This window comes from Ignavibacteriales bacterium (assembly GCA_026390575.1).
Classification (GTDB): domain Bacteria; phylum Bacteroidota; class Ignavibacteria; order UBA10030; family UBA10030; genus Fen-1298.
In genome coordinates this window covers 57,672-98,736 of sequence record JAPLFR010000013.1, presented here as the reverse complement: position 1 = coordinate 98,736, position 41,065 = coordinate 57,672, and the positions used below count along the sequence as shown (strand labels likewise).

Genomic DNA, 41,065 nt, shown 5'->3' with positions numbered 1-41,065 from the left:
TAAGGAACTCAGTGGAGCGCAAAGCGATTTGCGCTCCACAATTCTAAAAAGTAATTCTAATTATATTATAGACAGAATAGCAAGAAGTGAAGATCCTTAAAATAAATGAAAACATTCTATTTCATCATCAAATAATTTGAGACTTACATCAGAAGTCAGAGACAACGGCTTTGAGGTCGAGTGCCTTATTGTTGCAAGTTAACGCTTGCTTCATTCTCAGGCCTCCGACTGTCATTTCCAGATGTTGTTGTCAGAAATCCTATTTTTCTTGTCATTCCCGAATGTTTCTATCGGGAATCTTATGTGAGCAAGGGTAAGACGACCACTTATAAAAAGGAACACGTTTACGCGTGTTATATTTTTAGGCCTCCGGCTGTGGGAATGACAGTACTAAATCATTGAAGCTCGTCTCGGTTATCGGACCGAGCTTTTTTTCCGTGACCGTCACTTAGCTCTGCGATATCCACGAGGAGTGACGGTCACGTTTAACGTAACCTTCCGAAAGTTTAAAATGGTAACGTGCTTTGCACGTTACATTATCAGACTTCCAGCCTTTCGGAAGGTTGCGGGGAAGGTTACTAAATTATTCATTATATTTACGATAGAAAGAACCGCTGTTCTGGTGATGACTACAAATAAAGAACTGCGATCCTTCAATAATATTGAATTGCGTGACAACAAGTATGAGTATTCTATCCACAACAAATAAAACAGTATTGGGTATCCTCTGTGTAATCATTTTTACAGCGGGTTATGCCCAGGGTGTAACCGTACGAGTGGTGCCGCCGGATGGTATGAAAAGAGGAAACTCATACACTGTTCCCATACAAGTAAGTAATTTTAACAATGTAAATGCATTTCAATTTGAATTTCAGTTTAACAAAAATAATTTACAATTATCTACCACTCCAAGTGTCTCCTATTTGGGCATATCGATTGCATCCACGAACTTAGAGGTAGCCAATGCAAATGGCAAACTCATAGTACTATGGGTTTCAGCGGTGAGCATTTTGAACTTTGGTAACGGAGAATTGCTGGATTTAAACATTACCGTTCTTTCTAATGCAAATGTTGGCGTTGATACTATTAAATTTACAGAATGTATTGTAGCCGATATTAATGGCACTTCCTTAAATCCGCAATATTATGATTCAACTATTAATATTCTGACAGGTGTAAAAGAAAATTCATCTCCAAATGCTTTCTCTTTGTACCAAAATTATCCCAATCCTTTTAATCCGAGCACAATTATTCGTTACCGGTTACAAATGGAAAGTTTTGTAAAATTAAATATATTTGACATGTTAGGCAATGAAGTAGCGATGCTTGTAAACGAAAAACAACAAGCAGGCGATTATACTGTGCCATTTAGTACTCTCAATGGTTCATTATCCTCTGGAGTATATTTCTATAAAATTGATGCGGGAATATTTCACCAAATTCGTAAAATGATTTTACTGAAATAATTATTTTCACTCAATTGTCATACCCGAGAAAACGAGTAACCAGCATAAGTTTGATAGCAGAGTTCCTGTTTTTAAAGTACTATTAGTGGATTTTCGCTAAAACTCATGGAAATGACCGCACTAAACTAAGTCACTAATGGTGGAACTCCTATGGAGTTCTAAGCTTTATTGTTTAACTCAATTACAAACGTATAATCCCTGCCTGCGGCAGGCTCGCCTAAGCACGAAGTGCGACCGCTTGCCAGCGAACTTGTTCGGCGAGCAGGCAGGCCTACGGGATTAATAAAGAATAACAGGTTTTTAGGATGACTCCGTAGGAGTCAAATGTTTGTAACAAAAGCCAAAAAAGGGAAAGGGAACTCCGTATGGAGTTCAACTTGAAATGCGAATATGATTTTAATCACTTAGGGTAAATTCCCCGACGCTTGCGGCGGGGAGATTCATTACTAAACAAACATAATCGGTAGATACAATAGGTATAGAATAACGTGCAGATTGCTGTTGTTAAGGTTTTTACAAAAACAGGTTTTATGAATAGTGCAAAATATAATTGCACGAAATAATTTGAGAAAAGAATATTTGTTTTCCTAACACCCAATATTTATGGAAAATATATTAGCAATAGTGCCAGCGTACAACGAAGAAAAGAGTATTGCTGGGGTAATAGATGAACTAAGCAATATTGATGTTAAATTGGACGTATTGGTAGTGAACGATGGCTCTACGGATAAAACTTCTCTTGTCGCACGTCAAACAAAAAAAGCTAAGGTATTAGATCTTCCCATAAATTTAGGCATTGGCGGCGCGGTGCAAACCGGTTTCATATATGCTTTAAGAAATAATTATGATATAGCAATCCAATTCGATGGAGATGCACAACACATTGCGAGTGAAATAAAAAATATTATCGCACCTATCCTGCAAAAGGAAGCTGATGTCGTTATTGGAAGCAGATTCTTAGATGGCTATAAAAAATTTAAAACAGATAAAAGCAGAAAATTAGGGATTGTCATATTTCAGTTTGTCAATTCTATTATGAATAGACAGCGTATTACAGATAGCACATCAGGTTTTCGTGCTTATAATAGAAAAGCTATTCAGTTTTTTTCGGAATATTATCCTACCGATTATCCTGAACCTGAAGCTGTAATATTATTGATAAGAAAAGGTTTTGCTTTAAAGGAAGTGGCAGTGGAAATGAGACAACGATGGCAGGGAATATCTTCTATCTCAATGTTTGATGGGATATATTATATGATTAAAGTCTTGTTATCCATCTTTATGACGTATTTAAGAACTTTTGGAAGAAAATAGTATTTTGGCAAAATAATTTCTAAATACAGGAATAATTTCCATGGAAATTCATAGAGTACAATTTTTTGCAATTATTGGCAGCATATCTATTTTTTTGTTCGTAATTGAACTCATAAGAAAGAAACGGATAAGAGAGCAATATTCTCTTCTATGGTTCTTCTTCGGCATCGTATTTATCGTATTGTCCATTTGGGAAGAGGGATTAGCACGAATTGCTCACTTTATAGGTATTGCTTATCCGCCTGCCGCTCTCCTTCTAATTTTAGTTATAGCTATTTTTCTAATTTTAATACAATTTTCTGTTATTATTTCAAGGCTGTCTGATAAAAATGATAAACTTGTTCAGGAAGTCGCTCTTCTCAAGGGTGAAATTGAGAAAATAGATAAAAAGTCTTAGTTAATACGAGTGATATCCTTCCGTTGTATTCAAAATCTCCGTAAAAATCGCTAAATTTTTCACTTGACAAATGTTCTATAATTGAGTAATTTAACTACTCAGAAAGCAGAACATCTTTCTTCATAATAATTGAGTAAATCTTGCTTGATTCCATAATTACATCAAAAACTAGAGTAAAGCTTCTGTTGAAGTTTTTTCTAAATCCGGAAACAAAAGCATATCTACGGGGATTGTCAGATGAATTTGGCGAATCATCCAATGGAGTAAGATTAGAACTTAATCGGCTTACAAAAGCAGGCTTACTTACATCTGAAAGTGATGGTAATAAGAAGGTGTATCGGGCAAATGTTAAAAATGCATTATTCCCGGAAATTAACAAAATAATTAAAAAGGACTTTGGCATAGATATCATTGAAAATGTTTTACACAATTTGGGTAATGTTGAATTAGCTTTTGTGACAGGCGATTATGCAAAAGGGATTGATGGAGGTGTCATCGATCTCGTAATTGTTGGTGAAGTAAATAAAGTATACATGAATGAGCTCATAGAAGTAACCGAAAAAACTATTAAAAGAAAAATCAGAGCGCTTGTACTAAATAAAGTTGAGTATAAAAAATTGAAAGATGGACTCAAAATAGATAAGGCTTTGGTTGTTTGGAATAATGAACCTAAGAAGGATGATTGATTATTGCTCTTGTGTATAATACCAAATGGATGACAATATAGTAGTTCAAAAATTGGATTGGCTAGTGATTTACACGAAATCACGTCAGGAAAAAAAAGTTTACGCATTATTGCAGAAGCAATCGGTTGAATCATTTCTTCCACTCCGTCGCCAACGTAAAAAGTGGAGTGATCGCTGGAAGTGGATTGAAATACCATTGTTTTCTTCATACATTTTCGTCAAACCGGATAAGCAACAAAAAGATCGCATCCTTCAGATCGACGGTATTGTTCGGTATCTTGCATTTAATGGTAAACTGGGATTGGTCCGTCAGAATGAGATAGATTTTCTCAGGCGCGTAGTCGATTCTGACGAAAAGGTTGAAGTTGTCCCCGATTTGTTTGATAAGGAATCGGAAGTAGTGATAAGCAAAGGTTACTTTAAAGGTTTTAAGGGAAGATTTATCCACCCCGATCGAGCCGGAAAGGTTGCGATACGGATCGAAGGGATTGGTTATTCTGTTTTGATAAGTGTTTCGCGGGATGAGGTAGAACCAGTTCGACAAGTTCTTCTATCGGATCGTGAACATACAAGAGATTTACGCTTAAGTATATAGTAGATTTATTTTCAAATGTTCCGGAATAATTGCTTTTTCATTCCAATGGGAGTGAAGAAGCGGAGCTGTATCAACGACTCTACAATATTATTAATCCATAAAATTAGAAGTGTAAACCGAGTAATATTTTAGAAGCAATTCCTTCATTGCGGTTTAGGATAAATAATCCGTCATCGGAAATCATAAGTATAAAAAGGTTATTTGTCTCTTGACGAACACATTTTGATAAGCGCGTTGTTTATCTAACGTTAAGGCGGGAGCGGGTAAGAAAATCAAAGCAACAAAATTATTAAACCCCTTCTTTGAAAACTAGTGGGGGAAAGTACTCCAAACCAGTATTAACATTATAAGAATTCAATGAAAACATCAACCGACCACGTTATCCAATATTTCGAACAAGTTAAAATAATTGCAGATTTAATTATCAAACAGCAGATTGAATCTTTGGCAGATGCCCTTATCAGGTTGAGGAAAAGGAGGGGGAGGTTATTTTTCTTAGGAATCGGAGGCAGTGCAGCTAATTGTTCTCATGCGGTGAATGATTTTCGTAAACTTTGTGGGATCGAGGCTTACACTCCGACTGATAATGTCGCCGAGTTGACAGCCAGGATCAACGATGAAGGGTGGGATGGCGCACTCGCTGGTTGGCTTCAAGGCAGTAGACTTGAAGAAAAAGATGCTCTTTTCATCCTCTCCGTTGGAGGCGGAAATCTGGAAAAACAAGTGAGCGTGAATTTGATCAAAGCAATTGAACTTGCGAAGGAACGAAAGGCTAAAGTATTCGGCATCGTGGGCCGCGATGACGGTTATACAAAAAAAGCTGGGGATATCGTTGTGCTTATTCCTCAGGTTGATGATAAACTGGTAACGCCACACACTGAAGCCTTTCAGGCCGTAGTTTGGCACTGTCTTGTCTCTCATCCTGTTCTTCAAATCCAAGCAACGAAGTGGTGATTAGAGAAAAATATCCGGCTGTTTTCTTAGATCGGGATGGTGTGTTATGCCGATCTTTTGTTCGTAATGGTAAACCTTACGCACCGCGACTATTAAAAGATTTTCGACTTTTGCCAAATTCAATAAATTCTATCTTGCTTTTAAAGCAAGCGGGATTTAAAGTTATTGTGGTTACAAACCAACCAGATATCGGGAATGGCTTGCTTCGTTTGGAAATAGTCGAAACCATGCATCAAAAACTTTATGCAAAAACAATGGTTGATGAAATTATGTTATGTCCCCATTGTCAGGATGATGGCTGCGAATGCCGTAAGCCGAATCCAGGTATGTTGCTTTTTGCTTCAGAAAAACACAAAATAGATATCAGTAAAAGTTTCATGGTCGGCGATCGTGCCAGCGATATTGAAGCAGGTAAAAGGGCAGGATGTCTAACGATTTTTATTGATCGACACTACGCTGAGACTCGTCCGACGAATCCTGATGTCACAGTAAACTCTTTACTAAAAGCTGTTAGCTATATTCTTGCAAATCATAAATAAATTCTGAGTAGAAGAAATATTCTTTAATTGTTCAACTTCTTAATACTATGACAAATATCAGTGATCTCGATGTGAAAATCTTTGCCGATGGTGCAGATTTGCAAAATATTCGTATGCTGTATGCGCAGCCCTTCGTCAAGGGTTTTACAACCAATCCCACACTTATGCGTCAGGCAGGAGTGAATAATTACAAGTCTTTTGCTTTGGAAGTTCTTAAGGTCGTCTCTGATCGACCGGTTTCATTTGAAGTGTTTGCCGACGATATAGCAGGTATGGAAGCTCAGGCTTTAGAGATTGCTTCTTGGGGAAAAAATGTCAATGTAAAAATTCCAATTACGAATACGAAAGGAGAGAGCACGGCTGCTCTTGTTGAACGTCTCTCAGCAAAGGGCGTAGTCTGCAATATCACTGCCATTTTTACGCTGGCTCAAGTACAGGGTATCGTTGAAATCCTAAATCCTGGGACACCGGCGATTCTCTCTCTCTTCGCGGGTCGTATTGCAGACACTGGCGTTGATCCTGTTCCGCTTTTGCGCGAAGCAGTAAGGATTGCATCTGTAAAACCCAAAGCTGAGATATTGTGGGCAAGTCCACGGGAGTTACTGAATATCTTTCAGGCAAACGAAGTGGGCTGCCATATCATCACTGTCACTAATGATGTGTTGAAGAAACTCTCATGCGTGGGGAAGGATTTGACTACTTTCTCACGCGAGACTGTATCTATGTTTTATAATGATGCCAAGTCTGCTGGTTACACGATAGATCTGAAATAGTTAACAAGTTAAAAATCAAATAAATATCTTGGATAATTCCTATGCTTTTTAACTCTGTTTTTATTACCGGAGGTGCCGGTTACTGTGGTAGTCTATTGGTTCCTCAATTACTTTCACGTGGCTACAAGGTCACTGTCTATGACATCATGTATTTTGGGAATGATTTTCTACCAAATGAAAATTCAAATCTCAACATTATCCAGGGTGATATCCGTGATACAGCTAGAATTTTAGCTACTTGCAAAGGCCATGATGCTTTTGTAAGCTTAGCCTGTATTTCCAATGATGCCAGCTTCGAGTTGGATGAACGCTTATCTACTAGCGTCAATCTTGATGCTTTTGAACCCATGGTTCTGGCAGCTAAGCAAGCAGGTATTAAACGATTTGTTTATGCATCCTCTAGTTCGGTGTATGGGGTCTCCGACAAACCAAATGTAACCGAAGAACATCCTTTGGTACCACTTACTCTCTATAACAAATACAAAGGGATGTGTGAACCGTTACTTCAGAAACATACTGATGACAATTTTGTTGGAGTCATTTTTCGACCGGCTACCGTTTGCGGCTATGCGCCACGTCAAAGACTGGATTTATCGGTGAACATTCTTACCAACCTTGCGGTTAACAAAAATAAAATCACTGTTTTTGGGGGTAATCAATTGCGTCCCAACCTTCATGTACAGGATTATTGTGACACCGTTGAGCTATTACTTAAGGTTCCATCTGAAAAGATTCAAAACGAGATCTTTAATGTTGGGTATCAAAACATGACCATTATGGAAATTGCACATTTAGTAAAGAAGGTTGTGCAAGAGGAGTTTCCTGATAAGAAAGAAATTGGAATTACAACCACTCCTAGCGATGATAATCGGTCATACCATATCAATTCTGATAAAATTAAACGTGTTCTTGGCTTCCAACCCACACACTCAACAGAGGATGCGATTCGCGGACTTTGCCATGCATTTCGGGATGGAAAACTACCTGATAGTTTTGATAACGATTTTTATTTCAATGTTAGACGTTTAAAACGACTTCAGGCCGTATGACTCCGAAACCTATCGCAATAGTCACGGGCGGTGCCGGTTTTATTGGCAGCCATATGGTTGATGTTTTACTCGATAACGACTTTGAAGTTCGTGTTATTGATAATCTTTCAGGCGGTCATGAGCGGAATCTCTCACATCGGGCTTCGGATCCATGGTTACATTTCGAGAAGAAAGATATTTGTTACTTAGAATCCGACAATAGTCTTTTTCATGGTGCAAAATATGTATTTCATTTTGCAGGCATCGGTGACATCGTGCCATCGATTGAACACCCGATTGCCTACATGCAAACCAACGTGCAAGGGACTGTGCGGGTGTTGGAAGCGGCACGGTCGGCGGGGGTTGACAAATTAATATATGCGGCCTCTTCCTCTTGTTATGGTCTTGCGACCACTCCAACCCGGGAAGACCACCCTATTGCACCACAATATCCTTACGCACTAAGTAAATATCAAGGCGAGCAGGCAGCCTTCCATTGGCATCAGGTTTATGGTTTGCCAGTAAATTCAATACGTATTTTCAATGCCTATGGAACTCGTGTGCGTACTACAGGAGTTTATGGTGCTGTGTTCGGAGTATTTTTAAAACAGAAACTATCAGGCAAACCTTATACAGTTGTAGGTGATGGTAATCAATCGCGCGATTTTCTCTATGTGACTGATGTTGCTCGGGCCTTTCTTGCTGCAGCACAAACGAAAAGAAGCGGTCAAGTTTATAATGTTGGCGCCGGTGCACCAAAGCGGATTAACCATCTCGTTGAATTACTCAGCGGTGAAGTGGTATATGTTCCTAAGCGACCAGGTGAACCGGATTGTACATGGGCCGATATTGGAAAAATTACCACTGAGTTGGCATGGCAGCCGAATGTAAACTTTGAAGAGGGTGTGTCAATGATGTTAGCGGAGATTGAAAACTGGAAAGATGCTCCGCTTTGGGATCCTAATTCTATTGAGAAAGCAACGCAAACCTGGTTTAAATATATGGGAAATAAAGATACAAAATGACGGCAGAATATTTCGAAAAATATCGCTATAAGTTGAAAACATTTTCTGAGCTAATTGATTTGATTGGTACATTTCCACGACAGAAAAAAGTTATTTTGTGTCATGGTGTTTTTGATGTTGTCCATCCAGGGCATGTCCGTCATTTAGCCTATGCAAAAACAAAAGCTGATATTTTAATAGCATCTATCACATCCGATCGTTATATCAAAAAAGGTATTTATCGCCCCCATATTCCGGAAGGACTTCGTGCATTAAATCTTGCTGCCTTCGAGATGGTTGATTATGTCATGATTGACGACCAGGAAACGCCACTGAGAACGCTTGTGGAACTCAAACCAGACTTTTTTGCCAAGGGATTTGAATATACATCAACGGGTTTGCCACCAGCAACACAGGAAGAAGCGGATATTGTTGAAAGTTACGGCGGGCAAATGATCTTTACACCTGGTGATGTGGTTTATTCATCATCTAAGTTTTTGAATCTCTCGCTTCCGCAAGTGCAATTAGAGAAACTATTGATCTTGATGCACGCGAACGAGATTACCTTTGAGGATTTACGCCAAACAATTCAAAAATTATCAAATTACCATGTACATGTAGTTGGAGATACAATCGTTGATTCCTATACGCGTACTACTTTTATTGGAGGGCAAACAAAGACCCCCACTTTTAGTGTGCTTTACCAAGGACGGGATGACTATATCGGTGGTGCAGGCATCGTTGCGCAACATCTTCGTGCGGCAGGAGCAAAGGTAACATTCTCCACTGTTCTTGGAAATGACCACATTAAGGATTTTGTTATTGAAGGATTGCAAGAGTCTGGTGTCCAGATTATCCCGATTATTGATTCGACCCGACCTACTATTCAAAAAAATGCTATCATTTCTGGTGGATATAGGCTCCTGAAAATCGACACTCTTGACAACCGACCGATTTCGGAAGATATCCTTCAGAAACTTACAGAATCGATTCAGCATTCATCTGCAAATGCGATGGTTTTCAGTGATTTTCGCCACGGAATTTTTAACCGTATGAGCGTGCAAGCTCTGACTCAAGCAATTCCAGATAGAGTTTTTCGGGTTGCCGATAGTCAAGTTGCAAGTCGTTGGGGAAATATTACTGAGTTTAAAGAATTTGATTTAATCACTCCTAATGAACGCGAAGCTCGTTTTGCATTAGGCGATCAAGATTCAACAGTGGGACGGCTTGCCAGTTTGTTACAGGAATCTTCCGGCTACAAGAACTTAATTCTTAAATTGGGCGATCGAGGTATTTTCTGTGTCAACCAAAATTCGGAAATAAAAAATTCTTATTTTTCAATTGATTCTTTCGCCGGTAATGTTGTGGATGCTGTTGGTGCAGGTGACGCGTTGCTTGCATATGCTACACTGACCATGTTGGCTACGGGTTCCTTAGTTATGGCAGGTATCATCGGGTCAATGGCCGCTGCCTATGAATGCGAGTACGACGGAAATATTCCAATCCGACCAGAGAATTTGCTTTCAAAAATTGATGCAGTTGAAAAAAAGATCAATTACAACACAAGCACTATCATATGAGAGTAATAGTTGCAGGTCTCGGTGTACAAGGCTACAAACGTCGCAAACATGCTGGCAATGATTTTATTGCCAGCGTTGATCCCGTTAATAAAGAAGCAGAGTATCGGAATATAGAAGATGTACCTTTGGGTAATTACGATGCTGTCCTCGCTTGTATCCCTGATGAGCCGAAAGTTGAGATTTTGCGTTATGCACTAGCCAATGGCAAGCATGTACTTGTGGAAAAACCACTTTGGGCTGCCCATGATGAGGAAATAATTGAGTTGGAACAACTTGCACGGACAAAAAAAGTTGTCTGCTATACTGCTTATAACCACCGTTTTGAACCACACTATATTGCAATGCGTGATCTTATTGCTTCCGGTAAATTAGGAAAAATCTATTCTTGCCGTATGTTTTACGGAAATGGTACAGCAAGGTTGGTGCGTGATAGTATTTGGCGTGATCAAGGTGACGGTGTGTTACCCGATCTTGGATCACATTTACTCGATACGTGCCGTTTTTGGTTTGGTTATGAATTGGGAGAATTTAAGTTGACTGCTGCCCATAATTTTGAAAATATTGCTCCTGATCATGTCATCATTAGTTCGGAAGAAAATCAACCGCGGATCGAACTGGAAATGACTCTATGTATGTGGCGCAATCACTTTACATGTGATATTCTGGCTGAGAAAGGAACAGCCCATATTGAGTCACTATGTAAGTGGGGACCAACTACCTTTTCACATCGTGTGAGAGTACTCCCATCAGGTAGGCCGCCAGAAACGAAAGTGACTCTTATCCAAGAGGATTCTACTTGGGCAGGTGAATATGATCACTTCAAGCAACTTGTAAAATCAAATACAATTACTGATCTCTCTAATGACCTTTGGATTCAAGCCACTATTCGCAAACTTGGTTCATCAATAAAAACTAACAAAAAAAAATAGATGGCTAAAAAAGCAAATAGTAATCCAAGTCCGATACATTCTGAAAATCAAAAACCGTTGATCGGTTTCGCCGGGCTCACCCATCTAGGACTTAACTCAGCAGTTGCCAGTGCTGCCCGAGGTTTTCAGGTAGTTGCCTATCACAATGATTTTACATTAGTAAAGCAGCTTAGCAACGGAATCCCCCATGTGGTTGAGCCTGGTCTGCCAGAACTTTTAACAGAACATCATGAACGATTGATTTTTAGCAACGATTCAAAAAGTCTCTCAAATTGCGATATCGTCTACATCGCTATAGATGTACCGACAGATGATCAAGGCACAAGCGATTTGACTCCAATATATGGCATGGTGAAGACAGTTACTGCTGTTATGCGCACTGATTCTCTTTTGGTGATTCTTTGTCAAGTTCCGCCCGGATTTACGAGGCAAATAGAATGGCCGGCAAAACAATTGTTTTATCAAGTTGAGACATTGGTCTTTGGTCGAGCTGTTGAACGCGCTGTATATCCAGAACGTTTCATTTTAGGCTGCGCCAACCCAGGGCAACCGCAAGATGAAAGACTTCTCATTTACCTGAAAGCCTTCGAATGCCCGATTCTTCCTATGCGCTATGAGAGCGCCGAATTAGCAAAGATTTCTATTAACATGTGTCTCGTAGCTTCAATAAGTACTGCAAACACGCTCGCGGAAATATGTGAACACATTGGTGCCGATTGGTCTGAGATTGTGCCGGCGCTTCGCCTTGATAAACGCATTGGTCAATTTGCCTATCTAAGTCCCGGGCTGGGAATTTCCGGTGGCAATTTGGAAAGAGATCTCGCGACGATATTGCGCTATGCAGAGAAACACAACACGGATGGCGGTGTTGTAGCGTCATGGGTAAAAAATTCTGATCACCGGAAAGATTGGGCATGGGATATGTTCAAGAGCCTTGGACTTGACAAGAAGATGACTATTCGGATAGCCATATTGGGCCTTACTTACAAGGAAAATACTCATTCCCTCAAAAACTCTCCCTCACTTATTTTTTTGGCACATTTATCTAATTATAAAGTAGTGGTATTTGATCCGGCAGCATCGCTAGAAGCCACAAGTTCAAAAGTTCTTCGTACAAATACTGCGCTTGAGGCTATAAAAGGAACCGATGTTTTGGCGATCATGACGCCCTGGGCTGAGTTTCGCCAGATTTCACCTGATACTCTTATGCAGAACATGAATAGTCGAATTGTCTTAGATCCATACAGAATGTTGGATGGAATAGCCTTGAGGGCAAATGGATTTGTGTACGCAACACTGGGAACATCTTTTAAAGGTTAAATTATGTTGACACATCTTAACACTGAGCCAGTCTTGCCTTCCCGTGTTGTCATATTGGGTGCAGGTGGTTTTATTTCCTCAGCTGCACAACGTAAAATTGAGGAGAATAATATTCCGGTTTTAGCGTTAACTCAGGCAATGCTAGATTTAACGCATAAGAATGCCAGTGATCGATTAGCAAGCTTATTGCTTGCTAACGATGTTCTCCTATTTGTTGCTGCTATAGCGCCGGTTAAGTCCGAGGCAATGCTAATAGAGAATCTACGGATTGGCGAAACAGTCTGTAATGCATTGAGAAAGATTGCTGTAGGTCATGTAATTTATATTAGTTCCGATGCGGTATATGCTGATAGTAATACACCTCTGACGGAGCGTTCCTGCGCACAACCCGGATCTCTTCATGGAATAATGCATTTGGCGCGAGAGGTTATGCTTGCAAACGCATGGCATGGTCCGCTTTGCTTTTTGCGTCCAACTTTAATTTATGGCAAGGATGATCCGCACAATGGTTATGGCCCAAATCGTTTTCTAAGGCTCGCTGTTAATGGAGAAGAAATTGTGCTTTTTGGTGAGGGAGAGGAGCGACGAGATCATGTGTGGGTGGAAGATGTTGCCGAGCTATTAATTCGTGTATTGATACATCGAAGTACAGGTATTCTCAATATCGCGACTGGAAACGTAATGTCTTTCCGTGAGATCGCTGAACTGGTTGCACGATTGACAGGTCATTCACCAAACATCAAAAGCACGCCAAGGATTGGACCAATGCCTCATAATGGATACCGACCGTTTAATATCGAATCTACGTATTTAGCATTTCCGGATTTTCGCTATACATTCCTGTCCGAAGGACTTCGATCTATTGCTGATTCAGATTCTATTTTAGAGAAATTAAATTGAAGGAAAATTCATCAATCCTTTTTTCCCAAAACACAGTTGAAACAATTTGTGCAGTGGTTCTTCTAAACTCAGTTGGCGATGCCCTCCTTCAGTTGCGTGATGAAAAACCTGATTTATCAGCGTCTGGTCTATGGGTTTTTCCAGGTGGGCATAAGGAACCTGAAGAAGATATTCAAACTTGTGCTGAACGAGAATTTTTCGAAGAAACCAATTACCATTGTGGGAATTTACGTTGGCTTATGCAGATTGTAGATTCTTTCTTATGTCAGAATCAAATGATCCTTCATATTTTTTGGGATCATTACGACGGTCAAAGTGCTATTATTTGTCAGGAAGGACAAGCTTTGGAGTTTATTTCGCGCGAACGAGCATTGGATATTGCTATGCCAGCCTATCTTGTTGCGATTTGGGATCTTGTCAGACTGACATCAAAAAATTCTAAGTAATAATTCTTTTTAGTGGAAAATTTTATTTTAAGAATCGAATAAATGAAAGTTCCTTATACCGCATTTGACATAATGAATGCACCTATTCGACAGCAATTGATAGCGGCTTTTGAAAACGTCATTGATAGCGGACGTTATATTCAAGGTCCAGAGTGCGCTGCGTTCGAACAAGAGTTTGCTTTATTTTGTGACACTCCTTTTGCATCAGGAACCTCTAACGGTACAGACTCATTATATTTAATTCTTCGTGCCATAGGTGTCGGTCCAGGTGATGAAGTAATAACCGCTCCTAATTCCTTTATCGCATCTGCTTCGACAATTGCTCTAGTTGGAGCAAAGCCGGTTTTCGTTGACGTAACTGAGGATTTGAATATCGATCCTGACAAAATTGAAGAGGCGATTACGCAACGAACAAAGGCCATTGTCCCAGTCCATCTCACTGGACGTCCGGCTAAATTGGTTAAAATAAATCAAATAGCTAAAAAGCATAATCTTTTTGTTCTTGAAGACGCCGCTCAATCAGTTGGCGCAAAGCTCAAAGATAAACGGGTTGGGAGCTGGGGAGATGCAGCAAGTTTCAGTTTGCATCCTTTGAAAAATCTCCATGCTTTTGGAGATGCAGGTATCATCACAACAAAAGATACCGGACTAATTGAACGATTCAACATAAGTAAAAACCATGGACTACGAAATCGTGATCAATGTGATTTCTGGAGTTTCAACTGTCGGCTTGACGAGTTGCAGGCAGCATTGCTGCGTATTCAATTGCGGGAATTGGAGCGTTGGACTAAAGAGCGCCGTGAACTGGCTTTTCGTTATAATCGACTATTGGGAACCTTCGTCAAAGTGCCGTTAGAAGCACCAAATGAATTTCATGTTTATCAAACCTATGTGGTTTTAGCAGAGCATCGGAATGAGTTACAAAAATTCCTACGTGAAAATGGCGTGGAGGCGTTAGTGCACTATCCAACCCCAATCCATATGCAACCTGCAGCAGCTGGTTTGAACTATAGGCCAGAGGATTTCCCCGTAACTCTCCAACTAAGCAAACGAATTATAAGTTTACCACTCTATCCGGGACTCACACATGAGCAGCAGGATTTTGTTGTTGATCTTATCGGTACCTTTTACAAAAAGTAAATAATATAATATGAAAGTACCATACAATTATCTCCCGATGCAATTCTTAAACCATGATGCTATAATTGCTGAGTGGGAAAAACTAATCCTTTCAACAGAATTTACATTGGGCTCATATGTTGAAAATTTTGAAAAGGAATTTGCTAAATTTATAGGATGTAAGCACGTAATCGGAACAAACACAGGGACAGATGCGCTTATTCTCGCATTAAAAGCATTAGGGATCGGACCTGGAGACGAAGTAATTTCTGTACCGACAACTTTTTTTGCAACGATCGGAGCAATTATCGCTGTTGGTGCCCGACCTGTTTTTGTGGATATCGATGATCGCTATCAAATAAATGCACACCTAATTCCAGCAGCAATATCTTCAAAAACAAAAGCAATCCTACCTGTTCACTGGGGAGGTGCAGCGCCTGATATGAAAGCTATCATGAATCTGGCAAACAGTCATGGGCTCAAGGTAATTGAAGACGCTTGTATGGCGCCTGGGGGAAGGATCAATAATCAGCGTTCAGGAACTTTTGGTCATGTCAACGCCTGGAGTATGCACCCTTTAAAACCACTTAATGTAATGGGAGATGGCGGGATGGTAAGCACTGACAACGATGACCTTGCAGAATGGATGCGAATGTATAGAAATCATGGCATGATTAACCGTGATCACAATAGTATTTGGGGAGTAAATATGAGATTACAACCTCTGCAGGCTATAGTGGCCAGCTACATCCTCAAGACAGTGGATGAAACTGTTAAGGCACGAAATAAAAACGCACAAATGCTAGATGACGGACTCAAAACTTTAGCTCCTTTTGTCAAGATACCTCCCAGACCGAAGTGTTACAGGGATACTTTCAGCCTCTATATGGTAAGATTTGAAAAGCGTGACGAATTAGTTAAATATTTAAATGAACTAGGAATTGAAGTAAAAATACATTACCCAATTCCTTTGCATTTGCAAAAAGCTGCAAAACCACTTGGTTATAAAGAAGGGGACTTTCCTGTTTCCGAAGCATATGCGAAGGAAGTTCTTACGATTCCGGCGCATCAATTCATTACACCTGAGCAAATAGAATATATTCTTGAACACATACGGGATTTTTACATCAAAAATCCTAGTTTTTACATAGAAAAAATAAGACAATAAAAATATTATTATCATTGGAAGATAGTATGGCAAATAAATTACAACAACCACCAGATTTTAAAATAGCTGATTCAAAGAAGCGTTGCCGGAAGATAAGGCGGCGCATTTTAGAAATTTCTCAGCTTCATGGTGCTATTCATATCGGCGGGTCATTTTCCTGTTTGGAAATGGTAGACGTAATTTATTATGGACTCATGAGACGGACTAACGATGGTGATTTTCACGACAGTTTTATCTTGTCTAAGGGACATGGTTGCATGGTTCTCTATGTGGTCCTTGAGCAATTAGGTATCCTGCCTACTGAAGATATTGAAAAATACTGCACTGCAGATGGTCGACTGGGAATGCATCCTGACCGAGGTACTCCCGGAATTATTACTTCTACAGGTTCCTTGGGGCACGGGCTTGGAATGGGGGCAGGACTGGCTCTATATGAAAAAGTTACTCATGGTGATCGTGATATATTTGTTGTGATGTCTGATGGGGAATTGCAGGAAGGATCTGTCTGGGAGATTTTCTTGCAAGCGCCAGCCTTGAGACTCAATCATCTAATAGGAATCGTGGACTACAATAACCTGCAATCGATGGACTTCACGACGAACACACACCCAAATTTTTATCCCATCGTTGAAAAAGTGAATGCTTTTGGCTGGGAAGCTGTTGAGGTAGATGCTCATAATCAGGAGGCAATTTACCATGCAATTTCTACGCGTTCTCGTAAAAAACCTTTCTTGCTAGTTGGAAAATCTGTTAAGGGTAAAGGGGTAAGTTACATGGAAAACAAACCGATATGGCACTACCGATCACCGAATAAAGATGAGTTTAAACAGGCCATGCAAGAACTTTCAGATTAGTCCAATACAATAGATTAGCATTAACTCATAATAATTTTATTAAAAGAAACCTTTCAAATGAGAGACACTTTTTCTTACACACTGCACGAAGTCGCAAAAAGGGTTCCGAATATTTTTATCATCGTAGCCGATATTTCGCCTGCAGCAAGCATGGAACCTTTTAGGAAGGAATTTCCCGACCGATTCTATAATGTCGGAGTTTCCGAACAGTCGATGATATCTTTATGCACTGGTTTGGCTTTGCGAGGATGCCATCCTTTTGCATACACAATTGCCCCATTTGCAATCTACCGTCCATTCGAACACATAAGGGTAGAACTTTGCTACCAGAACCTGCCGGTAACCATTGTCGGAATAGGGGCAGGAGTAGCGTATTCAGTAAGTGGAGCTACACACAATGCAATTGAAGATATAGGTGTAATGAGCGCTTTACCCAATATGTCCATCATAGCACCTTGCGACCCGGAAGAATTGAAACCTGCTATTTGGGCATGTACAAATCAAAAAGGACCTGTATATCTTCGATTAGGAAAGTCCGGGGAACCAGTCCTGACTAGAAATGCCCCTGAACCATTTGAGTTTGGAAAAATTCGAAAAATCAAAGCTGGTTCTGGAGTGGCTGTCGTGGGATATGGACCAATTCTCTCGATGGCATTTGAAGCTGCTGAGCAGCATCAAATGAAAACTGGTGTAGAAGCAGCTATTTTCTCAGCGCATACTCTCAAGCCCCTAGACACCGAATGCATAAAATCTATTCTGAGTGAATATGAAAGGGTCATCATTTTAGAAGAGACTACTCCTTCAGGAAATCTTGCAGGGCAAATAAAGCAGATTGCTTGGGATTTACATGCAAATTGTAGAATACGGTCTCTCGGCTTGATAGATCAGTTCATAAAATGCTATGGCACCAAAACAGAAGTACTGGCAGCGCATGGTGTAACAATGAACGCCCTTCTCGATCAATTTATTAATTAATAAAAAATTTTAAGGAGTTAAGGAATGAAAGAAATTAATTTCATGGAGAAACTCCATAAAAGTACAAAGCGAGATTACACTGAGAGAATTGTCAAATATGACAAGGCTCAATGTGCTGAAGTTTCTTGTAAATTCGGAAAGGATTATTGGGACGGAGACCGACGATACGGTTATGGTGGTTATAAATATATGGATGGATATTGGAGGCCAGTTGCTGAGGCAATGGTGAACCATTACAAATTACAAGAAAATGCTAGGATTCTCGATATAGGGTGTGGAAAGGGATTTTTACTTTATGAAATTACTAAAATACTACCCAAAGCGGAAGTGTACGGTATTGACATTTCCAATTACGCAGTTGAAAACGCCAAGGAAGAAGTAAAACCAAGAATTAAAGTCGGGAATGCAATTTCGCTACCATTCGAAAACAACTCGTTCGATTATGTATATGCCTTAGGGTGCATGCATAATCTATATAATTTCGAGTTGTTTAAAGCTCTCAAGGAAATGGAACGGGTTGGCAAACAGAATAAATACACGATGCAGGAATCGTATCGCAATGAAACAGAGAAAATAAATATGTGCAATTGGCAATTAACTCAACACTCATTCTATAGCATCCAAGAGTGGATTTGGTTTTTTGAACTGGCAGACTACACAGGTGATTATGGATTTATTTTCTTTGAATAATGAAGAAAATCTATCAAGATAATATTATTTTAATTTTAATTTATTTCTTTTCGTGTCTAATATACAAAAGCTTGTTTCAGTTTTTAAGATGTGATTTGAGCTGTCACTGCCTCGGAGCTTGCTCCGAAACAGTATAATAAGGACGACTAATCTAATAGTATGCGAAATCCCTAAAACATATTTACATACAAAGGAATACTCCCAATTTTGAATAAAAATGTCTACTTGAGTATTTTGTCTCCAGATGATCTGAATTTCATTAGGCAAAAAATGTCATGCCCGTGGATACAACTGACGTAAAAACAGGAAATATATTTTTACACCTAATGTTATTTAAAAACCAGTTGTGTATTATCAAATTAAATCTGAGCAAGTTTGTATAACACAACAACCTTGTGAAACCTGACTTCAAGCTAATTAAGCTTCATACAAGAAAAAAAATAATCAATGGTGGACAATGTATACTGAAAAGCATGCTTTACATAAACGTCAAGAATCTTATCGTCCTGGACAGTTACGGACCGTGTCTGTGGATGTGACACCGAAGTGCAATATGAATTGTCCTCATTGTTATGCTGAAACATTTCGGAAAGCCACCACTGTAGATATTGATGTGCTCGTTGCTGCCCTCAAGGAATTTCATGATCTTGGCGTTTTCCATTGGGTCCTTCAAGGTGGCGAACCGATTGTTGATATTAAGAGATTGGAAGCCGTGTTGCGCGGTTGTAATCCCGATGAGAGCTACATAACTGTAGTAAGTAACGGTTGGCAGATGACAAACGATTGTATTCATTGGTTGAAACAACTTAAAGTTGACAAAATCGCGTTTAGTTTGGACTCTGGAATTTCCAATGAGCATGATGCCATTCGTCTCCCCGGATCATTCATTAAGGTATGTAATGCGGTTGACAATGTATTGGCGGAGGGACTGCATACTTCAGTTTCGATTACCGTAACACGCAATAGTCTTTATTCAGAGGGCTTTAATGCTGCTCTTGCGTTTGCCCAGAACCGTAAGATACGTGTTGATATTCAGATCGCGGAACCGGTTGGTAAATGGGATGGTAAGAAGGATTTTCTTGTTCGTCCTCAAGATGCCGCATATCTGAAGAAACTGCAGCAGGAGTTACCTCCTAGTACGAATGGCCAACGGGCAATTCATCGAGATATTTACACTGGGAATCGAGACCATTGTCCTGCAGGCACCGAATTCATGGCGATCTCATCCGACGGACATGTGTTACCTTGTAATTTCCTGCAATATTATTTGGGAAGGATTGGAGAGTTCTCCATCAGAGAAATGCGTGATGCGATTATCTCAAGTCCGTGGTTTGATGGTACTCAACCGCGTTGCATTTTAGGAGAGGATGGCAATTTTATTGATTCATTTATAATGCCATATAAGGATATACCTAAGCCACTTGATGCATATGCTATATTTAGTATCAAACAACCAGGAGGTCATAGTAGATGACTGAAAGTTTTGACGGATTTAAAAAGACAGGACTTGATTCCGAGATTGAGCAACGAATTGCGGACCATATGGCGAAATACAACATTTCAAGTTCTGATGCTGTAAAGCACTTTCCGGTTTTAGCTCGTCGTCAACTGCTTAAGCGTTTCTTGTCTCATGTAGAGCTCTTCAAAATGACGCTTAGCATTCCTGGCGATATTGTCGAACTGGGAGTTTTCCGCGGACTTGGTTTGATGACGTGGGCCAATTTATTGGAATCCTATTGTATAGGTGACCGCACTAAAACCGTTTATGGTTTCGATAACTGGGAGGGATTCACGGAGTTGTCACCTGAAGACGGAAAAGACGAAGCACAAGGTCAAAAGATTGTGGGAGGTTTTTCTCCCCATCAATATTACAGGGAACTAATTGATGCCATCGCGATATTTGATAAAGATCGTTTTATCCCTTGGAAGCCGAGAATTAAGCTGGTGGTTGGGAACATTGAGCAGGTTGTGCCAAAATTTTGTGAGGATAACCCTGGGATACGCTTTTCATTAGTACACTTCGACTGCGATTTATATAAACCTACAAAAGTTGCATTAGAGGTGTTGTGGCCGCGTATTCAACGTGGTGGTGTGATAATTTTTGATGAATATGGTATTCCCGAATGGCCTGGAGAAACTAAGGCCGTTGATGAGTTACTCGAAAAACATCCGGAATTGCACTTACAGACCTTTGATTGGACCAATGTTCCTGCCGCGTATCTAATAAAACCATGAGTAATTCAGCAAGCTGTCACTATTGTGGATCAAGTCGGATTGTTGAGATTGTAGATTTTTCTGGACTGCACCGGGTAACATCCGATTGTAAGCCATGGCGGTCAGGTGGCCGACTTGGATGGTGCCAGGACTGTGGGTTTCCTCAGACAATCATTGATGATGCATGGCGAGCTGAAGTTAGTCTTATCTACAATAATTTCACGGTGTATCACCAATCTAACGGTCTAGAGCAAAGTGTCTTTGACCTCGTAACCGGGAAGCCGAATCTGCGATCGGACTACTTACTACAAAAACTGTCATCGGAACTTGACTTAGATTCGGTTGGACATCTACTCGATGTTGGCGCTGGGAATGGTAATTTTCTTAAAGCGTTTCACCGTATCCGGCCTAATTGGAATCTGTCTGCCTCTGAATGGGACGACAAAGGCCTTCCCGATTTGAAACAAATTCCAAGATTTATTCAACTGTATACAGGGGAATTTAAGCATATTGGTGACACTTTTGATTTACTGTCTCTTATTCATACCCTGGAACACCTTCCTCAACCACTTGCAACCTTATGTACTTTACGCGGTCTTATTAAGCCAGATGGATTTATTTTTATTCAGGTTCCTGACTGTTCGATTAACCCATTTGCTCTGTTAGTCGCTGACCATTGTTCCCATTTTAATTTATCTAGTTTACGTATTCTAATTGAGGCAGCGGGCTTTGAGGTGATAACAGCAAACAATCAATGGATTCCAAAAGAAATTTCTCTATTGGCTAGACCTAAGACACATCAGACGAGATTGCACTTACCACAAGAGCAGAGTCAATACTTGATCCATCATGTAAACTGGATTAAACTTATCGTTCACCAAGCCAAACAGGTAGCAGCTTCTCGGTCACTCGGAATATTTGGTACTTCGGTTGCTGCTACTTGGCTGTGGAGTGAACTCATATCCCAAGTTAAGTTTTTTGTCGATGAAGACCCTTCTCGTTTGGGGCGAACTCACTGTGGGCTGCCAATCCTTACGCCCGCTCAAGTTGATCAGGACGCTGCTGTTTATCTATGTCTTGCGCCCAAGGTTGCCGAGACCGTTCAAGCACGCCTCTCAAGCCAAATCCCACATATCATTATGCCTCCTTCGTTTTCCAATGGATATTAGACAAACCAATTCGATTCTTGTTGTCGGAGGGGGGTCAACTATAGGTCGCAGTTTGGTAATGTCCTATGAGACTGATTCAAAGTCAATTTGGCAAACAACTCGTCATCGTAGTAAAGTGAATGATCAGTGCCTATTTCTTGATCTGTCTGATAACGAGGATTGTTGGTTTTTACCATATACACAAATTAGAACAGCAATCATTTGTGCAGCAGTTACATCACATGAGCAATGTCGGAACTTTCCGGAGTTTAGTCGGAGAATAAATGTTGATCGCACAGTAGCACTTGCCACTAGCCTGACTAATGCTGGAGTTTTTGTGATCTTCCTCTCGAGTAATGCAGTTTTCAATGGTGAGACGCCTTTTGCAGGATACATAGACCCAATCAATCCCCAAACTGAGTATGGTCGTCAGAAAGCAGACACAGAAGAGCAACTCTTGAAATTGGGGGATAAAGTCGCAATTGTGCGATTTAGCAAAGTAATCACTCCGGAAATGCCGCTGATAAAAAGATGGATTTGGGATTTGAAGGCTGGAAAAGTGATTCATCCTTTTTTCGATATGGTGATAGCACCAGTACCAATTGGATTCGCTGTGGCGGTGTTGCAAAAAGTTGCTTTTGAACATGTTCCGGGAATTATCCAAGTTTCGGCAAATCAGGATGTGACGTATGCTGACCTTGCTCGGTATATTGCGTATAAGTTGGGTTCTGATAAAGAGTTAGTCAAACCAATTTCATACTTGGATGTTAGACATACGTATGCACCGAAAAACACTACTCTCGATTGCAGTCGATTGTTTGAGTTGGGTATCTTTCCCCCTGATCTGTGGACAGGTGTAGATAATACATTTGAGTTTAGTAAAGTATAGATCAAGTAAATCTATATTTGCTTTTCATGCTCAACATTCACCTGCCAGCGCTGGATATCTTCATGACCATAATAATAGCATAAACTTATTTCTGGAAAAATGATTAATCCAAACTTATGAGTATTTTAACTTTTATTCAACGACAGATATTTGATTTACAGCAGGGCGGACATGCTGAATTATTCAGAAAGATGAAGATAGCCTTGCGGATTCTCTCCAAGTCGTTATTGTACTTTTTTCTAGGGATTCTGAGTATCCCGGCTATGTTGGCAATCCGTCTGATCAGGCCATGGTTGCTGGTGCGATGGGGTGGCTTGATTAGTTCGAGAATTGGTCACTTCGCCGCTAATACAGAGTTGTACTTCTGTGAGCGAGACGCTAACATTAATAAACCCATGCAGCGCTATGTGGATATTTTCTATATGGCTCATAAGCCTATCTGCAATCAGCAACTAGCGTCCATGTGGGAACGGGTTCTCCGTGTCTGGCCTACTTGGATTATTGCTCCCATCGCCCAAGTCAATCGACTGATTCCCGGCGGTCTTATACACGAGATTGGAAGTAACACCCAATTTGATCGGGATGTTCACAATCTGCTGAATCGATTCCCGCCACATCTAAAATTTACTTCTGAAGAAGAGACTCGCGGCGAGGCTTATCTGCGTGCGATGGGAATACCGACCGAGTCCCCTTTTGTCTGTTTGACTATCCGTGACAGTTCATATCTGAACATTAATCAACCGGGTGATTGGAGTTATCACAATTATCGCGACAGTAATGTACAAAACTTTGTTCTGGCTGCTGAAGAGCTTGCTAAGCGCGGTTACTTTGTAATCCGAATGGGGGCAATCGTCCATGAAACTTTAAAAAGTGCACACCCGCAAGTTATTGACTATGCTACCAATGGTATGCGGAGTGAATTTCTTGATATTTATCTGGGGGCAAATTGTGATTTCTGTATTTCGGTTGGAACCGGTTTCGATGCCATTCCATATATATTCCGTCGGCCAATCGTATACGTAAATTTTGTACCACTTGGATATTTAGGTACTTATGTAAAGCAAGCACTTTGTATCCCTAAGCACCATATTCTGAAGAATGACGATAGAGAGCTTACACTCAGCGAAATATTCACTAGGGGCGTTGGTTTCAGCTTATTTACTTCGGATTTCGAATCTAAAGGCATACAACTCATTGAGAACACCCCCGAGGAAATTCGCGATGTTGTAATTGAAATGGCAGAGCGGTTGAACGGCACTTGGCAGCCTGACGAAAATGATGAATCTCTTCAGAAACGTTTCTGGGATATCTTTCCTACCGAGGTTGTAGACCCTAGTAACAGACGACCTTTACACGGCGAGATCCGGTCCCGCTTCGGTGCGCATTTCCTTCGCAACAATCGTGAATTTTTGAAATAAAACCGAAAACAATTCATACGCCCAAGACCAAGTACACTACACAATCGAATCTGTGAAAAAACCTTCCAGCATTGTTTCCATATTCAGCGAGTTTTTGACCCGCTACCCGAGGCATTTTTGCCTGCTCTTCCTGCTCTTGGCGATAGAGGGCGCAGCGGCTGCGATGTCGGTGTTGGCGATAGTGCCCATGGCGGATTTCCTGGTTGATCCATCCCTAAAATCGGCCAGCTTGATCACCAACTTTGTAATCAGGATATTTTCCGAAGTCGGGATGTCACCAGGTTTCTGGTTATTTGGCATTTTCTTTGTAGGCCTGAATTTCATTAAAGGCACGATGGGGGTCGTAATTCGCTATACGATTCTGCGAATCAAATACGCTGTGGTACGCGGGCTTTTTGGTGATGCGTTGCATTCCTTCTTTAAAGCCCGTTGGGAATTTTTCAGCGGCTCGGATCAGGGGCGATTGCTTAATACGCTCAACAAGGAACTCAACAACATTGGGGACACACTCGGTCATTTGGCAACCCTGCTGGCTCAGATCGTTCAGGTAGTTATCTACCTAATTGTACCGGTGTCGTTAAATGCCCGTCTTACATTTACGACACTGGGACTTGCAGTGCTTTTTGGAGTGCCATTCATGTTCCTTAATAGCATCGGCTATCGATTGGGTAAGCGTAACACCGAGACCGCCAATGTGCTTATGGGAGTTTTGAGTGAAGTAATGAGCGCAGCACACCTGATCCTCGGTTTTGGCCGTCAGAGTCTGGCAAAAGAACGCTATCTGAACGCCTTCGATCAACATGTGCATGTCACCCTGCGCTCGCAAACACTTAGTACAGCGGTACCAAATTTTTTCCAACCCTTGGGGATGTTGGCTGTTGTGGTGGCTATAGGCTTTGGGATTCAACAAGAAATGCACTTCTCTGAAATGGCCGCCGTCATGTGGAGTTTGCTGGCCGTGTTACCGATTCTGGCAACATTGCTTCAGAGCAACATCACCGTCAGTAATTTCTTACCCAGCTATGAGCAGCTTGCATCACTTCGTGAAAAAGCGGCTGAGTTCGAGGAGGTCGAAGGGAAGCGCATCTTTGCTCAGTTAGAGCGTGACATTCAGCTCAAAGACCTGGACTTCACCTTTCCGGGGCGATTACAGACCTTGACGAATGTAAATATACAAATTCGAAAAGGTCAGATGACGGCTTTAGTTGGTGAATCTGGCTCGGGTAAATCGACGGTGACAGATCTTGTTCTGGGCTTGCAGATTCCTGAAAAAGGACAAGTTCTGATCGATGGGGTGCCACTTGGTGAGTGGAAACAAAACAGTTTTCGGGAACGAGTAGGCTATGTGCCGCAGGATCCGCTGCTGTTTCATGCCTCAATTCGGGATAATCTGCTTTGGTCGTTCGAACAGGCTACCGAAAACGATCTTTGGGAAGCCCTGCGTCTGGCGAATGCGGAGAGCTTCGTCAAAGAACTGCCCCAAGGTATCGATACTGAGGTTGGCGACCGCGGTATTCGTCTTTCCGGTGGTCAGCGCCAGCGTATTGCACTCGCCCGGGCGTTGCTGCGCAAGCCGGAGTTACTGATCCTCGATGAAGCAACTAGCGCGCTGGATTCTGAATCGGAAAAGCTCATCCAGAAGTCAATTGAGAGGGTGGCCCGTGACACGACTATTCTGATCATTGCTCATCGACTCTCAACGATAGCGAAAGCGGATCAGGTATATGTCATACGACAAGGCATGGTGGTTGAGGAAGGCCCATTCAGTGTACTGAGCGCCATACCTGGAAGCATTCTAAATACCATGATCGCCGCCCAGCAACCGTTGGAGCAGGAGAGGCAGACAGAAGCAGCGGGGTAACTTCTAAACGTGCACAAACAAATTGATGTATCGGTACTAAAACATTAATTTACGGATGAGTGAAAATGAATATTGAGATGTATAGAATATTTTTCAATATTCAACAAGAACACTGGTGGTTTGTAACCAAGAAGAGTATCGTTTTAGATACCATAAGTAAATACCTGCCTGCAAACATTAATCATAGAATTCTTGATATTGGGTGTGGGAGTGGTCTAATGCTAAATTCTTTAGAAGCAATTGGACAAACCTATGGCATGGACATGTCAGATGATGCAATCAATTTCAGTAAAGAATTATTTAATGGAAAGGTAGAAAAGGGATTCTTGCCAAACCAAATACCATATGATAATAATTTCTTTAATCTTATTACTGCATTGGATGTAATTGAGCATATAGATCAAGATGTTGAGTCCTTGAAGGTGATGCACTCATGCCTCGCTAAAGATGGAAAGGCGATTATTACGGTACCAGCATATATGTTTTTGTGGTCAGCGTTTGATGAGATGAACCAGCATAAGCGCAGATATACTTTGACCGAGCTTAAAACAAAACTTTTAGATGCGGGGTATACGATTAAAAAAATAACTTATTTTAACACATTGCTTTTTCCTATTGTATATGCCGTTCGTATTTTAAATAATATTTTAAAGCGTAGTGGGGCATCGGATATTGAAATGCCAGGAAAAATATCGAATTACATTCTTAAAAAAGTGTTTGGTATAGAGAAGTATCTACTTAGATATATTAATCTTCCATTTGGAGTTTCAATCTTAACTGTAGTTGAAAAGTAACAAATGGTATATTGTTCTGGAGCAATAATATGAATATGATTATTGGAAATGGAGTGATTGCTAATCGTTTTATTGATTATTCTTTGCAGTCATCTTATCTGATTTTTGCTGGTAGTGTGTATGATTCAACTAGTCATGATGAAATAGCATTTCGTCATGAGGAAGAATCAATAAAAAATGCATTACTAAACAACCAGATGTCAGTTTTTGTTTATTTTAGTTCCTGCGATATTCTTGACTTAGACAAAGCTAATTCTCTTTATGTAAGGCACAAGATTCAAATGGAGAAGTTGATTCAAGATTCTGCAAACAAATATCTCATATTTAGATTACCACAACTGTTTGGATTATCAGATGAAAAAACAAGCATAGTTAACTACCTTGTTGATGCTATTGTTGAAGGTAAGAGCTTCGATCTTTGGCGAAATGCCGAAAGGAATCTAATTGATATTGATGATGTGCATCTAATTGTTGATTATATCCTCACTAACAAATTATATTCTAATCGAATAATTAATATCGCCTGTCCACATAATACTTCTATACTTGAGCTAGTACAATGTATGGAAAGTTATTTTTACCGTAGTGCCAAGTATAATTTAGTTGATAAAGGAGCAAGTTATTATATTGATATTTCTGAAACCTTAGAAATTATAACTAAGTTAAATATTAACTTTAAACAGGGCTATATACTAAAAGCGATCAACAAATATTTTCGTCATTTAATTAATAAGCCGTTGCTTTTATCGGTTATAGTACCAACCTATAACGAAGAACATGGTATTGAAGAATTCTATAGACGAACTAAGTATGTTCTTAAAATATTAGAACCTAGATTTGATCATGAAATTATTTTTGTAAATGACTTTAGTACTGATAATACTTTTGATAAACTTCAAGCTTTATCTAAAATTGATCGCTGTGTAAAATTAATAGATTTCTCGCGCAATTTTGGTAATCAGATCGCAATTACTGCTGGCATTGACTTTTCTCGTGGTGATCTTGCTATCATTATTGATGATGATTTACAAGATCCACCTGAAGTGATGCTTAATTTCATTGCGATGTGGAGCATCGGATTCAAAGTTGTCTATGGTGTGCGCCCTATAAGACAAGGTGTTAATGTGTTTTTTAAATTATTAGCTAAGATTTATTATCGTCTCATTAATAGATTAAGTGACACTAAAATTCCAAACGATACTGGCGACTTCCGCTTAATTGATCGGATGGTGATAGATAAACTAAAATTGATGAGAGAAGGAAACCGTTATTATCGAGGGATGGTCGCTTGGGTTGGTTTTTCTCAGATTGGTTGTACTTATGAACGAGACAAAAGATATGCCGGCAAGTCTACCTTTTCAATCAAAAATTACATTAATTTTGCAATACAAGGGCTAACATCGTTTACTGACAAGCCTCTATACATTGTCAGTTTATTAGGAGCATGTATTGCAGGAATCGGGTTTTTATTAGCAAGTATATTAATAGTTAACAAAATCATAGATCCTTCTATCTCCATCCGTGGCTGGACTTCACTTGTGGCCATTGCCGTGTTTCTTGGAGGAATTCAGCTTTTGTCAATAGGCACGATTGGGGTATATATCGGCATGATTTATAGAGAGGTTAAGGGTAGACCTTTATATATTATTGACAAAACTACCAATCTTAATGAATAAGAATAGTATCCATCGGTCGATTCCACGCATACGGTTTATTTGATAACCGTTCGCATTCGGACTGCATGCTGTTGATCATTCACACTTGGGATCAGATAAATTGTCAAAAAACCAGGTCTTTATGGAACTGACTATCCGCAGACGTATCGCCAGTTATTTGTTAATAAGTTCACTCGCTTTTATTGCAGTCTGCCTGTCAATGTTTCATGGTTGGGAAATGGGCGGAGAGTCTTGGGGTTATTGGCATTTTGCCAGAGTATTTGCAGAGACAGGCAGTTTTGTTGTTCCAGATCGAAGCCCCCTCTATACTCTTTATCTAATTCTATTTACTTGGATGCCATATCCTACTTCTGTTGCGGTTGAGTATTTAGTAACTACGAGCATTTGTGTGATTGTGCTTATTGTATTCTTTCGTCCGTATTTGGGCTTTTGGCTGGCGTTGCTTGCGGCCTGTATTTGGATTCCCTATTTACAGACGGCTGAGCCTCCAGTCCAGAAGTTAGCTTTGGCATGTAGCCTTATCGCGGTTTTACTCAGAAACAATAAAGCTGATAGATTTCGTTTAGTGTCTTCATATGCCTTTTTGATTTTGGCCTGTTTATTTCGGCAGACTTACATACTGTTGATTATTGTATTCCTATCCTCCGATATGCTTCGGACAATGCGCGGTAGCGGAATTAGGACTTGGTTTTCCTGGCGGCCAAAATTAGCGAGCGACTGGCCTATTATTCTAAGTATCGGATTGTTCTTCTGGTTTCTATTTGCCCAGTCACTCTCACCGTGGAACAATGTGGGGTTTACAAATACCGAATGGTTCCCGGGCGATTGGAAGAGCATGGCAAGTGGCGCAGCTGTTCACGCCTTCAACTGGATCTATATTCTACTCAAATATGGAACGTTTGCCGGACACGATATTTATTTCACCAACATGGAAGCATTTGGTGGCGCAACAAACTATTTGGGCATGCTTCATGCAAACCCACAGGTGTTTTTCGAAATTATTGTCTGCAACTTAAAAGATGTGATTCCCACAATAATGCAATTTATATGGTTGCCAAAGACTGGCACTGAATTCATTGACTACTTCTTTATGGTTATCCTTTTTGTGGGAATAATCTACGGCGCTTTCCGTGCAGTACGTGATTGGCCCACAAAGATTCTATTTTTCAGCAGTTTGGCTCTGGTTGGCGTAACAGTCATATCCATTCCAAAATATCGTTACATGTTCCCCATGATCCCAATATTCATAATGGCTGCATCTTGGTATGGATCCATATTAGCCTCTTTATTAAAGAAGCTATATCCAACTACGGAAATGCTTCTTCAAAAAATGGCGCTTGCAGTTTTTGTTTTGGGAATAGTGTCGCTGCTTTTATTTCTTTCTTTTCTTTCAGACCCTGTAATTAAGTCTTTACATGTCATGGTTTTTCTGGCTGGCACAATCCTTGCAACTGTCCTCGCTGGTATACTGTTCGCTGTAGCGAGATTTGGTAAAGCCCATTTGAAGCAACAGATTAGCCGACTTGCACTAGCACTTCCAACCATATTGCTGCTGGGTATGTTTTCTAACGTGAATATCATAAGATGGGCGGAAATCTCGCACAATGTAGCAACTGATGTCGTCCATGGCAAGTTGCGACTGCTGGAAAACAGAGAAGTAGGTAGTATGAAGATCGCATATCCTAAACTCGTTGAAATTACTAAGAATTGCAAAGGAATTCTGTCCCTTGAGTCTACTTTTCTCGGTGCTTTTTTAGATATTCCGCAAAGCAGGGTATACGCAGTATGGGAAATTCCGCCATTTGGTGATTTAAAAAACTCCTCATATAAAGGGTTAAATCCCGACCGAATTGATTGTGTTCTTGTCTCTTCTGAATTGGCTTCAGGAGTTGGCGCTGGTACAAATTATCAAATCCGTTATCAGAGCTACATTAAACCATACGTTAGTGAGTTAAAGTCTTTGGGTGCTGTTACCTACGAAGTTCCCTATTTCGGTCAAGCTGTTGTTCTTCAACGATAAAGCCATGGATGAGAAGAATGCAGTTAAATCTAGCATGGTTCATGCCGCTAGTAAACTTACGAGTTGGACAGATACCCTCGTTCACCAGGGACATAATGTGCGTACCTTTGTGCTCAACAACTCCTTTAATTCCATAGGTTGGCTTTTCCATTTGCAGCTGACGAATAGATCGATCCTGGCGTGTGAGCCAGTCTGCCCAACAAGTTCAAATCGCCGACATCATCGACCTGTGGTATCTATTTGGATTTAGTCCTTCTTCTGACTATCTATGAAGACGTAGAAAACATTTTTATCTTTACAAAAAAATCCAATAAATTTCTCCTTGACAAATAGTTCATAAATGAGTAATTTAACTACTCAAAAAGCAACAAGATTCTCTTGACGACAGTTGAGTAAAACTTGCTCGATTTTTCAATTACATCTAAAACCAGAGTAAAACTCCTGCTAAAATTCTTTTTAAATCCGGAGACAAAGGCATATCTACGCGGACTATCAGACGAATTTGGTGAGTCATCCAACGGAGTGAGATAAGAACTTAACAGGCTTACGAAAGCGGGTTTGCTTACATCTGAAAGCGACGGTAATAAAAAGGTGTATCGAGCAAATATTAAAAATGTATTATTCCCTGAAATTCATAAGATAATTAAAAAGAACTTTGGCATAGATATCATAGAAAACGTTTTATATAATTTGGGCAATATCGAATTAGCGTTTATAACCGGTGATTACGCAAAGGGAATTGATGGAGGTGTGATTGATCTGGTAATTGTCGGTGAGGTAAATAAATCGTACATGAATGAACTCATTGAACTAACTGAAAAAACGATAAAACGAAAAATCAGAGCTTTGGTATTAAGCAAAATTGAAAGACACTCTCAAAATAAACAAGGCGTTGGTTGTATGGAATAATAACCCTAAGAATGATAGAGATTAATTCTCTTGATTCTAATAACGAATGTGTGAAGATATCCAAAACATTTTGGATTCCGCAAAGATATAAGAGAGGATTGCTTTGAACAAAATATTAGTTACTGGCGCCGGTGGGTTTATTGGTTCTCATTTAACGGAACTATTGGTTAAGAAAGGATTTGATGTTAAGGCATTTGTGCGCTATAACTCAAAGAATAATTGGGGTTGGCTAGAAACCTCAGAAATCAAGGATCAAATCGAAATAGTATCCGGTGATATAAGAGATTTTGATTCAGTGTATAATGCGTTAAAAGGATGTAACGCAGTGTTCCATTTAGCTGCTTTAATAGGAATTCCATATTCTTACATCTCTCCTAAAGCATACATCGAAACCAACATCATTGGATCATATAATGTCATGCAGGCTTCAAAAGAACTGGGAATTGAGCAAGTTTTAATTACTTCAACGAGTGAAACCTACGGAACCGCTCAATACATTCCAATAGATGAGAATCATCCATCGGTGGGACAGTCACCATATTCAGCTTCCAAAATCTCTGCAGACCAATTGGCGCTAAGTTATTATCGTTCGTTCAATTTACCTGTTAAAGTAGTTCGGCCGTTTAATACGTATGGGCCAAGACAATCAGCTCGTGCGGTCATCCCGACTATTATTACTCAATTGCTGGCCGGCTCAACAGAAATCAAAATGGGCAGTATTCATCCAACCCGTGATTTTAATTACGTCAAGGATACCGTGGCTGGCTTCATAGCAATTGCAGAAACACAAGCCACGATTGGAGAAGAAATAAACATTGCCTCTCAACAGGAGATTTCCATTGGGCAGCTTGCTCGCGAGATCATTGATCAGATCAACCCATCGGCCAGGATCGTCTCTGAGGATATACGCATACGGCCTGAAAAAAGTGAAGTGGAGCAGCTGCTGGGCAGCAACGAAAAGATTCGCAGGCTAACAGGGTGGCAGCCAGAACATTCGCTGAAGCAGGGAATCCGGGAAACCATAGATTGGTTCAGAGATGAGGAAAACCTGTGGCGCTATAAATGGAATGACTATAATGTTTGAAAAAATAGTCAGCTTCATTAAATCGCTTTATCCAGCTGAGAATCCCGTGCCGCTCCATGCACCGCGTTTTTTGGGGAACGAAAAAAAATATCTCATTGACTGTATTGATACAACCTATGTGTCCTATGTGGGGGAATATGTCACTCGTTTTGAAGATGAAATTCGGCAATGCACAGGCGCAAAGTATGCGATCGCTGTCTCCAGCGGAACCGGAGCGCTTCATGTAGCCTTACTTCTTGCCGAAGTAGCGCCCGGGGATGAGGTGATAACCCAGCCGTTGACTTTTGTCGCCACAGCCAATGCCATCTCCTACTGTAACGCACACCCGCTATTTGTGGATGTAGAACGATTAACCCTGGGACTTGACCCGGACAAACTGAATGATTTTCTTTTAAATAACGGAATCTTGAAGTCAGATGGCAAGTGTTACAATAAAACAACTGGCAGAAAGATCGCCGCGTGTGTGCCGATGCACACCCTTGGCCACCCGGTGCGGATCGACCAAGTTATTAAAATTTGTAATAAATATCATATTCCGGTCGTTGAGGATGCCGCCGAGGCGCTGGGCAGTTATTACAAGAGACAACATGCCGGTACATTCGGGGTTCTTGGCATATTAAGTTTTAATGGCAACAAGCCAGTGACGACCGGTGGTGGTGGCATGATCATCACGAACGATAAAGCCATTGCGGCAAAGGCCAAGCACCTGACCACAACGGCCAAACAACGCCATCCGTGGGAATTCATTCATGACGATGTCGGCTATAATTATCGCATGCCGAACATCAATGCCGCCGTGGGCTGTGCACAGATGGAATGCTTTGCCGGGGTTTTGGAAAACAAGCGCGCCACAGCACAGATGTATGCGCAGTTTTTTCAGGAGATCGGCATACCATTTGTTGAAGAACCTACTCACGCCAGATCCAATTACTGGTTAAATACCATTGTTTTAAAGGACAGGCAGGAACGGGATCAGTTTCTCGCCTATTCCAGAGAAAAAGGTATTCAAACGCGGCCCGTTTGGACACTCATGCCTGACCTTCCAATGTATCGCCATTGTCAGTGTACAGCGATTGAAACAGCTCAATGGCTGGAAGACCGATTGGTCAATATCCCCAGCAGTGTGCGGATACAAAGAACGATATGAACGAGACGATAGGATTAATCACAGCAAGAGGCGGATCAAAGTCTATTCCAAGGAAGAATATAAAACTTTTGGCCGGTAAACCGCTCATTGCGTGGACAATCGAAGCTGCCCTGCAATGCAAATGGCTGAGTCGGATAATTGTATCAACAGATGATGAAGAAATTGAGAAGGTTGCTCATCATTGGTGTGCCGAAGTTCCCTTCCGCCGCCCTGCAGAGTTTGCACGCGATGATTCATCTTCCATATCGGCCGTATTGCATGCAATTCATTGGATGGAAGAAAATGAAAATTTTTGCCCTGATTATATTATGTTGCTTCAGCCTACGTCTCCGCTCAGAACGGCGGAGGACATACAGCGATCCATTGAGTTAGCAAGAAAAAGTCGTGCAGTGGCTGTAGTAAGTGTATGCGAGTCCGAACGTCACCCATATTCATGCAAACGTATCTTGGACGATGGGACATTATCAGATTTTATGGCAACGGATATTGGATACTTGCGACGTCAAGACTTACCTCCTGCGTATGCTGTAAATGGTGCAATTTACTTAAATCAGCGTTCATCGCTGCTGCTGGATAAAACTTTTTTGCCGACAGGAACAATCGCTTATCCCATGCCACAGGAACGATCTCTTGATGTTGATACACCGTGGGACTGGCGTATGGCTGAGTTAATTATGAAAGATAGAAATTGTCACGATTGATATTATATGATGTTGTATTGGGGATCATCTTCCAACAACAGAGGTAAAAACATTTTGGCATGATTACAAAAAAACCTGAAAATGTTACTAATTTTAGAATGAACTGCTGTTTCTTCAAGTCAGCAAGAAAAGCTTTTTCACATGTTCTGAACAATCATCTTTCATGCGTGTTATTGGCTCCAGCGTATATTGGTTTCAGCTCCAGAGAAGGGTCTGGTATATTCGATCCGATCCGGGAAAGCAGAATCAAGTATTGTTTTTACAAAATGAATAAAGACCTTTATATCGATATGGTGGACCTTAAGAATCGGTTAATCGAAAATGAGAAAGGCATTCTTTTACTCATACACTATTTCGGCTTCAGAGACCCTAATTATTCTGAGGCTAAAGAGTTGGCTATAAAGATGAACTATATCGTTGTAGAAGATTGTGCCCATGCGCTTTTTACCTTTTTATTTGGTGCGGACCGGAATTTCGATTATGCCTTTTTTTCTTTGCATAAGATGCTTCCATACAGAAACGGCGGCATGCTCCTGTCAAAATACCCTCAGGAGTCAGAAACAATCGAATCTTTCAATTTACATGAATATGATTGCTATCAAATTGCACAGCGCAGGTGTGAAAACTATCAAAAACTTAAGGAACTTATGGAACCTTTATGTGCCCGTTTTCATATACATCTTCTTAGGGATGCTCTTGAGGATGCTGTACCCCAGAGCTTTCCGATACTGCTACCTGATGCAAATTCAAGAGACAGGCTCTACTTCGGGCTCAATGAAGTAGGATATGGCGTCGTAAGTCTATATCACGAGCTAATTCCGGAAATTGATAGATATTATAGTGAATCTCATTTTCTTTCGACCAGAATTTTGAACTTGCCAGTGCACCAAGATGTGCGTATTGATGAGCTTGAATTAATGGTTCGAAACTTAAAACAACTCCTCTGATAAAAGGCTTAAAATGAAAGAGGACGCGGCGGTAAAAAAATATGCGAATTAAAGAATGCACAACATCGGACTCGCAATGGGGGGACGCGTTCAAATGTCTTCCCGCGAATCTTCAAGATATCTATTTTTCTCCTTCTTACTACAGAGTCTATGAGCAAGTTTATGGATCGCAGGCCCATTGTATGATTTTTGAGAATGACAATGATATTGCTTTATATCCCTTTATAATTAACACTCTCCGTGGACTTTCTTATATTAATATTGATCACGAGTATTTTGATATTCAGGGAGCCTATGGTTATAACGGGGTAGCCTCTACCTCCAATGATCCCGCTTTCACATCTGGTATAAGCCGTGCAATGATTGAATATTGCCAAGAAAAAGGGATTATTGCAGAATTTACTCGATTTAATCCCGTATATAACAATCATAAATTAGTGTCATACCTAAATGTGATCAGCGTAAATCATAATGTTCTTGTGAACTTGACAGAAAGAGATATTTGGCAGAATTCTTATGAACATTCGACACGTAAGAATATAAAAAAGGCAGAACGTTCAGGATTGAACACGATCGTTATTGCCGGCCGCGATGTCACTTCTGAGCGATTAGATTCATTCATTGACATATATGAAAAAACGATGACACGGAATTCCGCTGATGAATTCTATAATTTTCCAAGGAACTATTTTGAGTCCATGCTTCGTTTCAACGGACAAAACACGATCATGTTCTTTACAATCAAAGATGAAATCCCGATTGCCTGTGAACTTGTTCTTTACGGCGGCTCTGTCGGGTATTCGTTTTTAGGTGGAACTCTTGCTGAGTATTATGATTGTCGTCCCAATGATATTTTGAAACATGCCATTATTGAACACCTGAAAGATGTAGGTTGTACCTGCTTTTGCCTCGGAGGTGGTACTACCGATGGTGATGGTGTTTTCAGGTACAAGAGAAGTTTTTCAAAGAATGGTGTAGTTGATTTCTTTATTGGAAAGAAGATTCACAACGCAGCTATTTATGGTGAAATTGTGAATGCGTGGTCGGAACGATTCCCAGAGAAATGCAAAAAATACGGTAATCAATTATTAAAATATAGGTATTAAGAAGATGAATTTTTTCGGTGATCCCATTTGGGAAAACTTATTTTCAAGTAAATCTTGGGGTAAGTACCCACCTGAAGAGACGATTAGGTTTTTCATACGAGCTAAAAACAAAATAAATCATATCCCTCTTTACGTTCTGGATATTGGGTGTGGTATGGGTGCAAGTTCCTGGATGATGGCAAAGGAGGGTGGTAAGGTAACCGCATTTGATGGGGCACCGTCGGGGTTGTCTCACATCAACGTAAATGCTAAAGAATTTGGTGTATTGGATGAGATAGAAACCGTGCTTGGAGATATAACGAGACCAAGTGTTTATCTCAGGCAAACATATGATATTATGATAGATCAGTATTCTATATATGCTAATCCTGAGAATATGGTAATTGAAGCATATGGAAAATATTTTAATCTCTTGAAACCTGGTGGACTATTCTTAACTTGTGGATTCGGATATGGGACGACTGGATGGGATGAAGGGCGAAGGATTTCTGAACACACGATAACGGATATTAAAAAAGGTGTAATGCGGGATACCGGAACTGTGAGCGTGTTTTCTATCGAACAATTGATATCGATTCTATGCGCTATCGGATTCGAGATCGAATATTGGGAACAGATTGTCGAAAACAGAAATGAAATTTATGTAGATAAGCATACTATCGCAGTTTCAAAGCCTGGTAAATGAAAAAGGAGTAATAAAATGGTATCACGGGAAATAAGAACGCAGTGGAATGCATCGAAGGATGAGCAGACGTCACGGCGAAGTTTTTTTGAGTTGTTTCGAAAGTGTCCTATTCCTGAAAATGAACTATTGATGAATCTATCGCTGTTCATTAAACGACAGGATCTTTCAATGTTGCTGTTCATGAATGAACTTTATCAAAAGATTCTTAGTGTCCACGGTGTTGTTATGGAGTTTGGAGTCAGATGGGGTAAAAACTTGGCATTATTTGAAAATTTTCGTGGTCTTTACGAACCATTCAATCACAATCGTAGAATCATTGGTTTTGATACTTTTTCTGGATTTCCTTCGATAGATTCTAAGGATGGAAATGATGATATTATCAAAGCCGGCTCGTTTAATGTAACGGAGTACTATGATGAATATCTTGATCAAGTGCTTTCATACCACGAGCAGGAGAGCCCAATCGCACACATGAAAAAATATGAGCTGATCAAGGGTGATGCCTCTGAACAGATTTTAAAATATTTAGATCGGTATCCCGAGACAATAGTAGCACTCGCATATTTTGATTTTGATATCTATGAGCCTACGCTTGCATGCCTCAAAGCAATCCGAAATCGAATAACCCGGGGCAGTGTTATTGGATTTGATGAATTGAATGTAAGTCGGTACCCCGGTGAGACCATTGCACTCTCGGAGGTGTTTGGTCTGGATCGATACAAGATACATCACAGTATTTATAGCCCCACACAATCTTATATCGTAATTGAATAGATAGAAGGCAGAAAGATTATGCTGAACTTTCAGAGAGTAATAGTGATTGCTGAGGCAGGCGTGAATCACAATGGCAGTTTGGATATTGCGTTTCGTCTCATTGATGAAGCTGTGGAAGCGGGGGCGGATATAGTGAAATTTCAAACATTTCGTGCGGACCGCGAAATAAGTTGGCACGCATTAAAAGCAGAATATCAGAAAGAAACTACGGATGCGAAAGAAACTCAGCTTGAAATGGCACGTAAATTAGAGTTCGACATCAAGGATCATCGCACCTTGATTAATTATTGTAAGCAAAAGGGGATTCGATTTCTATCAACGCCTTTCGATCTTGAGAGTATACAAATGCTTGCCGATTTAGGGCTTGGAATGATTAAGGTTCCGTCGGGTGAAATAACCAATCTTCCATATTTACGAGCTTTAGGACGTCTTTGTAAACCAGTAATTATGTCTACAGGTATGGCTGATTTGGGGGAGATTGAAGATGCACTCAATATTTTGATTGATTCAGGTACCTCAACGAGCGAAATAACCCTGCTCCAGTGTAACACAGAATACCCGACGCCTTATCCCGATGTAAATCTCAGAGCGATGGTGACGCTCAGGGAAGCATTCAAATTACCAGTCGGTTATTCTGACCATACATTGGGAATCGAAGTACCGATTGCTGCTGTAGCCCTTGGGGCGTCAGTAATAGAAAAGCATCTTACTTTAAATAAGAATATGCTCGGTCCGGATCATCGCGCGTCACTTGAACCGGCTGAATTCAAATGCATGGTGTCAGCTATACGAAATATTGAAGTGGCGCTCGGGAGTGGCATTAAAAAAGCTTCGGAATCAGAAAAGAAGAACAAAAACATTGCGCGTAAGAGCATCGTGGCCGATCGGCCTATCAAGGCAGGAGAAATGTTCACAGAAACAAATCTTACTACGAAAAGACCAGGGACGGGAATAAGTCCTATGTTGTGGGATTGGATACTTGGCCGTAACGCTAACAAAGACTATGATGAGGATGAGCTGTTAACATTTTAATGAAAACGATATGTATATTCACGGGCTCCCGGGCGGAGTATGGCTCACTGAGGCCGGTTATAATAGCCTTGAGTCAAAAAGAAGATATAAAAGTCCAGTTGCTTGTCTCCGGCATGCATCTATCACCTGAGTTTGGTCTGACTTATCGAGAAATTGAGAAAGATGGATTTATTATCGACGAGAAAGTGGAAATGCTCTTGAGTTCCGATACACCGACATCTATTTCAAAGTCAATCGGCATTGGAATCATAGGATTTGCAGATGCTCTCGAACGCTTGCAACCGGACATCTTACTTGTTCTCGGCGACCGTTTTGAAGCCCTTGCGGTTGCTATAGCCGCGATGGTAGCGCGGATACCAATAGCGCATCTCTGTGGGGGCGAAATCACCGAGGGAGCCATTGATGATGCGATGAGACATGCAATTACCAAAATGAGTCACATCCACTTTGTTGCAGCCGATGAATACCGTACTCGCATTATTCAGATGGGTGAGAATCCAGAGAGAGTTTACTGTGTCGGTGGGCCAGGTCTTGATAATTTGAAAACAATGAAATTGCTGAACAAGGATGAAATTGAAAACATTCTTGGTGCCCAATTGCAATCCCATAATTTTTTAGTAACCTTTCATCCCGCAACTCTTGATGATGAACCTGTTGAATTTCAATTTCAGAATTTGCTCGATGTATTGGATGAACAAGCCAATAGTTTGATTGTTTTCACGAAAGCAAATGCCGATACAAATGGGCGTTTTATAAACCAGATGATAGACTCGTATGTGGCAAGAAAACAAGGCCAGGCCGTATCTTTTTATTCTTTGGGCCAGTTACATTACTACTCCGTTATGCAATATGTTGATGCAGTCGTTGGCAATTCTTCGAGCGGAATATGGGAAGCACCCAGTTTCAAGATCGGAAGTATCAATATTGGAACGAGGCAATCGGGCAGGATTAAGGCACCAAGTGTAATCGACTGCGGTACATCGAAGGATTCAATTAAGGCTGCTTTCTGCACGTTGTACTCGTCAGAATTTCACGATATTCTTAGTAAGGTCGTTAATCCATATGGTGATGGGTACGCTTCAGGCCGAATAGTAGATATTCTTAGTTCTGTAGATCTTGTTTCCCTAAAGCATAAGAAATTTTATGATTTGCCGGTTATGACAAAATTGGTCTGAGTAAATTATTATAGCCGAGAATTTCGGTGCGCATGGAATGACACACTTGTGGGCGACCTTTGGAAAGTGTTATGAATGACAATCAACTAAAAGCCCTTTGTATTTCGCCTGAGCAATCGATTAGCGCAGCCATGGAATGCGTTGACAGGGGGGCTTGTGGTATTGCCTTGGTGGTGGATCAGGCAAGACGTCTATTAGGAACTATAACCGATGGTGACGTGCGGCGGGCTATTCTGGCAGGGAAAGACTTGGAATCGCCTGTGAGTGTGTTGTTGGCAAGTAAAGTCAGCACGCAATACCCAAAACCAGTTACCGTCCAATTAGGCACAAATCGCGAAAAATTACTTGATTTATTGCATAAGAATGTTTTGCGTCAGCTCCCTGTTCTGGATAGTGACGGTAGGGTTGTCGATCTTGTGATGATCGACGATTTAATTCCTATCCCGGATCTCCCACTTCAGGCCGTGATCATGGCCGGTGGTATGGGTACGCGATTGCGGCCACTCACAGAGGATTTGCCCAAACCGATGTTGCCCGTGGGCGGTAAACCCCTGATGGAATTGGTGATTGAACAGTTGCGGCAGGTTGGCATCCGGCGCGTTAATGTGGCCACCCATTATAAACCGGAGAAAATTTCCGATCATTTCGGAGATGGCAGCTCATTTGGTGTAGAAATAAACTATGTAAATGAAGATAAACCGTTGGGCACAGGCGGGGCATTAGGGCTGATTGATAAGCCAACAGAACC

Annotated in this window: 40 protein-coding genes (1 of these 40 running past the window's edge); all 40 read left to right on the top strand. The window is 40.7% G+C overall.

Features of this window, described 5'->3' with window-relative positions:
• The first annotated feature begins 683 nt into the window (after positions 1-683).
• Positions 684-1,466 carry a T9SS type A sorting domain-containing protein gene (locus NTX44_11230; GenBank protein MCX6122174.1) on the top strand — a complete coding sequence of 261 codons (783 nt, stop codon included), beginning with the start codon at positions 684-686 and terminating at the stop codon, positions 1,464-1,466.
• A gap of 603 nt (positions 1,467-2,069) precedes the next feature.
• Positions 2,070-2,780, top strand: a complete 711-nt coding sequence (locus tag NTX44_11225; GenBank protein ID MCX6122173.1) for a glycosyltransferase family 2 protein — start codon at positions 2,070-2,072, stop codon at positions 2,778-2,780.
• A 40-nt stretch (positions 2,781-2,820) separates the two neighbouring features.
• On the top strand, positions 2,821-3,177 hold the full coding sequence (locus NTX44_11220; GenBank protein ID MCX6122172.1) for a DUF2304 domain-containing protein: 357 nt from the start codon (positions 2,821-2,823) through the stop codon (positions 3,175-3,177).
• A gap of 140 nt (positions 3,178-3,317) precedes the next feature.
• Positions 3,318-3,863: a winged helix-turn-helix domain-containing protein gene (locus tag NTX44_11215; GenBank protein ID MCX6122171.1), complete on the top strand. Its 546-nt coding sequence runs from the start codon at positions 3,318-3,320 to the stop codon at positions 3,861-3,863.
• A 25-nt stretch (positions 3,864-3,888) separates the two neighbouring features.
• Positions 3,889-4,458, top strand: a complete 570-nt coding sequence (locus NTX44_11210; protein ID MCX6122170.1) for a UpxY family transcription antiterminator — start codon at positions 3,889-3,891, stop codon at positions 4,456-4,458.
• 357 nt (positions 4,459-4,815) lie between these two features.
• Positions 4,816-5,412, top strand: coding sequence for an SIS domain-containing protein (locus tag NTX44_11205; protein MCX6122169.1), 597 nt, complete (start codon positions 4,816-4,818; stop codon positions 5,410-5,412).
• Complete coding sequence (locus tag NTX44_11200; GenBank protein MCX6122168.1) at positions 5,409-5,951, top strand: HAD family hydrolase; 543 nt, start codon at positions 5,409-5,411, stop codon at positions 5,949-5,951. The genes NTX44_11205 and NTX44_11200 overlap by 4 nt, the downstream gene beginning before the upstream one ends.
• Positions 5,952-5,998: 47 nt before the next feature.
• Positions 5,999-6,724: a transaldolase gene (locus NTX44_11195; protein MCX6122167.1), complete on the top strand. Its 726-nt coding sequence runs from the start codon at positions 5,999-6,001 to the stop codon at positions 6,722-6,724.
• Between the two features lie 41 nt (positions 6,725-6,765).
• Complete coding sequence (locus NTX44_11190; protein ID MCX6122166.1) at positions 6,766-7,773, top strand: SDR family oxidoreductase; 1,008 nt, start codon at positions 6,766-6,768, stop codon at positions 7,771-7,773.
• The gene (locus tag NTX44_11185) at positions 7,770-8,777 is read left to right on the top strand and encodes a GDP-mannose 4,6-dehydratase (GenBank protein ID MCX6122165.1); all 1,008 of its coding nucleotides are present in this window, start codon (positions 7,770-7,772) and stop codon (positions 8,775-8,777) included. Before NTX44_11190 ends, NTX44_11185 begins: the two co-directional genes overlap by 4 nt.
• Positions 8,774-10,336, top strand: a complete 1,563-nt coding sequence (locus NTX44_11180; GenBank protein ID MCX6122164.1) for a PfkB family carbohydrate kinase — start codon at positions 8,774-8,776, stop codon at positions 10,334-10,336. Before NTX44_11185 ends, NTX44_11180 begins: the two co-directional genes overlap by 4 nt.
• Positions 10,333-11,265: a Gfo/Idh/MocA family oxidoreductase gene (locus NTX44_11175; GenBank protein MCX6122163.1), complete on the top strand. Its 933-nt coding sequence runs from the start codon at positions 10,333-10,335 to the stop codon at positions 11,263-11,265. Before NTX44_11180 ends, NTX44_11175 begins: the two co-directional genes overlap by 4 nt.
• Complete coding sequence (locus NTX44_11170) at positions 11,266-12,585, top strand: nucleotide sugar dehydrogenase (GenBank protein MCX6122162.1); 1,320 nt, start codon at positions 11,266-11,268, stop codon at positions 12,583-12,585.
• 3 nt (positions 12,586-12,588) lie between these two features.
• Positions 12,589-13,485, top strand: a complete 897-nt coding sequence (locus NTX44_11165) for an NAD(P)-dependent oxidoreductase (GenBank protein MCX6122161.1) — start codon at positions 12,589-12,591, stop codon at positions 13,483-13,485.
• The gene (locus NTX44_11160) at positions 13,482-13,931 is read left to right on the top strand and encodes an NUDIX hydrolase (GenBank protein MCX6122160.1); all 450 of its coding nucleotides are present in this window, start codon (positions 13,482-13,484) and stop codon (positions 13,929-13,931) included. Before NTX44_11165 ends, NTX44_11160 begins: the two co-directional genes overlap by 4 nt.
• Before the next feature lie 42 nt (positions 13,932-13,973).
• On the top strand, positions 13,974-15,071 hold the full coding sequence (locus NTX44_11155) for a DegT/DnrJ/EryC1/StrS family aminotransferase (protein ID MCX6122159.1): 1,098 nt from the start codon (positions 13,974-13,976) through the stop codon (positions 15,069-15,071).
• Positions 15,072-15,081: 10 nt separating this feature from the next.
• Positions 15,082-16,218 carry a DegT/DnrJ/EryC1/StrS family aminotransferase gene (locus tag NTX44_11150; protein MCX6122158.1) on the top strand — a complete coding sequence of 379 codons (1,137 nt, stop codon included), beginning with the start codon at positions 15,082-15,084 and terminating at the stop codon, positions 16,216-16,218.
• Positions 16,219-16,244: 26 nt separating this feature from the next.
• Positions 16,245-17,072, top strand: a complete 828-nt coding sequence (locus tag NTX44_11145; GenBank protein ID MCX6122157.1) for a transketolase — start codon at positions 16,245-16,247, stop codon at positions 17,070-17,072.
• A 57-nt stretch (positions 17,073-17,129) separates the two neighbouring features.
• Positions 17,130-18,047 (top strand): hypothetical protein, encoded by a 918-nt coding sequence (locus NTX44_11140; protein ID MCX6122156.1) that lies wholly within the window; start codon positions 17,130-17,132, stop codon positions 18,045-18,047.
• 24 nt (positions 18,048-18,071) lie between these two features.
• Positions 18,072-18,737 carry a class I SAM-dependent methyltransferase gene (locus NTX44_11135; GenBank protein ID MCX6122155.1) on the top strand — a complete coding sequence of 222 codons (666 nt, stop codon included), beginning with the start codon at positions 18,072-18,074 and terminating at the stop codon, positions 18,735-18,737.
• 457 nt (positions 18,738-19,194) lie between these two features.
• A complete protein-coding gene (locus tag NTX44_11130; GenBank protein ID MCX6122154.1) occupies positions 19,195-20,211 on the top strand; it encodes a radical SAM protein in 1,017 nt (338 codons plus the stop codon).
• The gene (locus NTX44_11125; GenBank protein MCX6122153.1) at positions 20,208-20,972 is read left to right on the top strand and encodes a class I SAM-dependent methyltransferase; all 765 of its coding nucleotides are present in this window, start codon (positions 20,208-20,210) and stop codon (positions 20,970-20,972) included. Before NTX44_11130 ends, NTX44_11125 begins: the two co-directional genes overlap by 4 nt.
• A complete protein-coding gene (locus NTX44_11120) occupies positions 20,969-22,120 on the top strand; it encodes a class I SAM-dependent methyltransferase (protein ID MCX6122152.1) in 1,152 nt (383 codons plus the stop codon). Before NTX44_11125 ends, NTX44_11120 begins: the two co-directional genes overlap by 4 nt.
• Positions 22,110-22,988, top strand: coding sequence for a sugar nucleotide-binding protein (locus tag NTX44_11115; GenBank protein ID MCX6122151.1), 879 nt, complete (start codon positions 22,110-22,112; stop codon positions 22,986-22,988). The genes NTX44_11120 and NTX44_11115 overlap by 11 nt, the downstream gene beginning before the upstream one ends.
• A 116-nt stretch (positions 22,989-23,104) precedes the next feature.
• On the top strand, positions 23,105-24,406 hold the full coding sequence (locus NTX44_11110; protein MCX6122150.1) for a TIGR04372 family glycosyltransferase: 1,302 nt from the start codon (positions 23,105-23,107) through the stop codon (positions 24,404-24,406).
• A 52-nt stretch (positions 24,407-24,458) separates the two neighbouring features.
• Positions 24,459-26,267: an ABC transporter ATP-binding protein gene (locus NTX44_11105; protein MCX6122149.1), complete on the top strand. Its 1,809-nt coding sequence runs from the start codon at positions 24,459-24,461 to the stop codon at positions 26,265-26,267.
• Positions 26,268-26,332: 65 nt separating this feature from the next.
• Positions 26,333-27,061 carry a class I SAM-dependent methyltransferase gene (locus tag NTX44_11100; GenBank protein ID MCX6122148.1) on the top strand — a complete coding sequence of 243 codons (729 nt, stop codon included), beginning with the start codon at positions 26,333-26,335 and terminating at the stop codon, positions 27,059-27,061.
• A 29-nt stretch (positions 27,062-27,090) separates the two neighbouring features.
• On the top strand, positions 27,091-28,737 hold the full coding sequence (locus tag NTX44_11095) for a glycosyltransferase (GenBank protein ID MCX6122147.1): 1,647 nt from the start codon (positions 27,091-27,093) through the stop codon (positions 28,735-28,737).
• A gap of 121 nt (positions 28,738-28,858) precedes the next feature.
• On the top strand, positions 28,859-30,757 hold the full coding sequence (locus NTX44_11090; protein MCX6122146.1) for a hypothetical protein: 1,899 nt from the start codon (positions 28,859-28,861) through the stop codon (positions 30,755-30,757).
• Between the two features lie 558 nt (positions 30,758-31,315).
• On the top strand, positions 31,316-31,666 hold the full coding sequence (locus NTX44_11085; GenBank protein ID MCX6122145.1) for a hypothetical protein: 351 nt from the start codon (positions 31,316-31,318) through the stop codon (positions 31,664-31,666).
• A 103-nt stretch (positions 31,667-31,769) separates the two neighbouring features.
• The gene (locus tag NTX44_11080; protein ID MCX6122144.1) at positions 31,770-32,750 is read left to right on the top strand and encodes an NAD-dependent 4,6-dehydratase LegB; all 981 of its coding nucleotides are present in this window, start codon (positions 31,770-31,772) and stop codon (positions 32,748-32,750) included.
• Entirely contained in the window at positions 32,743-33,897 is a 1,155-nt protein-coding gene (locus NTX44_11075; protein ID MCX6122143.1) for a LegC family aminotransferase, read from the top strand. The genes NTX44_11080 and NTX44_11075 overlap by 8 nt, the downstream gene beginning before the upstream one ends.
• Entirely contained in the window at positions 33,837-34,598 is a 762-nt protein-coding gene (locus tag NTX44_11070; GenBank protein ID MCX6122142.1) for an acylneuraminate cytidylyltransferase family protein, read from the top strand. The genes NTX44_11075 and NTX44_11070 overlap by 61 nt, the downstream gene beginning before the upstream one ends.
• Before the next feature lie 59 nt (positions 34,599-34,657).
• On the top strand, positions 34,658-35,545 hold the full coding sequence (locus NTX44_11065; GenBank protein ID MCX6122141.1) for a DegT/DnrJ/EryC1/StrS family aminotransferase: 888 nt from the start codon (positions 34,658-34,660) through the stop codon (positions 35,543-35,545).
• 41 nt (positions 35,546-35,586) lie between these two features.
• Positions 35,587-36,651, top strand: a complete 1,065-nt coding sequence (locus NTX44_11060; GenBank protein MCX6122140.1) for a GNAT family N-acetyltransferase — start codon at positions 35,587-35,589, stop codon at positions 36,649-36,651.
• Between the two features lie 4 nt (positions 36,652-36,655).
• Positions 36,656-37,336 (top strand): class I SAM-dependent methyltransferase, encoded by a 681-nt coding sequence (locus NTX44_11055; protein MCX6122139.1) that lies wholly within the window; start codon positions 36,656-36,658, stop codon positions 37,334-37,336.
• Between the two features lie 15 nt (positions 37,337-37,351).
• Positions 37,352-38,110: a hypothetical protein gene (locus NTX44_11050; GenBank protein ID MCX6122138.1), complete on the top strand. Its 759-nt coding sequence runs from the start codon at positions 37,352-37,354 to the stop codon at positions 38,108-38,110.
• Between the two features lie 18 nt (positions 38,111-38,128).
• Entirely contained in the window at positions 38,129-39,142 is a 1,014-nt protein-coding gene (neuB, locus tag NTX44_11045) for an N-acetylneuraminate synthase (protein ID MCX6122137.1), read from the top strand.
• Complete coding sequence (gene neuC / locus NTX44_11040) at positions 39,142-40,317, top strand: UDP-N-acetylglucosamine 2-epimerase (protein ID MCX6122136.1); 1,176 nt, start codon at positions 39,142-39,144, stop codon at positions 40,315-40,317. The genes neuB and neuC overlap by 1 nt, the downstream gene beginning before the upstream one ends.
• A 71-nt stretch (positions 40,318-40,388) precedes the next feature.
• On the top strand, positions 40,389-41,065 hold the 5' portion of the coding sequence (locus NTX44_11035) for a nucleotidyltransferase family protein (protein MCX6122135.1). Its footprint extends 406 nt past the window's final position; the window shows 677 of its 1,083 coding nt (coding positions 1-677); its start codon is at positions 40,389-40,391; the stop codon falls past the right edge of the window.

Coding starts and splice junctions, on each gene's coding strand:
- NTX44_11195 (MCX6122167.1), top strand. CDS start 5,999: ATGACAAATATCAGTGATCTCGATGTGAAAATCTTTGCCGATGGTGCA.
- neuB (MCX6122137.1), top strand. CDS start 38,129: ATGCTGAACTTTCAGAGAGTAATAGTGATTGCTGAGGCAGGCGTGAAT.
- NTX44_11230 (MCX6122174.1), top strand. CDS start 684: ATGAGTATTCTATCCACAACAAATAAAACAGTATTGGGTATCCTCTGT.
- NTX44_11180 (MCX6122164.1), top strand. CDS start 8,774: ATGACGGCAGAATATTTCGAAAAATATCGCTATAAGTTGAAAACATTT.
- NTX44_11110 (MCX6122150.1), top strand. CDS start 23,105: ATGAGTATTTTAACTTTTATTCAACGACAGATATTTGATTTACAGCAG.
- NTX44_11150 (MCX6122158.1), top strand. CDS start 15,082: ATGAAAGTACCATACAATTATCTCCCGATGCAATTCTTAAACCATGAT.
- NTX44_11055 (MCX6122139.1), top strand. CDS start 36,656: ATGAATTTTTTCGGTGATCCCATTTGGGAAAACTTATTTTCAAGTAAA.
- NTX44_11130 (MCX6122154.1), top strand. CDS start 19,195: ATGTATACTGAAAAGCATGCTTTACATAAACGTCAAGAATCTTATCGT.
- NTX44_11185 (MCX6122165.1), top strand. CDS start 7,770: ATGACTCCGAAACCTATCGCAATAGTCACGGGCGGTGCCGGTTTTATT.
- NTX44_11145 (MCX6122157.1), top strand. CDS start 16,245: ATGGCAAATAAATTACAACAACCACCAGATTTTAAAATAGCTGATTCA.
- NTX44_11135 (MCX6122155.1), top strand. CDS start 18,072: ATGAAAGAAATTAATTTCATGGAGAAACTCCATAAAAGTACAAAGCGA.
- NTX44_11095 (MCX6122147.1), top strand. CDS start 27,091: ATGAATATGATTATTGGAAATGGAGTGATTGCTAATCGTTTTATTGAT.
- NTX44_11225 (MCX6122173.1), top strand. CDS start 2,070: ATGGAAAATATATTAGCAATAGTGCCAGCGTACAACGAAGAAAAGAGT.
- neuC (MCX6122136.1), top strand. CDS start 39,142: ATGAAAACGATATGTATATTCACGGGCTCCCGGGCGGAGTATGGCTCA.
- NTX44_11060 (MCX6122140.1), top strand. CDS start 35,587: ATGCGAATTAAAGAATGCACAACATCGGACTCGCAATGGGGGGACGCG.
- NTX44_11090 (MCX6122146.1), top strand. CDS start 28,859: ATGGAACTGACTATCCGCAGACGTATCGCCAGTTATTTGTTAATAAGT.
- NTX44_11210 (MCX6122170.1), top strand. CDS start 3,889: ATGGATGACAATATAGTAGTTCAAAAATTGGATTGGCTAGTGATTTAC.
- NTX44_11140 (MCX6122156.1), top strand. CDS start 17,130: ATGAGAGACACTTTTTCTTACACACTGCACGAAGTCGCAAAAAGGGTT.
- NTX44_11115 (MCX6122151.1), top strand. CDS start 22,110: ATGGATATTAGACAAACCAATTCGATTCTTGTTGTCGGAGGGGGGTCA.
- NTX44_11120 (MCX6122152.1), top strand. CDS start 20,969: ATGAGTAATTCAGCAAGCTGTCACTATTGTGGATCAAGTCGGATTGTT.
- NTX44_11065 (MCX6122141.1), top strand. CDS start 34,658: ATGATTACAAAAAAACCTGAAAATGTTACTAATTTTAGAATGAACTGC.
- NTX44_11125 (MCX6122153.1), top strand. CDS start 20,208: ATGACTGAAAGTTTTGACGGATTTAAAAAGACAGGACTTGATTCCGAG.
- NTX44_11075 (MCX6122143.1), top strand. CDS start 32,743: ATGTTTGAAAAAATAGTCAGCTTCATTAAATCGCTTTATCCAGCTGAG.
- NTX44_11165 (MCX6122161.1), top strand. CDS start 12,589: ATGTTGACACATCTTAACACTGAGCCAGTCTTGCCTTCCCGTGTTGTC.
- NTX44_11070 (MCX6122142.1), top strand. CDS start 33,837: ATGGCTGGAAGACCGATTGGTCAATATCCCCAGCAGTGTGCGGATACA.
- NTX44_11170 (MCX6122162.1), top strand. CDS start 11,266: ATGGCTAAAAAAGCAAATAGTAATCCAAGTCCGATACATTCTGAAAAT.
- NTX44_11050 (MCX6122138.1), top strand. CDS start 37,352: ATGGTATCACGGGAAATAAGAACGCAGTGGAATGCATCGAAGGATGAG.
- NTX44_11155 (MCX6122159.1), top strand. CDS start 13,974: ATGAAAGTTCCTTATACCGCATTTGACATAATGAATGCACCTATTCGA.
- NTX44_11220 (MCX6122172.1), top strand. CDS start 2,821: ATGGAAATTCATAGAGTACAATTTTTTGCAATTATTGGCAGCATATCT.
- NTX44_11190 (MCX6122166.1), top strand. CDS start 6,766: ATGCTTTTTAACTCTGTTTTTATTACCGGAGGTGCCGGTTACTGTGGT.
- NTX44_11100 (MCX6122148.1), top strand. CDS start 26,333: ATGAATATTGAGATGTATAGAATATTTTTCAATATTCAACAAGAACAC.
- NTX44_11175 (MCX6122163.1), top strand. CDS start 10,333: ATGAGAGTAATAGTTGCAGGTCTCGGTGTACAAGGCTACAAACGTCGC.
- NTX44_11205 (MCX6122169.1), top strand. CDS start 4,816: ATGAAAACATCAACCGACCACGTTATCCAATATTTCGAACAAGTTAAA.